At 69.8% G+C, this 54,010-nt stretch carries 61 protein-coding genes and 1 pseudogene (1 of these 62 cut by a window edge); 23 read left to right on the forward strand and 39 right to left on the reverse strand.

Translation table 11 applies throughout. From position 1 onward, the window contains the following. The first annotated feature begins 101 nt into the window (after positions 1–101). Positions 102–866: a DUF1775 domain-containing protein gene (locus tag IEZ21_RS29615; protein WP_189324918.1), complete on the forward strand. Its 765-nt coding sequence runs from the start codon at positions 102–104 to the stop codon at positions 864–866. Between the two features lie 109 nt (positions 867–975). Here IEZ21_RS29615 and IEZ21_RS29620 read toward each other — a convergent pair whose 3' ends face one another. Next, on the reverse strand, positions 976–1,764 hold the full coding sequence (locus IEZ21_RS29620) for a carbonic anhydrase (RefSeq protein ID WP_189324919.1): 789 nt from the start codon (positions 1,762–1,764) through the stop codon (positions 976–978). A gap of 233 nt (positions 1,765–1,997) precedes the next feature. After that, positions 1,998–2,699 (reverse strand): RsiG family protein, encoded by a 702-nt coding sequence (locus IEZ21_RS29625; protein ID WP_189324998.1) that lies wholly within the window; start codon positions 2,697–2,699, stop codon positions 1,998–2,000. A 167-nt stretch (positions 2,700–2,866) separates the two neighbouring features. Between IEZ21_RS29625 and dtd the strand changes: the two genes are divergently transcribed. Then, positions 2,867–3,292 carry a D-aminoacyl-tRNA deacylase gene (dtd, locus tag IEZ21_RS29630; RefSeq protein WP_033324450.1) on the forward strand — a complete coding sequence of 142 codons (426 nt, stop codon included), beginning with the start codon at positions 2,867–2,869 and terminating at the stop codon, positions 3,290–3,292. 42 nt (positions 3,293–3,334) lie between these two features. Here the strand turns inward: dtd and ygfZ are convergent, their stop codons facing one another. Genes ygfZ through IEZ21_RS29645 form a run of 3 tightly spaced genes read right to left on the reverse strand, consistent with a single transcriptional unit; the run spans position 3,335 to position 5,394 of the window. Continuing rightward, positions 3,335–4,300: a CAF17-like 4Fe-4S cluster assembly/insertion protein YgfZ gene (gene ygfZ, locus IEZ21_RS29635; protein WP_189324920.1), complete on the reverse strand. Its 966-nt coding sequence runs from the start codon at positions 4,298–4,300 to the stop codon at positions 3,335–3,337. Between the two features lie 34 nt (positions 4,301–4,334). After that, complete coding sequence (locus tag IEZ21_RS29640) at positions 4,335–4,799, reverse strand: Fur family transcriptional regulator (protein ID WP_051745009.1); 465 nt, start codon at positions 4,797–4,799, stop codon at positions 4,335–4,337. 19 nt (positions 4,800–4,818) lie between these two features. After that, positions 4,819–5,394, reverse strand: coding sequence for a heme-binding beta-barrel domain-containing protein (locus IEZ21_RS29645; RefSeq protein ID WP_189324921.1), 576 nt, complete (start codon positions 5,392–5,394; stop codon positions 4,819–4,821). 270 nt (positions 5,395–5,664) lie between these two features. On the opposite strand from IEZ21_RS29645, the gene IEZ21_RS29650 reads away from it, so the two are divergent. After that, entirely contained in the window at positions 5,665–6,027 is a 363-nt protein-coding gene (locus tag IEZ21_RS29650; RefSeq protein WP_189324922.1) for a DsrE family protein, read from the forward strand. 6 nt (positions 6,028–6,033) lie between these two features. Here the strand turns inward: IEZ21_RS29650 and IEZ21_RS29655 are convergent, their stop codons facing one another. The 9 genes from IEZ21_RS29655 to IEZ21_RS29690 form a co-directional block, all read right to left on the reverse strand. Then, a complete protein-coding gene (locus IEZ21_RS29655; RefSeq protein WP_189324923.1) occupies positions 6,034–6,408 on the reverse strand; it encodes a VOC family protein in 375 nt (124 codons plus the stop codon). A 9-nt stretch (positions 6,409–6,417) separates the two neighbouring features. After that, a complete protein-coding gene (locus IEZ21_RS29660) occupies positions 6,418–6,678 on the reverse strand; it encodes a DUF3099 domain-containing protein (RefSeq protein ID WP_189324924.1) in 261 nt (86 codons plus the stop codon). A gap of 135 nt (positions 6,679–6,813) precedes the next feature. After that, positions 6,814–7,101 (reverse strand): DUF1416 domain-containing protein, encoded by a 288-nt coding sequence (locus tag IEZ21_RS29665; RefSeq protein WP_033324392.1) that lies wholly within the window; start codon positions 7,099–7,101, stop codon positions 6,814–6,816. A gap of 37 nt (positions 7,102–7,138) precedes the next feature. Further along, complete coding sequence (locus tag IEZ21_RS29670) at positions 7,139–7,978, reverse strand: sulfurtransferase (protein WP_189324925.1); 840 nt, start codon at positions 7,976–7,978, stop codon at positions 7,139–7,141. Between the two features lie 155 nt (positions 7,979–8,133). Then, positions 8,134–8,217 (reverse strand): putative leader peptide, encoded by an 84-nt coding sequence (locus IEZ21_RS48920; protein WP_352376456.1) that lies wholly within the window; start codon positions 8,215–8,217, stop codon positions 8,134–8,136. A gap of 230 nt (positions 8,218–8,447) precedes the next feature. Beyond that, positions 8,448–9,197 (reverse strand): LmeA family phospholipid-binding protein, encoded by a 750-nt coding sequence (locus tag IEZ21_RS29675; protein WP_189324926.1) that lies wholly within the window; start codon positions 9,195–9,197, stop codon positions 8,448–8,450. A gap of 169 nt (positions 9,198–9,366) precedes the next feature. Further along, positions 9,367–10,851: a hypothetical protein gene (locus IEZ21_RS47870; RefSeq protein ID WP_373302328.1), complete on the reverse strand. Its 1,485-nt coding sequence runs from the start codon at positions 10,849–10,851 to the stop codon at positions 9,367–9,369. Positions 10,852–10,859: 8 nt separating this feature from the next. Then, positions 10,860–11,114, reverse strand: a complete 255-nt coding sequence (locus tag IEZ21_RS29685) for a MoaD/ThiS family protein (protein WP_033324387.1) — start codon at positions 11,112–11,114, stop codon at positions 10,860–10,862. 61 nt (positions 11,115–11,175) lie between these two features. Then, complete coding sequence (locus IEZ21_RS29690) at positions 11,176–12,051, reverse strand: alpha/beta hydrolase (protein WP_189324927.1); 876 nt, start codon at positions 12,049–12,051, stop codon at positions 11,176–11,178. Between the two features lie 245 nt (positions 12,052–12,296). Here IEZ21_RS29690 and IEZ21_RS29695 point away from each other — a divergent pair, with 245 nt between their 5' ends. The 6 genes from IEZ21_RS29695 (at position 12,297) to IEZ21_RS29720 (ending at position 18,036) form a co-directional block, all read left to right on the forward strand. Beyond that, a complete protein-coding gene (locus IEZ21_RS29695; protein ID WP_189324928.1) occupies positions 12,297–13,115 on the forward strand; it encodes a winged helix-turn-helix transcriptional regulator in 819 nt (272 codons plus the stop codon). A 23-nt stretch (positions 13,116–13,138) separates the two neighbouring features. After that, on the forward strand, positions 13,139–14,158 hold the full coding sequence (locus IEZ21_RS29700) for a LacI family DNA-binding transcriptional regulator (RefSeq protein WP_078492074.1): 1,020 nt from the start codon (positions 13,139–13,141) through the stop codon (positions 14,156–14,158). A 141-nt stretch (positions 14,159–14,299) separates the two neighbouring features. Continuing rightward, a complete protein-coding gene (locus tag IEZ21_RS29705; RefSeq protein ID WP_189324929.1) occupies positions 14,300–15,469 on the forward strand; it encodes a S1C family serine protease in 1,170 nt (389 codons plus the stop codon). A gap of 27 nt (positions 15,470–15,496) precedes the next feature. Continuing rightward, the gene (locus tag IEZ21_RS29710; RefSeq protein WP_189324930.1) at positions 15,497–15,712 is read left to right on the forward strand and encodes a hypothetical protein; all 216 of its coding nucleotides are present in this window, start codon (positions 15,497–15,499) and stop codon (positions 15,710–15,712) included. A 126-nt stretch (positions 15,713–15,838) separates the two neighbouring features. Then, positions 15,839–16,573, forward strand: a complete 735-nt coding sequence (locus IEZ21_RS29715) for a response regulator transcription factor (RefSeq protein WP_189324931.1) — start codon at positions 15,839–15,841, stop codon at positions 16,571–16,573. Then, positions 16,570–18,036, forward strand: coding sequence for a sensor histidine kinase (locus IEZ21_RS29720; protein ID WP_189324932.1), 1,467 nt, complete (start codon positions 16,570–16,572; stop codon positions 18,034–18,036). Before IEZ21_RS29715 ends, IEZ21_RS29720 begins: the two co-directional genes overlap by 4 nt. On the opposite strand, the gene IEZ21_RS29725 is transcribed toward IEZ21_RS29720, so the two are convergent. The 6 genes from IEZ21_RS29725 to IEZ21_RS29750 form a co-directional block, all read right to left on the reverse strand. Continuing rightward, a complete protein-coding gene (locus IEZ21_RS29725) occupies positions 18,011–18,370 on the reverse strand; it encodes a hypothetical protein (protein WP_189324933.1) in 360 nt (119 codons plus the stop codon). The genes IEZ21_RS29720 and IEZ21_RS29725 overlap by 26 nt on opposite strands. Further along, positions 18,367–18,717, reverse strand: a complete 351-nt coding sequence (locus tag IEZ21_RS29730) for a hypothetical protein (RefSeq protein WP_189324934.1) — start codon at positions 18,715–18,717, stop codon at positions 18,367–18,369. Before IEZ21_RS29730 ends, IEZ21_RS29725 begins: the two co-directional genes overlap by 4 nt. 47 nt (positions 18,718–18,764) lie before the next feature. After that, complete coding sequence (locus IEZ21_RS29735) at positions 18,765–19,025, reverse strand: hypothetical protein (RefSeq protein ID WP_189324935.1); 261 nt, start codon at positions 19,023–19,025, stop codon at positions 18,765–18,767. Positions 19,026–19,304: 279 nt separating this feature from the next. Then, positions 19,305–19,643: a DUF6247 family protein gene (locus IEZ21_RS29740; RefSeq protein WP_189324936.1), complete on the reverse strand. Its 339-nt coding sequence runs from the start codon at positions 19,641–19,643 to the stop codon at positions 19,305–19,307. Positions 19,644–19,677: 34 nt separating this feature from the next. After that, positions 19,678–19,881 carry a DUF397 domain-containing protein gene (locus tag IEZ21_RS29745; RefSeq protein WP_189324937.1) on the reverse strand — a complete coding sequence of 68 codons (204 nt, stop codon included), beginning with the start codon at positions 19,879–19,881 and terminating at the stop codon, positions 19,678–19,680. After that, positions 19,878–20,702 (reverse strand): helix-turn-helix domain-containing protein, encoded by an 825-nt coding sequence (locus IEZ21_RS29750; RefSeq protein WP_189324999.1) that lies wholly within the window; start codon positions 20,700–20,702, stop codon positions 19,878–19,880. Before IEZ21_RS29750 ends, IEZ21_RS29745 begins: the two co-directional genes overlap by 4 nt. A 137-nt stretch (positions 20,703–20,839) precedes the next feature. Here IEZ21_RS29750 and IEZ21_RS29755 point away from each other — a divergent pair, with 137 nt between their 5' ends. Both IEZ21_RS29755 and IEZ21_RS29760 read left to right on the forward strand, forming a co-directional pair. Continuing rightward, the gene (locus IEZ21_RS29755; protein ID WP_189324938.1) at positions 20,840–21,169 is read left to right on the forward strand and encodes a hypothetical protein; all 330 of its coding nucleotides are present in this window, start codon (positions 20,840–20,842) and stop codon (positions 21,167–21,169) included. Then, positions 21,166–21,480 carry a hypothetical protein gene (locus IEZ21_RS29760; protein ID WP_189324939.1) on the forward strand — a complete coding sequence of 105 codons (315 nt, stop codon included), beginning with the start codon at positions 21,166–21,168 and terminating at the stop codon, positions 21,478–21,480. The genes IEZ21_RS29755 and IEZ21_RS29760 overlap by 4 nt, the downstream gene beginning before the upstream one ends. 21 nt (positions 21,481–21,501) lie before the next feature. Here the strand turns inward: IEZ21_RS29760 and IEZ21_RS29765 are convergent, their stop codons facing one another. Together IEZ21_RS29765 and IEZ21_RS29770 are read right to left on the reverse strand one after the other, a co-directional pair. Then, positions 21,502–22,626, reverse strand: a complete 1,125-nt coding sequence (locus IEZ21_RS29765) for a CU044_5270 family protein (RefSeq protein ID WP_189324940.1) — start codon at positions 22,624–22,626, stop codon at positions 21,502–21,504. After that, entirely contained in the window at positions 22,623–23,312 is a 690-nt protein-coding gene (locus IEZ21_RS29770) for an RNA polymerase sigma factor (protein ID WP_246568246.1), read from the reverse strand. Before IEZ21_RS29770 ends, IEZ21_RS29765 begins: the two co-directional genes overlap by 4 nt. 314 nt (positions 23,313–23,626) lie before the next feature. Here IEZ21_RS29770 and IEZ21_RS29775 point away from each other — a divergent pair, with 314 nt between their 5' ends. Beyond that, complete coding sequence (locus IEZ21_RS29775) at positions 23,627–24,463, forward strand: ATP-grasp domain-containing protein (protein WP_189324941.1); 837 nt, start codon at positions 23,627–23,629, stop codon at positions 24,461–24,463. A gap of 97 nt (positions 24,464–24,560) precedes the next feature. Continuing rightward, positions 24,561–26,330, forward strand: a complete 1,770-nt coding sequence (locus IEZ21_RS29780) for an immunity 49 family protein (protein WP_308429656.1) — start codon at positions 24,561–24,563, stop codon at positions 26,328–26,330. A gap of 263 nt (positions 26,331–26,593) precedes the next feature. Here the strand turns inward: IEZ21_RS29780 and IEZ21_RS29785 are convergent, their stop codons facing one another. Next, positions 26,594–28,558 carry a helix-turn-helix domain-containing protein gene (locus IEZ21_RS29785; RefSeq protein ID WP_189324943.1) on the reverse strand — a complete coding sequence of 655 codons (1,965 nt, stop codon included), beginning with the start codon at positions 28,556–28,558 and terminating at the stop codon, positions 26,594–26,596. Between the two features lie 306 nt (positions 28,559–28,864). Here IEZ21_RS29785 and IEZ21_RS29790 point away from each other — a divergent pair, with 306 nt between their 5' ends. Continuing rightward, complete coding sequence (locus tag IEZ21_RS29790) at positions 28,865–29,719, forward strand: hypothetical protein (RefSeq protein WP_189324944.1); 855 nt, start codon at positions 28,865–28,867, stop codon at positions 29,717–29,719. Positions 29,720–29,798: 79 nt separating this feature from the next. On the opposite strand, the gene IEZ21_RS29795 is transcribed toward IEZ21_RS29790, so the two are convergent. Next, a complete protein-coding gene (locus tag IEZ21_RS29795) occupies positions 29,799–31,031 on the reverse strand; it encodes an LmeA family phospholipid-binding protein (protein ID WP_189324945.1) in 1,233 nt (410 codons plus the stop codon). Positions 31,032–31,103: 72 nt separating this feature from the next. Further along, positions 31,104–32,921, reverse strand: coding sequence for a bifunctional metallophosphatase/5'-nucleotidase (locus tag IEZ21_RS29800; protein ID WP_189324946.1), 1,818 nt, complete (start codon positions 32,919–32,921; stop codon positions 31,104–31,106). A 287-nt stretch (positions 32,922–33,208) separates the two neighbouring features. Here IEZ21_RS29800 and mshD point away from each other — a divergent pair, with 287 nt between their 5' ends. Further along, positions 33,209–34,135, forward strand: a complete 927-nt coding sequence (gene mshD / locus IEZ21_RS29805; RefSeq protein ID WP_189324947.1) for a mycothiol synthase — start codon at positions 33,209–33,211, stop codon at positions 34,133–34,135. Between the two features lie 39 nt (positions 34,136–34,174). Here mshD and IEZ21_RS29810 read toward each other — a convergent pair whose 3' ends face one another. From IEZ21_RS29810 to IEZ21_RS29835, 6 genes are all read right to left on the reverse strand, one after another. Further along, positions 34,175–34,831, reverse strand: coding sequence for an ABC transporter (locus tag IEZ21_RS29810; protein WP_189324948.1), 657 nt, complete (start codon positions 34,829–34,831; stop codon positions 34,175–34,177). 113 nt (positions 34,832–34,944) lie between these two features. Next, on the reverse strand, positions 34,945–36,495 hold the full coding sequence (locus tag IEZ21_RS29815; RefSeq protein ID WP_189324949.1) for an ABC transporter permease: 1,551 nt from the start codon (positions 36,493–36,495) through the stop codon (positions 34,945–34,947). Beyond that, the gene (locus IEZ21_RS29820) at positions 36,492–37,370 is read right to left on the reverse strand and encodes an ABC transporter ATP-binding protein (RefSeq protein WP_189325001.1); all 879 of its coding nucleotides are present in this window, start codon (positions 37,368–37,370) and stop codon (positions 36,492–36,494) included. The genes IEZ21_RS29815 and IEZ21_RS29820 overlap by 4 nt, the downstream gene beginning before the upstream one ends. A gap of 97 nt (positions 37,371–37,467) precedes the next feature. Beyond that, positions 37,468–37,635, reverse strand: coding sequence for a hypothetical protein (locus IEZ21_RS29825; RefSeq protein ID WP_189324950.1), 168 nt, complete (start codon positions 37,633–37,635; stop codon positions 37,468–37,470). Beyond that, positions 37,635–38,492 (reverse strand): zf-HC2 domain-containing protein, encoded by an 858-nt coding sequence (locus tag IEZ21_RS29830; protein WP_189325002.1) that lies wholly within the window; start codon positions 38,490–38,492, stop codon positions 37,635–37,637. Before IEZ21_RS29830 ends, IEZ21_RS29825 begins: the two co-directional genes overlap by 1 nt. Before the next feature lie 56 nt (positions 38,493–38,548). Continuing rightward, entirely contained in the window at positions 38,549–39,091 is a 543-nt protein-coding gene (locus tag IEZ21_RS29835; protein WP_189324951.1) for an RNA polymerase sigma factor, read from the reverse strand. A gap of 134 nt (positions 39,092–39,225) precedes the next feature. On the opposite strand from IEZ21_RS29835, the gene IEZ21_RS29840 reads away from it, so the two are divergent. The 6 genes from IEZ21_RS29840 (at position 39,226) to IEZ21_RS29865 (ending at position 45,450) form a co-directional block, all read left to right on the forward strand. Further along, on the forward strand, positions 39,226–39,639 hold the full coding sequence (locus IEZ21_RS29840; RefSeq protein ID WP_246568248.1) for a GntR family transcriptional regulator: 414 nt from the start codon (positions 39,226–39,228) through the stop codon (positions 39,637–39,639). After that, positions 39,636–40,529, forward strand: a complete 894-nt coding sequence (locus tag IEZ21_RS29845; RefSeq protein WP_189324953.1) for an ABC transporter ATP-binding protein — start codon at positions 39,636–39,638, stop codon at positions 40,527–40,529. Before IEZ21_RS29840 ends, IEZ21_RS29845 begins: the two co-directional genes overlap by 4 nt. Next, on the forward strand, positions 40,526–41,521 hold the full coding sequence (locus tag IEZ21_RS29850) for an ABC-2 membrane transporter-related protein (protein ID WP_189324954.1): 996 nt from the start codon (positions 40,526–40,528) through the stop codon (positions 41,519–41,521). Before IEZ21_RS29845 ends, IEZ21_RS29850 begins: the two co-directional genes overlap by 4 nt. A gap of 107 nt (positions 41,522–41,628) precedes the next feature. Further along, a complete protein-coding gene (locus IEZ21_RS29855; protein ID WP_189324955.1) occupies positions 41,629–44,007 on the forward strand; it encodes an RNA degradosome polyphosphate kinase in 2,379 nt (792 codons plus the stop codon). Continuing rightward, entirely contained in the window at positions 43,988–45,013 is a 1,026-nt protein-coding gene (locus tag IEZ21_RS29860) for a CHAD domain-containing protein (RefSeq protein WP_189324956.1), read from the forward strand. The genes IEZ21_RS29855 and IEZ21_RS29860 overlap by 20 nt, the downstream gene beginning before the upstream one ends. A gap of 14 nt (positions 45,014–45,027) precedes the next feature. Then, positions 45,028–45,450 (forward strand): NUDIX hydrolase, encoded by a 423-nt coding sequence (locus IEZ21_RS29865; protein WP_189324957.1) that lies wholly within the window; start codon positions 45,028–45,030, stop codon positions 45,448–45,450. 39 nt (positions 45,451–45,489) lie between these two features. Here the strand turns inward: IEZ21_RS29865 and IEZ21_RS29870 are convergent, their stop codons facing one another. After that, positions 45,490–46,488 (reverse strand): inorganic phosphate transporter, encoded by a 999-nt coding sequence (locus IEZ21_RS29870; RefSeq protein ID WP_033324316.1) that lies wholly within the window; start codon positions 46,486–46,488, stop codon positions 45,490–45,492. 7 nt (positions 46,489–46,495) lie between these two features. Further along, positions 46,496–47,116 carry a DUF47 domain-containing protein gene (locus tag IEZ21_RS29875; protein ID WP_189324958.1) on the reverse strand — a complete coding sequence of 207 codons (621 nt, stop codon included), beginning with the start codon at positions 47,114–47,116 and terminating at the stop codon, positions 46,496–46,498. A 248-nt stretch (positions 47,117–47,364) separates the two neighbouring features. Here IEZ21_RS29875 and IEZ21_RS29880 point away from each other — a divergent pair, with 248 nt between their 5' ends. Further along, positions 47,365–47,721 carry a metal-sensitive transcriptional regulator gene (locus IEZ21_RS29880; protein ID WP_033324320.1) on the forward strand — a complete coding sequence of 119 codons (357 nt, stop codon included), beginning with the start codon at positions 47,365–47,367 and terminating at the stop codon, positions 47,719–47,721. A gap of 122 nt (positions 47,722–47,843) precedes the next feature. On the opposite strand, the gene IEZ21_RS29885 is transcribed toward IEZ21_RS29880, so the two are convergent. After that, complete coding sequence (locus IEZ21_RS29885) at positions 47,844–48,047, reverse strand: hypothetical protein (RefSeq protein ID WP_189324959.1); 204 nt, start codon at positions 48,045–48,047, stop codon at positions 47,844–47,846. A 122-nt stretch (positions 48,048–48,169) separates the two neighbouring features. Then, positions 48,170–49,010, reverse strand: a pseudogene (locus tag IEZ21_RS29890) (SCO4651 family lipoprotein). Between the two features lie 131 nt (positions 49,011–49,141). Between IEZ21_RS29890 and IEZ21_RS29895 the strand changes: the two are divergent. Further along, complete coding sequence (locus tag IEZ21_RS29895) at positions 49,142–49,306, forward strand: hypothetical protein (RefSeq protein WP_189325005.1); 165 nt, start codon at positions 49,142–49,144, stop codon at positions 49,304–49,306. 592 nt (positions 49,307–49,898) lie between these two features. Here IEZ21_RS29895 and pstB read toward each other — a convergent pair. The 4 genes from pstB to pstS form a co-directional block, all read right to left on the reverse strand. Continuing rightward, the gene (gene pstB / locus IEZ21_RS29900; RefSeq protein ID WP_033328600.1) at positions 49,899–50,675 is read right to left on the reverse strand and encodes a phosphate ABC transporter ATP-binding protein PstB; all 777 of its coding nucleotides are present in this window, start codon (positions 50,673–50,675) and stop codon (positions 49,899–49,901) included. A 50-nt stretch (positions 50,676–50,725) separates the two neighbouring features. After that, the gene (gene pstA, locus IEZ21_RS29905; RefSeq protein ID WP_189324960.1) at positions 50,726–51,784 is read right to left on the reverse strand and encodes a phosphate ABC transporter permease PstA; all 1,059 of its coding nucleotides are present in this window, start codon (positions 51,782–51,784) and stop codon (positions 50,726–50,728) included. Next, positions 51,781–52,782: a phosphate ABC transporter permease subunit PstC gene (gene pstC / locus IEZ21_RS29910; RefSeq protein ID WP_189324961.1), complete on the reverse strand. Its 1,002-nt coding sequence runs from the start codon at positions 52,780–52,782 to the stop codon at positions 51,781–51,783. The genes pstA and pstC overlap by 4 nt, the downstream gene beginning before the upstream one ends. A gap of 104 nt (positions 52,783–52,886) precedes the next feature. Next, positions 52,887–54,010, reverse strand: the 3' portion of a protein-coding gene (gene pstS / locus IEZ21_RS29915; protein WP_189324962.1) for a phosphate ABC transporter substrate-binding protein PstS. The gene runs 7 nt beyond the window's last position; only the last 1,124 of its 1,131 coding nucleotides appear in the window; the start codon falls outside the window, past its right edge — the gene reads right to left on this strand; it ends in the stop codon at positions 52,887–52,889.

Genomic DNA, 54,010 nt, shown 5'->3' on the forward strand with positions numbered 1-54,010 from the left:
GCCGCCGCCTCCGGATCGTCCTCGATCCGGAATCCGGGCCGGGCGGCGGCGCCCCGAAGACCCGAACCAAGCCCGCTACACCACCGCTACTAGGAGCCCCCGTGCAACACCCGACCCTTGCCCTTCCCCGCAGCCTGCGCCGTGTCGGCGCCCTCGGCGGTCTCACGGCAGCCGCGTTCGCGGTCGCCGTCGCCACCGCGGGACCGGCCGCCGCCCATGCGGACGTCGAGGCCGAGGGCGCCCGGGCCCTCGACCAGAACGTCGCGCTGACCTTCTCCGCGGAGTCGGAGTCCGCCTCGGCCGGCATCAGCAAGCTGGAGGTGATCCTGCCCAAGGGCATCGCGCCCGGCGACATCACCTACAAGGAAGGCCCGGACGGCTGGAAACTCACCCCCACCGACCGGGGTTACACCGTCTCCGGGCCGAAGCTCGCCGTTGGGGAGGACGCCGAACACGTCGTCACCGTACGACAGTTGCCCGACGCCAAATCCCTGGCCTTCAAGACGGTACAGAGCTACAGCGACGGCAAGGTGGACCGCTGGATCGAACTGGACGAGGAGGAAACCTCAGACGGCCACGGTCACGGCCACCCCGCCCCCCGCCTGGACCTGAAGCCGGCCGCCCCCGGCGCCAAGCCTGTGGCCCCGACCCCCACGGAGGAGCCCACGCTGTCCGCCCCGCCGTCCGACACGGCAGCGGGCGAACCGAAGACGGGCGCGTCGACACCGGCGGCGGAGCCCGCGGCGAACGACGCGGAGGGCGACGACGGCATGCCCATCGGCGTACCGATCGGCATCGCCGCGTCCGTCCTCGTACTCGGCGGCGGGGCGTGGTGGCTCCGCAGCCGCCGCAGCGGATCCGCCTGAGGCCGAAGGCCTCAAGGGCCGACGGAGTCGACCCGGCCGTGACGCGGCCAGGCCCGGCATACCCACGTGGGTATGCCGGGCCTTCCTGTTGTGTGCCTGCTGCGCTCCGTCAGGCGGTCGGCGCCCCCGTCAGGACCTCCACCCGCCCCGTGTCCAGCGAGTAGTACGCGCTGACCACGGCCAGGTCCCCCTTCTTCACCAGCGGACCCAGATCCTTGTTGGACCGCAGATCGGCGGAGGTCTGCTTGACGTGCACACGGGTCATGGCGTCGACCGGGTCTGCGTGCTTCTCCTTGGCGATCACCTCGTACGCCGGGCGCAGGGCCTCTGCGATCGACTGCAGGTTGCCGGGCAGCGGCTTGCCGTCCTTCAGCGCCTTGTGCGCCGCCTTGACCGCGCCGCAGCGCTGGTGCCCGAGCACGACGATCAGCGGGGTGCCCGAGGTCATGGGCCCGTACTCGACGGAACCGGTGACCACGTCGCCGACCACCTGACCGCCGGTACGCATCACGAACAGATCCCCGAGCCCGGTGTCGAACAGCAGCTCCGGCGGCACCCTTGAGTCGATGCAGGAGAGGATCACACCGAACGGATCCTGCTCCTCGGCGACGAACTCACGCCGCCGGGGATCCCGGTCGGGGTGCTGAAGCTTCCCGTCGACCCAGCGCTCGTTGCCCTCCATCAGCCTCGCGAACGCCGTCCACGGCGAGTCCGGCCGCTCGCCCGCGGCCGGTGGCGACGTGGAGGGAGTCTTCTTCACTGCCCCCGCGGGCGATGCGGAGTCCGTCGCCGCCCCGCCGTCCGTCTTCGACGAACAGCCGGTGAGGAAGGCCGCGGTGGCCGCCGCCAGCCCTCCGGTGAGAATGGCCCTGCGCTGTGGCCGCACAGCATTACCCATGTGTTTTCCCTTCCAGTGTGGTGCGGGTACGCCACTCTGGCGGGCCGTCGATTAGCGTCCGTACAGCTCTGGTACAGGGCGGAAGAAGCGCTCACCCAACTCACCCGGCGTCACATCAGGTAACGCCGGGTAACCCAGTCCGGGCAGGGCCGAGCCAGGACGACAATCCTCACTCGTACGGGCGGCGCGACTCAGAAGGCTCAGAAGGCTCAGAAGGGTCGGAAGACCCAGCCTCAGATCAGCAGGTCGTCCACACGTGCCTCGCCCTCGCGGTACCTGCGCGCGATCTCCGCGCTGCAGTCGTCGGCCGTCCGCTGCAACTGCCGACGCCGACGCGAGACCTGCTGCTCGTACCGCAGGAGCCGCCCCATCGCGGTGTTCAGCTCCAGATCCGTACGAGCCTCGAGGTCGGACAGCTCCACCTCCGCGAGCATGTCCGCGGCCTGCCGCCGGAACTCCTCGCTGTGCGGGGTGCCGAGCGTGACATGCCGGGCCGACGAGCGCTGCCGTGCGGGCGCGTCCGTCAGGATCTCCGACAGCCGCTGCACGACGGACGAGATCGACGAGCCGGACGAGCCGAAGGAGCCGGAAGATGCCTCCTCGGCGACCGGTGCAGTCGCGGACGAGCGGGCGGGATCGGCCCGTCGTCCGAGTTCCGCACGCAGGATGTCGATCCGTCCCTGGACGAGTCGCCGTACATAGCTGAGGTCCGCCTCGTCCCGCTGGGCGCCGCGCCGCATCATCCGCAGCTCGGGCAGCCGCAGCCCGGACAGATCGCGCTCGACCGGCGGGCTGTCCGTCCGCTGCACGGGCGGACGCACCCCCACCGGAGGTGCCGTGATCGGATGGCCCGTAGCCGAATTCCCTGCTCCCCCAACTCCCACGATGCCCCCCGCGACCGCAGGTGGCGACTGCCCCATACCCGATGTGTTCATGCTGCTCATATGCCTCAACCGTCCCCTCGACCGGCGTGTGGATGCATCGTGCCACCCCTGTTGGCTGCTATGAGCCGGAGTGCACCCGATACGCCCCAGATGGAGGCTTAAGGAGTGATAAGAAGACCCTCTACAGAGGTCAACCGGCGCACGGCATGATGGTCCGTATGCGTGCAGTGGTACAGAGAGTTGACGGTGCGAGTGTGGTCGTCGACGGCGAGACGGTCGGTGAGATCGACGGCGAGGGGCTGTGCGTCCTGGTGGGCGTCACCCACGAGGACACCAAGGAGAAGGCGGCCCAACTGGCCCGCAAACTCTGGTCGATCCGGATGCTGGACGACGAGAAGTCGTGCAGCGACATCGACGCGCCGCTGCTCGTCATCAGCCAGTTCACGCTCTACGGCGACGCCCGCAAGGGCCGCCGCCCCACCTGGAACGCCGCCGCCCCCGGCGACGTCGCCGAACCCCTCGTGGACGAGGTCGTCGCCCAACTCCGTTCCCTGGGCGCGACGGTGGCGACGGGCCGCTTCGGCGCCAAGATGCGCGTATCCCTGACGAACGACGGCCCGTTCACGGTCCTGCTCGAGATGTAGCCGCCGCGATGCAGCCCCCGCGCCCCCGCGACAGACCGCGCCCTACACCTCGACCACGGCCTCCTGCGAGGCAGCCGTCGCGTCGGCCATGAGAGGTGCGTCGAGGGGCACGTTCCGCTTCACCAGTGCCAGGGCGATCGGGCCGAGCTCGTGATGCCGTACGGCCGTCGTGATGAACCCGATCTTGCGCCCGTCCGGGCCCTCCGCCGCGAGCCGGAGCTCGGCACCGTGCGGCGGCAGGTGCACCTCGCTGCCGTCCAGGTGCAGGAAGACCAGCCGCCGCGGCGGCTTGCCCAGGTTCTGGACGCGGGCGACGGTCTCCTGGCCCCGGTAGCAGCCCTTCTGCAGATGCACCGCCGTGCCGATCCAGCCCAGCTCGTGCGGAATGGTCCGGTGGTCGGTCTCGAAGCCGAGCCGCGGCCGATGGTTCTCGACGCGCAGGGCCTCGTACGCCAGGATCCCGGCGACCGGCCCGCTCCTGGCCGCGTACGACTCCAGGTCGCCGCGCGGCAGGAACAGATCACGCCCGTACGACATCTCGCGTACGACAACGCCCTCGGGCACCTCGGCGATGGAACCGGCCGGCAGATGCACGACCGCGAACTCGCTTGTCCGGTCCGCGACTTCGACCCGGTAGAAGAACTTCATCGACTCCAGGTACGCGATCAGCGCCTCCTGCGTATCCGGCTCCACGTGGGCCCAGGTGGTCGTCCCGTCGTCGACGAGGTACAGCGCGTGCTCGATATGGCCGTGCGCGGAGAGGACCAGCGCCTCGGTGGCGTGGCCGGGCGGGAGGTCGGAGACGTGCTGGGTGAGCAGGAGGTGCAGCCAGCTGAGCCGGTCCTCGCCGGAGACGGCGACGACGCCGCGGTGCGAGAGGTCGACGAAACCCGTGCCGTCGGCGAGGGCACGCTGTTCGCGGAACAGGTCGCCGTAGTGCGCGGCGACGCCTTCGTCCACACCCTCGGCGGGCACGGCACCGGGCAGGGACAACAGAGGGCTCTTCATGGGCATACACCCTACGACCGAGTAGTTGCGCCTTTTATTTCCTGCTCGCGCTCTTGCCCGCGCAGTCCTTGCACCGGCCGAAGATCGCGAAGTGCTTCATATCGGTGTCGAACCCGAAGCTCTCCCGCAGCTTCGCCGTGAAATCGGCGGCGACCGACACATCCGCCTCGATCACGTTCCGGCAGTCCCGGCACACCAGGTGGAGATGGTGATGACGGTCCGCGAGATGGTACGTGGGCGCGCCATGCCCGAGGTGGGCGTGCGAGACCAGCCCGAGCTCCTCCAGGAGCTCCAGCGTCCGGTACACGGTGGAGATGTTGACCCCCGACGCCGTCTTCCTCACTTCCACGAGGATGTCGTCGGGCGTCGCATGCTCAAGCGTGTCCACAGCCTCGAGCACAAGCTGCCGCTGCGGCGTCAGCCGATACCCGCGCTGCCGCAGATCACTCTTCCAGTCAGTGCCTTCGGCACTGCTTCCGGTGCTGCTTCGAGTGCTCACCACACCTGAAAGTCTAGAGCTACTTGAAGAAGGCGATCCCGTCGTCCGGCATGTCGTCCGGGAGCACCTTGGCCCAGCGTTCGACGTCCTCGGGGGTGACGACCTTCTTGAGCTGGGCGGACATGTAGGGGCGGAGCGGCACCTCGGGGGTCTGCTTCTCGCCGACCCACATGAGGTCGCTCTTGACGTAGCCGTAAAGGCGCTTGCCGCCGCTGTACGGGCCAGAGGCCGCCGTACGCGCGACCGCGTCCGTCGCCAGGTCGATCTGGGGCTTCTTGTCGGCCAGCTCGCCGTACCAGACCTCGACGACGCCGTCGTCGCGGACCATCACGACCTCGACCTTGCGGTCGGAGTCGATACGCCAGTAGCCGGTCTCGGTCTCCAGCGGCTTCACCTTGTTGCCCTCGGAGTCCAGGACCCAGGTGCGCGAGTGGTACTCGAGGAAGTCCCGCCCGTCGTGGCTGAAGCTGACTTCCTGGCCGAAGTTGCACTTCTCGGCACCGGGGAAGTCATGGACACCCGCGCCGGTCCAGCTGCCGAGCAGGAAGGCCAGGGGGACCAGGTCCTTGTGGAGGTCGGACGGGATCTCGATCATGATCAGCTCAGAAGTCTCGTACGTGGGTGATGGGGGGCGTCCGTGACAGCGCTCAGCGCTGGCCCTGGTACAGCTTCTTCACGGTCAGCCCGGCGAAGGCGAGAACGCCGACGCAGACCAGCACGAGCAGAGCTTCGAAGAAGATCGTAAGCACGGGGTGCTCCTTGGATGAGCGAGGTTGGGCGGTGGGGCCGTACACAGAGCCGGGCTCCAGCTTACGCGGCCACGGTCCGGGGCTCGGTGGGAGGTGGCGCGACTAGGCTTCCTCCCATGGCGAAGAAGCTCGTGATCAAGGTGACGGCCGGGGCCGATGCTCCCGAGCGCTGCTCGCAGGCGTTCACGGTGGCGGCGGTCGCCGTGGCCAGCGGGGTGGAGGTCTCGCTCTGGCTGACCGGTGAGTCGGCGTGGTTCGCGCTGCCGGGCAGGGCCGCCGAGTTCGAGCTGCCGCACGCGGCTCCGCTCCCCGATCTGCTCGAGTCGGTGCTGGCCGGCGGCCGTCTCACGCTGTGCACCCAGTGCGCGGCCCGGCGCGACATCACGGAGAAGGACGTGATCGAGGGCGTACGGATCGCGGGGGCGCAGGTCTTCGTACAGGAGGCGCTGGCGGACGATACCCAGGCGCTCGTCTACTGAGGCGCCCTACTCCGGCGTCTCCACCCAGAGGCAGAAGGGGTGCCCCGACGGGTCCAGCAGCACCCGTACGTCGTCCTGCGGCTGGTAGCCCGCGAGCGTGGCGCCCTCGGCGACGGCCCGCGCGGTCTCGCCCTCCAGGTCGTCGACCTCGATGTCGAGGTGCAGCATCATCTGCTGGTCACCGGGTTTGCGCGAGGGCCACACGGGCCGGACGTACTCCCTCTCGGTCTCGAAGGCGAGCGAGACTCCGTCCCCATCCGGGGGCCGGATGAGTACCCAGTCAGGCTCCTCAGCGCGCACCTCGTACCCGAGCAACCGCACGTAAAAATCGGCCAGTTGATGCGCATCGAGCACCACGGTGGACACCTTCGTACGCGTCATGAACCCGTTCTAACGGCGCCGCTTCTTGCCGTCCAGCTCGTCCCACCACTCGTCGGACTTGGGGTCTCCGGAGGGGTCGTCCCACCAGCGGTCGTCCGGGCCGCGTCGGTTGGCCACCATGGCCGCGAGGGGCGGAATCACCATCGCCACGACGCACATTCCGATGGCCACGGGCATTGACCAGAGCCGCACGACTCCCCAGGCCAGGACGAAGAGGCCGATGCACGTGCCCATCATGGCGAAGTAGGCGTGACGCCGTCGTGCGTACATATGTCCAGCGTAGGCCCGGAGATCCGGGCAAGCCGAAGGGCCGCACCCCGATCAAAAGTGGTGGCGTCCAACCCCCTGGGGTGCGGCCCTTCAGCCGTTCATACGGTGTGTGCCGTCAGACCGTTCAAACGGCGATCAGACGGCGATCGCGACCTCGGCGAGGCCGCCCGTCTGGGCCACGACCGTGCGGTCCGCGGTGCCGCCCGGGACGAGGGCGCGTACGGTCCACGTGCCCTCGGCCGCGTAGAAGCGGAACTGTCCGGTCGCCGAGGTCGGGACCTCGGCGGTGAACTCGCCGGTCGAGTCCAGCAGGCGGACGTAGCCGACCACGGGCTCGCCGTCCTTGGTCACCTGGCCCTGGATGGTGGTCTCACCGGGCTTGATCGTCGAGGCGTCGGGGCCGCCGGCCTTCGCTCCACACATGTGCTGCTCCTGAAGAGGTAGTTGAAAGGTCGGGGGCTTACTTGTTGGCGCCGAGCTCGATCGGCACGCCGACGAGGGAGCCGTACTCGGTCCAGGAACCGTCGTAGTTCTTGACGTTCTCGACGCCGAGCAGCTCGTGCAGGACGAACCAGGTCAGGGCCGAGCGCTCACCGATGCGGCAGTACGCGATGGTGTCCTTGGCGAGGTCGACCTGCTCCTCGGCGTAGAGCTCCTTGAGCTCGTCGTCCGACTTGAAGGTGCCGTCGTCGTTGGCGTTCTTGGACCACGGGATGTTGCGGGCGCTCGGCACGTGGCCGGGGCGCTGCGACTGCTCCTGCGGCAGATGGGCCGGGGCGAGCAGCTTGCCGCTGAACTCGTCGGGTGAGCGGACGTCGACCAGGTTCTGGGCGCCGATCGCGGCGACGACGTCGTCGCGGAAGGCGCGGATCGAGGTGTCCTGCGGCTTGGCCTTGTACTCGGTCGTGGCGCGCTCGGGCACTTCCTCGACGAGCTCGCGGGCGTCCAGCTCCCACTTCTTGCGGCCGCCGTCGAGGAGCTTGACGTTCTCGTGGCCGTACAGCTTGAAGTACCAGTAGGCGTACGAGGCGAACCAGTTGTTGTTGCCGCCGTAGAGGACGACCAGCGTGTCGTTGGCGATGCCCTTCTCCGACAGGAGCTTCTCGAAGCCCTCCTGGTCGACGAAGTCACGGCGCACCGGGTCCTGGAGGTCCTTGGTCCAGTCGATCCGGATCGCGTTCTTGATGTGGTTCTTCTCGTACGCGGAGGTGTCCTCGTCGACCTCGACGATGGCGACCTTCGGGTCGTCCAGGTGGTCCTGGACCCAGTCTGCGTCTACCAGGACGTCGCTGCGGCTCATGCTCTTTCTCCTCCGGGGCAGTTGCGGCGGGGCGGTGCGTCGATGAGGGGGTGCGGTACGCGCATGACAGCAGAGGCGTACGTGGCGCACGGGGGTGGCCCTGACGTGGTGAGAGCGTCAAAGAGGCCGGGGATCGCGGAAGTCGGCGCTTCCGCTCAGAAGGTGCGACAGAGCATGGCGGCGACACGGCACAGGTCTACTGCCCGCCGCTTCGTCAGATCCGCCTGCTGTCGCTTCATGGGGTCGATCGTAGGGATGGTGGGGGTGGCATGTCACCGGCGTGTCGGATGGTGAGACGCGATTGTCCGCGATACGGGATGACGGGGCGGCAGGAGTCGCGTTCGTACGGCCGTTGCGGGCTCGTCACCTTCAGCACATCTGCTTCGCGGACGGAGGCGTCTCGCCTTTCGGACAGCAGGTCCATTCGTACGAGTTGCCCTCGTACGGCCCGTCGTACTCCCCTGCCGTACTACCCGACGAGCGAGACGTCCGAACCCCGCACCGTGATGTCGACGCCGTTCGGGGCCGCCTCGACCTTGTCGAGCTTGATGCCGCCGGGGAGGCCGTCGATGCGCTGCTGGAAGTCGGTGACCGTGCGGGCCTTGTCCTCGGCGAGCTGGACGCCGAGGTTGGGGAGCGCGTCGGCGCGTGCCGTGACGGTGTCGCCCTTGACGCCGATCGTGCTCAGTACGGAGACCGGCTGGGGGAGCTTGGCGCCGAGCACAGTGGCCTCGACCTCGACCTTGATCTTGCCGTTGCCGCCGTCGGAGAGGCCGACGACCTCGGCGGTGACTCCGTTCGTGAGCTGTACGGGTTCGGACTTGGCGGCCTTGAGGAGTTCGTCGTACGAGATCGTGGCCGTGCCGGTGGCCGAGGCGGCGGTGGCGGAGCTGTAGTTGCCGGAGAAGGCGACGCCGCGCATCTGGGCGGTGAGGTCGTCGATACGGATCTTGTCGGGGCCGGTGTTCTGCGCGGTGCCGCCGGTGTCCGCCTCGAGGTTCTGGATGCCGACCTCGACCTCGTCGAGTTCGCCGCCGACGACCTGGGTGAGGAAGGGGAAGCCCTTGATCGACACGCTGGGTGTGCTGGCCAGGCCCTCGCTGGTCCGCAGCTTGTCCGCCGCCTCGTCCTCGGCGAAGCCGACGGCCACGCGGTCGGCGATGACGAAGAGCCCGCCCAGGATGACGGTGACGATCAGAAGTATTCGCAGTGCGCGCATGTCTTGGTGTTCCCCCACCTCGGCATCGACGGCCTCCGGTGGCCGTCGAGCGAGGGTAACTCGGGTGGGGGTCCGGTCGTCGCGGACAAGGTGAGTTGTCGATCACCTGTGACAGGTGGGGAGTTGGGGGCCTGGGGGGTTTTCGCCCCGCCTCGGCCCGGCGCCCGCCTCAGCCCAGCGCCCTGCCCAGCAGATAGACCGCCGGAGCCGCTGCCGCGAGCGGAAGGGCAACTCCCGCCGTGAAGTGGACGAAGCGGGACGGGTAGTCGTAGCTGGCGACTCTGTGGCCGATCAGGGCCGAGGCGCCGGCCGCTGCGCCGAGGAGGGCGCCGCCCGTGCCCAGGTCCGTCAGGGCGCCCAGTCCCAGGCCCATGCCCGCCGCCGCCAGCAGGGCGACCAGCAGTGACGCCGGTGTCGGGAGGGGGAGCGCGCGGGCCAGGATCGCCGCCGCCACCGCCACCGCGCCCACGGTCACCGCGTCCGCAGCCGCCGCGAGATGCCCCGTCGCGACGATGGCCAGCGCCGCGGAGGCGACCGTGGCCATCAGGCCGTACATGCGCTCGTCGGGTTCGGCGTGGCTGCGGAGTTGGAGGACCAGGGCGAGCAGGACCCAGATGCCGAGGGTGCCGAGGATGGCGGCGGGGGCGTTCTCGCGGCCGGCCGTGAGCAGTACGGCGTCCGCCGTGAGCGCGCCCGCGAAGGCCACCGCGATGCCCTGCCGGGCGGGCCACATACCGTTCAGCCGGAACCAGCCCGCCGCGGTCACCGCCTGCAGGATCACGAGCGGGACGAGGAGTGCGTACTCGCCGATCGCCGCCGTTCCCGCGAGCAGCGCCCCGAGCACCGCCGTCAGTACGGCCGGCTGCCCGCCCGGTTCGATGATCGGCGAACGCCCCTCGGCGCGGGCACGCTGGGCGTCGGTGACCCGGGGGTTGCCGGTGACGGTGGGCGGCCCGTACGCGGGGGCGGGGTCGGAGGCCGGGACGGCGGCAGCCTGATCGCCAACTGCCGCCGACGGGGGCGCAGTTGGGGGCATGGGGGCAGGCATGGGTGCAGGTGCGGACGCGGGCGCGAAGTCCCCGTACGCAGGCCCCTGCACAGGCCCATGCCCGTGTCCCTGGCCGTGGCCCTGGTTCGCGTGGTTCCAAGCCGGAGCCGGAGGCTGGGCTCCGTACCCCTGAGACCGCTGGTCAGGCGTCGGAACCTGAGCCGCATACCCCTGAGCCCCGTACCCCTGGGACGGCTGGTCCGACGCCGGAGCCGGAGCCCCGTACCCGGACGCCGGACCCTGAGCCCCGTACCCCGACGCCTGGACCCCGTACCCATGCCCCGTCCCGTACACCGGCTCTGCCGGAGCCTGACTCGGAGCGGGAGCCGGCGTCGGCGTCGGCGTCGGACCCGCAGCCGGAGTCGGAGCCTGAGCCTGAGCCGGAGGAGCAGCCGCCGCAGGACGCACATGCGTCTGCGTCTCCCAGGTCTGCCCCTCCCACTGCTGGGTCTGGTGCTGCGCGTCCTCGTCTGACTGCTGCTGCCCGGGCCAGCGGGGCTGCTGCTGAGGGGAGCCGTGCCCTTCGTGCGGCCCTCCCGCACTCTCGGCCTCTCCCCCACTCTCGGCTTCGCTCGAGCGGGGGGACCCCCACTGCTGGTTGCTCATGATGCCCGTCACCCTCCTGCGAACGGCGGGAGCACCTCGACCGTGCCGCCCTCGGCCAGCCGTACCGTCTCATGTCCGCGGGTGCCCACGGGGTCACCGTCGATGAGGAACGAGCATCGCCGCAGGACGCGGACGAGTTCGCCGGGGTGTCGTTCGCGTGCCGCGTCGAGCGCCTCGGCGAGGGTCTCCGCCTCGTACGGCTCCTCGGCGACGCCGGCGGCGGCCTTGGCGGCGGCCCAGTAACGCACCGTGCCCTGTGCCATCACGTTCCTCGATCGGTGAGTCAGCGGGTGTCGGTCCATGGTGACGGTCGACACGGACAGGCTAGTCCGACGCGGAAGCCGCCCACGCACCGATCCGCCCCAGCAGCGCATCGTCGGCCGCGTGCTCCGCGTGCCCCATGTCCGCCTCCAGCCACAGCTCGGCGTGGCCCTCGCCCGCGGCGGCCAGCATCCGGGGGTGGTCCAGTGGGAAGTAGCCGTCCAGTTCGCCGTGGACGATCAGCAGGGGTGTGGGGGCGATCAGCGGGACCGACTCGACCGGGGAGAGCGGGACCGGGTCCCAGTCGCGGTGGTGGATCCGGGTGCGCAGGCCGTAGCGGCTGATCGTGCGGCCCAGTGGGCGGGTCACCACCCAGTGCAGTCGCCGCATGGGTGCCGTACCCCGGTAGTACCAGCGCGCCGGGGCGCTCACCGACACCACCGCGTCCGTATACGCTCCCGTGCGCCCCACCTGCCCCTGCTGCTCCTGACCGGGCCCCCGGCGGTGCATCGCCGCGTGCCGCAGCACCACGGATCCGCCCATCGAGAAGCCGACCGTGACGACGCGTGTGTGGCCCAGCTCTCGTGCCCAGGCGACCGCCGCCGCCAGGTCGAGCACCTCGCGGTCGCCCACCGTGGAGCGCCCGCCGGAGGCTCCGTGCCCCCGGAAGGAGAATGTGACGACGGCCGCGTGCTGCGCGAGGACGCCTGCCACCCGGCGTACGTGCGGCCGGTCGAGATCCCCGGTGAAACCGTGCGCGACGACGATCGCGAGCTCGTCGGAAAAAGACGCCGACGTGCGCTTTCCGGGCTCGTAAGAGGCATCGATCGTGACCCCGTCGACCGTGCGCAGAAACCTCCGCCGCTCGGCTCGCCGGGCTGTCTCAAGTAGTGGACGATTAAAAGATCGCGTCACATGACCTGCCGGACCTTGGTTCATGTGGGCTATTCTGCTGGGTATGAGGACTCGGGCAGCGTAGCCCCCGAGTCCTTTTGCGCTTTCTGGAGCGCTGTATACGAACGCTGTATACGGCGGGAAAGCGCAGCCGCGGCGCCCGGGGACGCGGGAGCCGCAACAGTACGGAAGCAGTGCCGCAAACGTCCTCGCAGGGACCGAGGAGGAACCAGACGTATGGGCGAGCGAATCAAGCACGGCCACAAGACGAACCGGGTAGGTGGGACACGATGAGCTCTCTGCTGCTCCTGACCAATGCCCTTCAGCCGTCGACGGAGGTGCTTCCCGCTCTCGGCCTGCTTCTGCACAACGTGCGAGTGGCTCCGGCGGAAGGCCCCGCTCTCGTCGACACCCCTGGTGCCGACATCATCCTGATCGACGGCCGCCGTGATCTGCCGCAGGTGCGCAGCCTGTGCCAGTTGCTGCGGTCGACCGGTCCCGGCTGTCCGCTGATCCTCGTCGTGACGGAGGGCGGCCTCGCGGCCGTCACCGCGGACTGGGGCATCGACGACGTGCTGCTCGACACCGCCGGTCCGGCGGAGGTCGAGGCGCGGCTGCGGCTGGCCATGGGGCGCCAGCAGATCGTCAACGACGACTCCCCGATGGAGATCCGCAACGGCGATCTGTCGGTGGACGAGGCGACGTACAGCGCCAAGCTCAAGGGCCGGGTCCTGGACCTGACCTTCAAGGAGTTCGAGCTGCTGAAGTATCTGGCCCAGCACCCTGGTCGCGTTTTCACCCGCGCCCAGCTCCTCCAGGAGGTCTGGGGCTACGACTACTTCGGCGGTACGCGCACGGTCGACGTCCACGTACGGCGGCTGCGCGCGAAGCTCGGTCCGGAGCACGAGTCGCTGATCGGGACCGTCCGGAACGTCGGTTATCGATTCGTTACGCCGGAGAAGCTGGACCGCACCGCGACCGAGCCGAAGGCCCCGGCAACCCAGCCAAAGCCGGAGGATGCGGACGAGACGGCGCATCTGGACGCCACCTCGGACGCCGAGCTCACGACGGAGGACGAGGAAGCCGCCGTACGCCCTGCCCAGAGGTAGGTCCATCCGCGTAGACTCCGCGCGTGGCAAAGGTGACTCGGGATGATGTGGCGCGACTGGCGGGTACTTCCACCGCCGTCGTCAGCTACGTCATCAACAACGGACCCCGGCCGGTCGCCCCGGCCACGCGCGAGCGTGTACTCGCCGCGATCAAGGAGCTGGGGTACCGGCCCGACCGGGTCGCCCAGGCCATGGCCTCGCGGCGGACGGACCTCATAGGCCTGATCGTGCCGGACGCGCGCCAGCCGTTCTTCGGCGAGATGGCGCACGCGGTCGAGCAGGCCGCTTCCGAGCGCGGAAAGATGGTGCTCGTCGGCAATTCGGACTATGTCGGCGAGCGCGAGGTCCACTATCTGCGGGCCTTCCTCGGGATGCGGGTCTCCGGGCTGATCCTCGTCAGCCACGCCCTGAACGATCTGGCCGCCGCCGAGATCGAGGCCTGGGACGCCCGGGTGGTGCTGCTGCACGAGCGTCCCGAGGCGATCGACGAGGCCGGGGTCGTGACGGACGACATAGGCGGTGCCCAGCTCGCCACCAGCCATCTCCTGGAGCACGGTTACGAGTACGTGGCCTGTCTGGGCGGCGTCGCGGAGACCCCCACCGTCGGCGACCCGGTCTCCGACCACGTCGAGGGCTGGCGGCGCGCGATGCACGAGGCCGGGAAGTCCACGGAGGGTCGCCTCTTCGAGGCGCTCTACAACCGTTACGACGCGTACCAGGTCGGCCTGAAGCTGCTGGCCGGGCCGAACCGCCCGCCCGCGATCTTCTGCTCCACCGACGACCAGGCGGTCGGCATCATGCGGGCGGCGCGCGAGCTGCGTATCGACGTACCCGGCGATCTGGCCGTCGCCGGCTTCGACGACATCAAGGAAGCCGCGCTCACCGACCCGCCGATGACGACGGTCGCGTCGGACCGCTCGGCGATGGCCCGCGCGGCCGTCGACCTGGTCCTCGATGACGGCCAGCGGATCGGCTCCCGGCGCGAGCGATTGAAGCTGTTTCCGTCGCGGCTGGTGGTGCGGCGGTCCTGCGGTTGTGACTGAGGCCGCCAGGACCGGCGTACGACGTCCGCCAGAACCCCTGTTTCACCGGCCGGGCGGCTTTATATCGGACAAACGCGGTTCTGGCGGACTTCTCAGGTAGCCCTCAGGGACCTCTCATGCTTGCGCGCCAAGCTCTGAGTCATGACCGAGAGCTTCCGCCGCAACGGCGAGTACCCCCAGGGCGAACAGCAGCAGCACCAGTCCGCGTACTCCCAGCAGGAGCACGCCACCTCACAGCAGGAGCCCTCCGCTTTCGCGGGACCCTCCGCGGGCACCCCCGTGAACCCGGAGTGGCCGCCTCCGCCGGCGTACGAGCCTCCGTACGCCTCCGGCCCGACGCACAACCCGGGCCCGGCGCACGACCCGTCGCAGCACGCCGCCGCCCCGACCGCGCTCCTCACCGAGCCGGTCTCCGCCGGCGCCACCCGTCGCAGGCGCGCCCGGGGTCCGCTGGCGCTGCTGGCCGCCGTGGCGATAGCCGCCGCGGCCGTGGGCGGCGGCACCGCGTACGCCTTCCAGGAGCTGACCGGTGGCAACGACGTCGCCGCGACCAGCACCACCACGAACGTCGTGCCCACCGCCCAGAAGGGCACCGTCGCCGGGGTCGCCCAGGCGGTCAGCCCGAGCATCGTCGAGATCAACGCGACCTCGTCGGTGGGCGAGTCCACCGGGTCCGGCGTGATCATCACCAGCGACGGCGAGATCATCACCAACAACCACGTCGTCTCCGGCGCCGACTCGATCAAGGTGAGGACGAGCGACGGCAAGTCGTACTCCGCCGAGGTCGTCGGCACCGACAGCAAGAAGGACCTCGCGCTGATCAAGCTGCAGGACGCCTCCGGGATGAAGACCGCGACGCTCGGCAACTCCGACGGCGTCAAGGTCGGCGACGAGGTCGTGGCGATCGGCTCCCCCGAGGGCCTGACCGGCACGGTGACCAGCGGCATCGTCTCCGCGCTCAACCGTGACGTCACCGTCTCCACGGAAGAGGACCAGGGGCAAGGCCAGGGCCAGGGCGGCGGCAGCGGCCAGTGGCCGTTCGGCTTCGGCGGCCAGGAGTTCAACGGCGACACCGGTTCGTCGACGACGACGTACAAGGCGCTCCAGACGGACGCCTCCCTCAACCCCGGCAACTCCGGCGGCGCGCTGATCGACATGAACGGCAACATCATCGGCATCAACTCCGCGATGTACTCGCCGGCTTCGGCCACCTCGTCGAGCGCGGGCAGCGCCGGCCTCGGCTTCGCCATCCCGATCAACACCGTCAAGTCCGACCTGGCCACGCTGCGGGCCGGCGGCTCCGACAGCTGAACCCCCTCCGACCGGTAGGAGTACGTCATGATCAAGCAGGTTTCGCACACGGCGGCCGGCACCGACCCGGCCGGGTTCGCCCTGGCCCTTGAGGTGGCGTACGCACTGCACGCGCCGCAGACGCGGGCGCCGGAGGTGTCCGCGGTGTCTGCGGCCCCCCAGATGATGGGCCTGCGCGTCACTGCCGCCCGCCCGCACCGCCGCAAGGTGCCGCTGAACCGGCTCACGACGCTGCGCGGCTGATCCCGCCCGGCTCCTCCCACCCTTTACGCGCCCACCGGGAACCATGCGAGGCTGACAGCGTTCAACACCTTCAGTCATCCCATGTCATCCCATGTCGTCCCACCGCATCCGAGGAACCCGAAGCCCATGAGCCCCGCCGAAGGCGACCGTGACACCCAGCGCATCCTGATCGTCGACGACGAGCCCGCCGTGCGTGAAGCACTCCAGCGCAGCCTCGCCTTCGAGGGATACGACACCGAGGTCGCCGTCGACGGTGCGGACGCCCTGGAGAAGGCGACCGCGTACCAGCCCGACCTGGTCGTCCTCGACATCCAGATGCCCCGCATGGACGGACTGACGGCCGCGCGACGCATCCGCGGGGCCGGCGACATGACGCCGATCCTGATGCTGACGGCCCGCGACACGGTCGGCGACCGCGTGACCGGGCTCGACGCCGGCGCCGACGACTACCTGGTCAAGCCCTTCGAACTCGACGAGCTCTTCGCCCGTATCCGCGCCCTGCTGCGCCGCAGCTCGTACGCGGCGTCCATCGCGGGCGCCACCCAGGACGACGAGGCCATGACCTTCGCCGACCTCCGCATGGACCTCGCCACGCGCGAGGTCACGCGGGGCGGGCGGCAGGTGGAGCTGACCCGCACGGAGTTCACGCTCCTTGAGATGTTCATGGCGCACCCGCGCCAGGTCCTCACCCGCGAGCAGATCCTCAAGGCGGTCTGGGGCTTCGACTTCGAGCCCTCCTCCAACTCCCTTGACGTGTACGTCATGTACCTGCGCCGCAAGACCGAGGCGGGCGGGGAACCGCGCCTCGTGCACACGGTGCGGGGTGTCGGGTATGTGCTGCGATCGGGTGGCGCGGAATGAAGGGAGCCCCGAAGGTCGTACGGCGCCTGCGGTCGCTGCCGATTCGCTCGCGCTTGGCGTTGCTGGTGGCGGCGGCGGTGGCGTTCGCGGTGGCGGCGGTTTCGGTGGCTTGTTGGTTCATTGTGCAGAAGAAGCTGTACGACGAGTTGGACGACGATCTGCAGGCGAAGGCAGGCAGATCGCAGGAGATCACCGACGTACAGACGCTCCTCAACACATGCCCCGAGGCGCCGACGGGTCCGGCCGGTTGGCAGCGGCCCGACTACTACCTGCAGCTGGTCAAGGCGGACGGCACAGCCTGCGTCGCCTCGAACTCCGCGGGAACGGTGAATGTCGTCAGCAGCGACATCAAGGTGATGGAGAACGCCAAACCCGGCCAGGGGATGTACCGCGACGGCCACGACAGCGAAGGTCGACCCGTGAGGGTGCTGACCATACCGCTGGTCGTCAGTGTGGGCCCCGGCGCTCGGGCCGTGTCCGATGACGCCGCTTTCCTTATCGCCTACCCCCTCAAGAGCACCCAGTCCACCCTCAACGAACTGGCCCTTCTCCTCCTCGCCGTCTCCGGCATAGGAGTGGTGGGCGCCGGAGTAACCGGCCTGTGGGTAGCCCGCGCCGGTCTCCGCCCCGTGGACCAACTCACCGACGCGGTCGAGCACGTGGCCCGAACCGAAGACCTCACCATCCGCATCCCGGTGGAGGACGACAGCGAGGACGAGGTCGCCCGCCTCTCCCGCTCCTTCAACTCGATGACCGCGTCCCTGGCTTCCTCCCGCGACCTGCAACAGCAACTGATCGCGGACGCCGGCCACGAACTCCGTACGCCCCTCACCTCACTCCGTACGAACATCGAACTCCTCACCCGCAGCGAGGAGACGGGCCGCGCGATCCCGCCCGCGGACCGCAAGGCGCTGCTCGCATCCGTGACGGCCCAGATGAGCGAACTGGCCTCCCTGATCGGCGACTTGCAGGAACTGTCCCGCTCGGACTCGGGCCAGCAGGGCGACCGCGTCCAGGTACTGGACCTCCAGGAAACGGTGGAGTCGGCGCTGCGCCGCGCCCGCCTGCGCGGCCCGGAACTGACGATCACGGCGGACCTCCAGCCCTGGTACGTACGCGCCGAACCGACAGCGCTGGAACGGGCGATCGTGAACGTCCTCGACAACGCGGTGAAGTTCAGCCCCGACGGCGCCACGATCGACGTAAACCTCAAAGCGGGCGAACTGACGGTCCGAGACCACGGCCCCGGCATCCCAACGGAGGACCTCCCCCACGTCTTCGACCGCTTCTGGCGCTCCCCGTCCGCCCGCGCCCTCCCCGGCTCGGGTCTGGGCCTGTCGATCGTGGCGCGTACGGTCCAACAGGCGGGCGGCGAGGTGACATTGACGTCGGCGGAGGGCGGCGGCACGGTGGCTACGATCCGGCTGCCGGGGGCGGCTACTCCTCCGCCGGGGGCAGCGTAAGAGGCTCGGCTTCTTGCCAGAAGACCTCTTCGATCACGATCTGGGGATCTTCGGTTCGGCGGACGAAGCTGTACTTCAGCCAGCCGTTTCCGTTGTCGAACAAGCAGACGTGGCGGCCCTTCGGATCAGTGGACCGGACCGGCACGACCCTCATGCCCTCGGGATGCCCGGCATCAGCATCGATGCCACGGAAATACGGGTCTTTCGCCGTGACCAGTTCGGCACGCGCCGCGAGGACGATCTCACGAACATGCTCGGGCAGCGCCTCGAAGATGGCGAGAGCGTCGATCCGCCAGTCCGCTTGCCAAGGCGGCCCCATGAATCCATCAGTCACTCGCCGGGCTCCAGTTCTCGGACCCGGTGATGAATCTTCGCTGCCTCTTCGAGGAGGGCCTTCGCTTCGGCGATGTCGGTGCACTCGTATGCGGCCCGGTGTTCAAGATCGCGAACGTGCGAGTCCAGCTCGGGGTCGCGGGCGAGGGCGTACTCACCCCACCAGAGGGCCATGAACGCAGGCACCGGACCGATGTCGTAGGCGTCGGCGATCGCCCACTTCCAGTGCGCGTCGAAATCCGGGAGAAGTTCGGGAGTGTGCTCGGCGATGGCCCTGCGCAGCGCCTTCGGGGTCCGCTCGGGCATGGGGGGGACAATCGGATCGGGTCCCGCAGCGTGGGCAGCCATGAGCGATGTCCTCCTTCGACGCGCCGTGTCTACGACCATAGCCGCGCTCACCGTCCCCGCGCGGATTGTTCGCGCACCGGCTCTGCCGGAGACGGCAGGCCCTGGGCGCGGGTCTTCTCGGCGGCCAGGGCGTACAGGTTGGCCCGTACGTCCGGCCCTTGAGCGAGTTCCTCGTCGGTCAGCGGACAACTCATCCGCTCGCGCAGTGCCTCGCGCACTGTCTCGCGAATCGCGGCGACCCGTTCGGCGAGCCGAGCGGCGGTGAGCTGCTGAGCCGCCGAGGGATCTTTGGTCGTGATCTCTGCCATGAACTCACCGTGACGGGACCGCACGCCTTCCCGTCCCGGTTTCTCGCCCACTTCACCCGATGGCGTTCACACCCGCCTCGCCCTTGACTACGCCGTCGCCAGAGGGCGCCCTTGGGGGCATGGCTGTTGCGCGAGATTGTGACACTTACACGTGTAAGTGTCACAATCTCGCGCAACAGCCCACCCACCCTCACCCCTCAGCAGACGACGCGGTCTGAGCCCTGGACACCGTGATGGACCCTCCAGCCCATCTGCTGGCGCGGCTCTATAAGCCCTCAGTCACTCGCCGGGCTCCAGTTCTCGGACCCGGTAGTGAATCTTCGCCGCCTCTTCGAGGAGGGCTTTGGCTTCGGCGATGTCGGTGCACTCGTACGCGGCTCGGTGCTCGAGATCGCGAACATGCGCGTCCAGCTTGAGGTCGCGGGCGATGGCGTACTGACCCCACCAGCGGGCCATGAACGCCGACACGGGACCGAGGTCGTAGGTGTCGGCGATCGCGCGCTTCCAGTGCGTGTCGAAGTCCGGGAGAAGTTCCGGAGTATGCACTGCGATGGCCCTGCGCAGCGCCTTCGGGGTCCGCTCCGGCATGGGAGGGACGACCGGTTGGGGTTCGCTCATGGTCAAGGCGTGGCTGCGCAGCTGAGATCGGGGATCACGCGGTCTCCTTCACGCCACCCACGAACGCGGACCACGACGACGCCCCGAAGACCAGCACGCCGCCCTCCGGGATCTTGCTGTCGCGGACCGGGACTATGCCGGGGTAGCCGTCGGCGACCTCGAGGCAGTCGTTGTCTCCCCCTTCGCTGTAGCTCGACTTGTGCCAGGCAGCGGTGCTGAGGTCGGGGGTGTGCGTCATGATCGGTGCTCCTCCAGTACGTCCCGGATCAACGCAAGCGAGTCCGACGGGGACAGCGCCAGGTCGCGGAGCCGATCGTAGGACAGTCGGTGCCGCAGGACTTCGTCCAGATCCTCGATCAACCGGCTGCAACCGTTGCCTTCCTTGTAGGCAACAGCGCTTCCGTCCTGCTGCCAGAGCAGTGTCAGAGACCCGTTCATATGGTGGTGCGCGCCCGCGGAGAACGGCAGTACCTGGAGCGCCAGGTTGGGCCGCATCGCGGCTGACTCAAGGCGAAGCAGCTGGTCGCGCCAGGTCTCACCGTCAGCGGCAGGGCGCCGTAGCGCGAACTCGTCCATGATGATGCGGACGTCGGGCTCCGGCTTCTGACGTAGGAGGTACTGCCGACCCAGCCGTGCTGCCACCTGTTCCTCGATGGCCTCGTCACCGCCAGCCGTTGTCTGGGCCCCAGACAACACCCCCCGGGCGAAATCCTCGGTCTGCAGGAGCCCTGGAATTCCCGGCGAGAACTTCTGCATAACTCGAGCCGTCGCCTCCAGTCCCATGAACTCCTTGTACTGGTCCTTGAAGGCATCGAACCGCGCCGCATGCCAATGCCGAACCAGCAGGTCACCGGCCCCGTAATACCCGTCCAGGTCCTCCATCACCGTCACCTTGGACAGCCGCTCACCCGACTCCAGTCGGCTCAAATAGCTCTTCTCGTACCCGGTCTCGTCGGCCAACTGCCCCAGTGACTTCCCGGCCTTCTCCCGCAGGACCTTCAGTGTCTGCCCGAGCATCGCCCGCCCGGAAACCGGCTCAGCGTCAACCTTTTCGCCCACGTCACCCCTCCCCGTTGCCTGCGCGGCAGACAACACCAAACCTCTTCCGCAGCGTACGTCGCATCCGTGACGATCGAGACACGAACGGTAATCACCGCTCGTCACGACGACGCCAACAGGCAAGAAGGAGCGCCGACATGAGCACACGTATCGCGGAACTCTGCGAGTCACTGCTGCGGGCCTTGCTACGAGTACTGCTGCCCGCACGCGGCCGCCATCGAGCGACCTCGCCCCAACCGCCCTACAGGGAAATGCCGTTGGCGACTCCTCCGCCGCCTTGCCCTCACCGCCCCCTCGGCGTATGGCCCTACGGGCACAACACCCATCTCGTACGGTCCTACCTCCTCACCCCGGAGGAGCGTCGCGAACGACGATTGCAACGCCAGCGCCGCCGCGAGCTCTGGCTGGCCGTGCAGGGCATCGACATCGGCCCCCGCCACATCCACGGAGTGGAGCTCCCCGCATGACAACCCTCCGCCTGCTGCCCTGGACGACCCCCGAGGGCAAGCCCTGCTACCTCAGCACCGACAACGACGAGAGCAGACTCTCCCTGCTCGCCGACGACGTCGAAGCAGCCCAACTCCACTCCGGGGAACAGGTACTCGCAGGAGCCAAAGCGGTGCTCGCAGACGCCAAGGCCGGCGAACGAGCCGTGCGCTTCGCGCTCACGAGGGCGGCGGAGTCCCTGGGGGACGTACTCCGTATCGCGGCCAGCCGAGGCGCACGCATCCAGATGACCGATTGCCGAACCGGACCGAGTCAGACCGGAGCAGACTGACGCGGCCCGGAAGGGCCGGTCTCAGCCCGCCTGTGACGGTGTCTGCTTCATGCCGTCGACCACGGCGCGGTTCTTGATGGCCATGGTAAAGGTCACCGTGCCGGGCTTGATCAGGGCTTCCTCTCCCTTGAGCTGCTTCACCTGGACGCTGCGCTCGCCAAGGTAGACATGGGTCTTCCTGTCGAAGATCCACTCCTCGCGCTGCCCGCTCATCTCGTCCAGCCGGGCCACCGCCACCCCGTGCCGACCGGCCGCGTCCACCGCGTCGTCGACGACGACCACGCCGGGAATCCTGGCGGCGGCCTCGAACAGTGCCGAGTAGAGCTCCGGCGGCGGGTAGCTCTCGCTGAGCAGGTCACCGATGGTGGCGAAGGCCTGCTGATCGGGGGAGTTCCCCTGCCCCTTGGTCTCCTTGTAGATCTTGGCCAGCAGTGCGTCGGGGTCGGTGGTCAGCTTGGCCAGGTAGTCGTACGACGGACCGCCCAGATCCGCCTTCGGGGTGTTGCCCTGCTCGTCGGGCAGGCTCAGGGTCTCGCCCTCCGGGCTGTCGTTGACGGCGGGGTCGATCAGCCAGCCCTTGACGCCGTCCGGGGACTGCCAGATCTGGCGGCGGTGCAGTTTGTGGCTGGCCAGGCTGGTCTTGTCGTCGACGGTCTTCAGGAAGGTGTCGGCCGCCACGGACTCGATGTAGATGTACTGGCCGGGCTTGACGGTCGGGTGGTCGCTCTCGGCCGCCGCCAATGAGATCTGGTCGATCAGCTGAGGCACTCCCTTCGTGGTCGCGGTACCGAGGTCAGTGGTCAGGGCCGGGCCGGTGGCGACGCCGCTCTCCCGCACTCCCTCGCCACCGCCGGATGTCACCATCCCGGCGACGACGACCGCGGACAGGGCGACCGCCATCGCGGGCAGCGTGATCGCGGGGCGTGGCAGCCGGAATCGCCGTGCCTTCCCGGGCGCCGCCGTGGCCGCCGTGTGCTCTTCCCGCTCTTTCCGCTCTTCCCGCTGGATCTGCTCGTGGATCTGGGCCATCAGGCGCTCCCTCTGGAATTCATGGCGGCCCGTCGGCAGGTCACGCGCCGTCTGGGCCAGCAGCTGTGCCTCCTGGTCCCACTCGGCAGGGTGCTGCCGGGACGTGTTCGCGTTCATCGGTTTCCTTCCTGTGCGGGCCGGATCGCGTTCATGTGTTCGCCTCTTGTCTGTCGGGCGGGGCGCGGTCCTTCCCGATTCCCGCGAACTTTCTTGAGTGCGACTTCCGGGGCGGTGCGGGCCAACTCTCCTTCATATGACGTCAGTTGGGCCTCGGCGATGGCCCGTACCTTCTTGCGGGCGCGGGAGAGCCGGGAGGCGACGGTGCCCACCGGAATGCCCAGCGCCTCCGCCGCGGCCTCGTAGTCCAGGCCCTCTCCCAGGCAGAGCGCGATGACCTCACGCTCAGGCCTGCGCAGGGCGGCCAGCGCGGTGAGGGCGGTGGTGAGGCGTTGGCGGTCGTCGACGCGGTCGGCGACCTCCTCGGCGTGGTCGGGCACGGAGAGTTCCGCCGCCGCGGCGGCGTTCGCGGCACGGCGGTAGCGCCGGTTGCTGCGGTACTGGTTGCGTGCCGTGTTCGTGGCGATGCCCAGCAGCCAGGGCCGTAGGGAACCGCCCTCGGGGTCGACTCTGTCCCGCAGCCGCCACGCCTCCATGAAGGTCGCGGCCATCACGTCCTCGGCCGTCGACCAGTCCGCGGTCAGCCGGAACGCGTGGTTGTAGACCGCGCGGGAGTACGTGTCGAAGAGCTCGGCGTAAGCGCTCGAATCCCCGGCCCGTACCCGGGTTCGTATATGAGTGGTCACCTCTATGAGCTGTACGGCACGAGGCACCGCCTTCCCGTGACGTGCGTCACAAGGTGGTTGGGACGGTTGGGATGCCGGGTCTGCCCGCCCGGAACGGGCCGTACGAGCCTCGTACGCCGCCTCCGCGATTTCGTACATCAACTGTCCGTCGGGAGGCATGGCTGTCGCGCGAAGTTGTGACACTTACACGTATAAGTGTCACAACTTCGCGCAACAGCCCACCCACCCCCACCCCTCAGCAGACGACGTGGCCTGAGCGCGGGCGGAGCTCGGCGCGTGGGTAGGTTGGTGGCCACCGACCCAGGAGTTGCCCCGTGCCCGGCCGCCCCAGCGTTTTGTTCGTGACCGATCTCGCCTACCAGGCCCGGGGGCGGCGCTACTGCGACGAGGACATCTTCCTGTCGTCGCGGCTGCGGAACGACTTCGACGTCGCTTTGTGCCACCCGCTGGATGCCGCTGCTCTCATGGACGCCTTCGACGGGGTCGTGGTCCGCAACAGCGGCCCCGTGCTGCACTACCAGAAGGAGTACGACGCCTTCCGGAACCAGGCCGCAGCGCGCGGCACACGGGTCTACAACCCGCTGTCCGGCCGGGCCGACATGGCCGGCAAACAGTACCTGCTGGACCTGACGGCAGCCGGATACCCGGTCATCCCCACCATCGACCGGCCCCAGAACCTCGGCGCGCTGCCCGAGACCGGCCAGTACGTGGTCAAGCCGAAGGCAGGGGCGGACTCCATAGGCCTCGACTTCGTCTCCCGGGACCAGCTGGACGGCCTCACCTACGGCGACATTCTGATCCAGCCCCGCATCGACTTCCGCTACGAGGTGTCGTTCTACTACGTCGACGACGTCTTCCAGTACGCCCTCCACGCCCCCGACCCCGACCGTCGTTGGGTCCTCGAGCCCTACCGGCCCACGGAAGCCGATCTCGGTTTCGCCCGCCGCTTCATCGACTGGAACACCCTCGATCACGGTATCCAGCGCGTGGACGCCTGCCGTACCCAGGAGGGCGACCTCCTCCTGGTCGAGCTGGAAGACCTCAACCCCTACCTGTCCCTGGACCATGTCGACGACCCGACCCGTGACACCTTCGTCGCCGGCATGACCGCCTCCCTCCACCGGTTCCTGGACATCTCACCCCGCACCTGACCGGCACACCCCCGGTCACCTCATGGGGAGCGCCGGTACCCGGATCGCGCTGACGCGATCTAGGCTGGGGCCGGATCTTGAACAGGGGGAGCAGGCAGTGCGAGTGGAGCGAATAGAGCGGCACCGGGTCGGTGAGGCGGCGGTCTCGTCCGTACGCGAGGACTTCACCAACCGCATCGGCTCGCAGGTCCGGTCGATGTCGAAGGCCGGGCCGGTGACGGCGTACGAGTGGTGGATGCTGGCCGAAGAGTTCGTCGACTACCTGGGCGCGCTCTCCGTCGAGACACCCGATCTCCACATCCCGGAGGCGAAGGCGGTGTTGCAGGACGCCGCCGAGGCCGCCGCCGGAGCCGTGGCCTACGCGGCGTACTACCCGCACAACCACTTCCAGGTCTTCCTCAACTACGTCAACTGGGGCATGGTCTACGACGCCGGGTCCGAGGGCAGCCCCGAGCCGGTCACCGCTGCCAAGTGGCTCGACGCCTTCTGCCTGGCCGTTCTCGCCGACAAGGCCCAATGGCACGGCGAGGCCTTCCACTTCGCCCGCGAACATCCCCAGAAGGGGCGGGCCGGACACCCCGACGCCGAGCTGATCAACGGCTTCATGGCGTACGTCATCGGCGACACCGGAGACGACGACGCGAACCACCCGCCGTCCCGCGAGGAGAAGCTCGCCACGATCGACGCGGCCGTCGCCCGAGTGCGGTCCCTCGATACCGAGAGCGCCGGAAACCTCACCGACCATCCGGACAGCATCGGCCTGCACGCCCTGCGCGCGCTGACCGCCGGCGACCAGGACGAGTTCGGGAGGGCGGTCGTGCGGCTGCTGCTCCCCCTGACCGACATCCCCGGTCCGGGAGCACGTCCGAACAGCCTGCTGCCGCTGCTCCCCCTCGCGCTCGCAGCACTGGCGTACCGTCGCGAGGGCTGGCCGTCCCCCGTCGACACCGGCTACCTTCCGCACGCGCTGATCACCGGTTTCGAGACCGCGCCCCCGAGGGTGGGTGCGTACGGCCGTGACCGGCGCGCGGACGCGATCACCGAACTGGCCCACGGTGTGGTCGAGTTCGAACGTCCCGTGGATCCGCAGCCGCTGACCCTCGAGAGCGCGGCCCGGTTCGAGCGGTTCACCAGGGAGGCCTTCACGCCGGTGTCCGGCGAGCAACTCGCCGTCTGGCAGCTGGCGCACGCGATGACCGACCAGGAGATCCTCTTCAAGACTCGCGCCTCGCACTCCGCGGACGTCACGGACCTCCAGCTCTCAAACCTGCGGCTCGCCGCGGAGTTGGGCGCCGCGCTCTTCCGTACGACGCTCGCGGAGCCCGGCACCGACGTCGAGGTGACGATCGACGGTACGACGGTGAGGTATCCCGCGGGCTTCGACGAGGAAGCCGGGCCGGACTCCTGGCACAAGGCCGTCGACTTCGCCCTGATCACGGGCCGCCGCGAGGACCTGGCACCGCTGGTCCTCGCCGGCCCGACGTGCGCCCGCAAGGACGGTTCCCTCTTCGCCTCGTACCGCGAAGCCCTGCACGACTACCTGCGCGGCGAGGACCCGGAACCCGCCACGGACCGCGCGCTGCGGGACTGCGAGAAGGCGAAGAACCAGACCTTCCTCCCGCCTCCGGCCGTCCTCTTCTCCCAACTCGTCGAGGGCGACGAGGAAAGCTTCAACCTCGCTCTTCTCGACGCCCTGGAAGCCCACCGCGACCACCACCGCGTCGCAGACCGCGCCACGGACTGCGACGCCGCGATCAACCTGGACATCCTGGCGCTGACCTGCCATGCGCGCCGTCGGGGCTGGAGCATCAAAGTCGCGTCGCCGTATTTGCCGGCGCGGATTCTCGGGGCGGCGGAGCCGTTCTAGGCCCTCTGACGCGGCGAACCGACCGTCCGCCGCGTCCTCCTGGCCCCCCTCGGGCCCGCCTCATCGTCCGTATGTCCGGAGCGGAGTGACTCACTCCGCTCCGGACATGCGTTCCCCCGATTCCCCCGGCAGAGGAACGAACGTCGCTCACGCTAGGGACAGTCGACGATCCGTACCACATCACGTGCGCACAGTTACCTGGAGTAGCTCCCTCTCCGGTGCACCGGAGGCACCCGTCACGCACAACGGGACGGGCGAACGCGTCAGCCGTGCACGGGTCGGCCCGGCAGCAGAGGTCGGCCCGTGGTGGCGTGGAGGGCGAAGGCCAGGGGGCGTACGCCGCTCAGTACGTGTTCGTCGGTGTCCGGGAGGCTGTCGGCGTCCAGGTCCAGGGTCAGTTCGCGTTGGATGAGGGGGGCGGCGGTGCGGAGGTGGGCGCGTACCGTCACCGGGGAGATGTCGAGAGCCGTGGCCGTCGACTCCACGTGGGTGTCGTTCTCCAGCCAGGCGCGCAGGGTGCGCGGAAGGTCGCGGGGGTCGTCCGTCAGCGGGCGCAGGAACGACTCCGCCCAGGCCCGCACCTCGGATACGGACACCATCGCCACGAAGTCGGCCGCCGGGTCGGTCGAGAGGTCGTCGTGTCCGTGCGCGATGACTATCTTGAGGGCCGCCGAGACCACCACCTGGTTCAGGACGCGGTCGCGGTCGAGGCCGAGCAGGTCGAAGCAGGTGTTGATGCGGTGCGTCACCGTGTTGCGGTGGATGCCCAGCAGACGGCCGGCCGCCTTGTGACGGAGTTCCAGGCCCAGGTCCAGGGTGCGAAGGAGTTGGTCGCGGCGGCTCATGGGGAGGGTCAGCAGGGGGTGCAGCAGCGTTCCGGCCCAGCGGCGCGCCGTCTTCGGGGGCAGGACGTCCACGAGATGCATCCGCTCCTCGGCGAGCGCGACCCGGTCGGGCAGCTGCCCCGCCACCGCGAGGGCGGTACGGGCCTCCTCGTAGGCGTCGGCGACCTCGCCGAGCTCGTGCGTCCGGCTGCCGCCCATACGGTGGCTGGGCAGCGAGGCGACGATCCGCCGCAGCGCTTCGGCCGTGTCGGAAGGGTCGTACGGGCCGGAAGGGTCGTACGGGTTCCCCGGCTCGTACGACTTCCCAGGGTCGCCGTCGCGCGCCGGGTCGACCACGATCAGATGGTTGAAGGCCGGGCAGCGCACCAGCAACGCGTGGTCGGCGACCGCGCGTTCACCGAGCCGGGCGGTGATCTCCCGGTCCTCCTCCGCGCAGTCGATCACGTAGACCCGTATGGACTCCATGTCCAGCAGCCCGGGAGCGAGCGGAGCCATCACCCGCTGGGCGGCGGCCTCCTCGCCGATCATGAGGAGCTGGAAGGCGCTCAGCCTCAACTCCCGTTCGGCGTAGCCCACTTGGTGATGGCGTCGGCCGGCCTGGTCGATCAGGCCCAGCACCTTGGCCGCGTGCCGCGTCAGATCGGTCCCGGCATCGTCGAACGGGCGGCTCGCGGCGACCGCAAGGACCGTGCCCGAACCCCCGCCTGCCAGCGGCACGAACCTCGTGTTCGGTGACAGGGCGCCGTACGGCTCCACACTCCGCCCGACGAGCAGCGGCGCGAACGTCCCCGGCGCCGTTTCCGGCGAGGCGGCCAGTACACCCCGCTGCGGATCGCTGACCAGCACCTCTGCCTCCAGCGCCGCCGCCAGCCAGTCGGCGACCCGCTGCATCACCGTCACGTCCGCGTCGGCGAGCCGGTCGGGAAGCCGGTTCAGCAGGGCGGCGAGCTGCTCGGCCTGCCACTCCGCGTGCCGGCGGCGGTACTCACGCAGCCGCGGGGCCAGGTCGCTCCACTCCTGAAGCGTCTTCGTCGTGGTCAGCAGCGGTACGTTCCGCCTGCCCGCCGAAACGCGGATCGCCGCCGGAACGGCCGCGGCCCCGTGCCGGCCGACGGCCACGACGAGCGCCGTGGCCCGCTGCCGCGCCAGCTCGCGCACCAGCCGCTCGGCCGCGTCCTTGCCCCACTGCCGGTCGGCGGGCCCGTCCCCGAACGGGCGGATCACCACCAGCTCGTCGCCCACGTTCCCGAGCGGATCCCGGTCCCACGAGGTCCCCGGCAGCACCCGTACCGCATCGACGACCCGGTCGGCGGCCGGTGGACTGCCGTCGACGACACGCAGCGAGAAGTCAGGCTCCGCGCACAGGTCGCCCAACGTGAGCATGACGTCCTCCCTCCGAGGCGAAGAGGTCATTGTCTCCGAGTCGACTTCGGGAAGCCACACGGGCTCAGGACGCCGCCGCAGACATACGGCTTCACAGTCGACCCCGTTTTTCTGAGACATCTCTGATGAAACCGTGATGGCGCCGTGAACTGCGTCCGCTTCACTGACTGTTGACCGGCGGCCCCCGCACCTCTTCTCGGCTTCTCAGCCTCTCCGACGCCGCCGGGCTCTGCTTTCCCCCACGTAACCACGTAAGGCAAGAACCGGCGTCATCCGGTGCCGGTGAGCAAGCAGGAGCGTACATACGTGAAATCCGCACTCAAGTCCGTCCTGAAGAGGGGCGCCCTGGTCACGGCGTCCACCGCGCTGGCCCTGACCGGCATGATCACTGGTGCCGGATCCGCTGCGGCGGCCACCGGGCCGGGCGGCGCGACGAACATCCGGGGCGTGGACCCCGGCGACACCGACCGGATGATCGAGCGGCTCTGCAGCCAGGAGACGAGCCTGACCGGCGTCTACGGCGCCCTCAACGTCGACACCGGCGAGTTCAAGACCCAGGACGAGTACCTGCGGGACGTCTTCGGGCTGTGGAAGCCCGCCGGGCCGTGGGAGTTGTTCCGCGGATGGTGCGGTTACGCCGAGGCCTCGTCCTGGTCCATCAAGGGCGACACGGTCCGCACGTCCCGGTGGATTGGCAACAAGGGCTCGGAGGGCGACAAGGAGACCTTCGTCAGCGGCTACAGCACCAAGACGTTCGCCAAGAAGAGCGTCGGCGGCGAGATCAGCTTCTCCCTCGCCAAGAGCATCTTCTCGGGCAGTGTGGGCGGCAGTGCTGGTTACGAGTGGGGCTGGGAGAAGGAGTCCCGGTTCGAGACCCGCAGCGAGAAGAGCATCCCGCCGTGCCGGCAGGTGGCCGTGACGTGGACGCCGTACCAGCGGGTGGTGCGCGTGAACCCGATCTTCTACGTCGAGGACTACGAGTGGAACAAGGGCGACGGCGACAGGACCGTGCACAGCTGGCGCGACCGCGGCTACAACACGATCTACTCATACGGCTACTACATCGACGGTGTCTCCGACAAGCTGCTCCCCAACGGCCAGCCCGACGGCCGTGAGGACAAGGTCGAGGAAAAGCTGGACCCCAGCACCTGCACCTCCTGACCCGACGACACCGCACCGCACCCGCGTGCCTCCGCCCAACCTGAACTCGGGCGGAGGCACGCTCAGTTGATACCGGAGGTCATCCTCCGACCGACAACCCCTCCCCTGTGACCCGCACCCGGATCCCGTCCTTCTGTACGCGTACGTCCTGCAGTCGTACGTCCCCGTCCTTCGGCTTCGGGAGGCGGAAGCCGAGGGAGAGGCGGTCGACCAGGACCGGGCGGGTGAGCTGAGTGAGGCCGTCGAGGAGCGCCGGGTCGAAGCCGAGGCGCTTGAGCAGCGCGGGGTTGTCCACCGCGACGTCGATGAGGTTGAGGTTCATCGCCTCGCGGGCGAAGTCCGCGGAACCGGTGAGTTCGGCGAGCTTGGTGTCGTCGCGGAGCGCCTCCTGGACCGCCGCGTCCGGTACGCCGAGACGCTGGACGATCGCGGGGACGGAGAGCAGGGCCTTCGCCTTCTTGGTCTCCTTGGCCAGACGCTCGGCCGACTTGGGGGTGAGGTGCAGGCCCTCGGAGGGGCGGGAGCCCGGACGGTAGGTCGCCAGGTCACCGATGTCCAGGCGCATTCCGTCGATCTCGGTCGAGATCCCGCGGTCCCCGTCCCGCTGGATCCGCGCGTCGGCGCGCAGCCGCAGATTCTGCCCGGCGACGGGCAGCGTGCCGCGCGCCCGTATCTCGTCGCCGCCGTGACCGGTGAACGTGACCTGGGAAGCGCCGAGTTCACGGTTCAGGTCCTCGAAGGAGAGCAGCACCTCGCCTTGCAACTGGGGGATGGTGGCGCCGCGTAGGGAGGTGGGGCCGCCCTCGATCCGGATGCCCGTGGCCGTGGCCGACACCTTCGCCAGGGAGACCCGGTCCGCCGCCACGTCCGGCACGGTCACCTTCACCGTGTCGACCCGGCTGTCGGCGAGCTGGGTGAGGAAGGGGAAGCCGCCGATCTCGACCTCGGGCGCGGCGCTCAGGTCCAGCTGGTCCTTGAGCTTGTCGGCCGCCGCGTGCTCGGCGTAGAGGAGGGCCCAGCGGTCGGCGAGGGTCAGGAAGGCGGCGAGGACGACGATCCCGATCACCGCCTTCAAGGCGAGGGGCAGACCGGCGAAGCGATTCCGGCGGCGACGGGTGCCCCGGCGGCGGTGGTTGGGCGGAGCCCACTCCTCGCCGGCCTCGTGGGGCTCCTCGTGCTCGTCGTGCTCCGCGCGCTCCTCGTGGAGGAACTCATCCAGCGGACCGTCATCGAGGGCGCCGAGCTCGTCATACGGGTTCGTATAGGGAGGCGTCGCTGCGGGATGCGTCTCTATGGGGTGGGGGGTACGCATCGGCTCATCTCACCATGCGTACCGACCCCACCCGCAAGCTGTACTGCTAGTAAGGGAGATTCCTCACGGTCGTCACTGCACGACCGTGATCCGGTTCGCCGCCGGGGGCGAAATCGGGTTCGTGGCCGAGGAGTTGGCCGTGAGGTACTTCTCCAGGGCCGCCAGGTCGTCGCTGCCGACCAGGTCGTTCGTGCCCAGGCCCAGCGTGGTGAAGCCGTCGCCGCCGCCCGCGAGGAAGCTGTTGGTCGCGACACGGTAGGTGGCGGCCGGGTCGATGGCGGCGCCGTTCAGCTTGACCGAGTCGGCCACGACACGGTCCGCGCCGGTCTTCGTCAGGTCCAGGGTGTACGTCAGACCGTCGGAGACCTGGAGGATCTTCGGTGCGGCCGCGTTGGCGCCGGTCACCTGCTCCTGGAGCACCTTGATGAGCTGGACGCCCGTGAAGTCCTGGAGGTTCACCGTGTTGGCGAACGGCTGCACCGCGAAGCCCTCGGCGAACGTGACGACCCCGTCACCCTCGCCGCCGGTCGCCGCGTATGTCAGACCCGTACGGATACCGCCCGGGTTCATCAGCGCGAGATCGGTCTCGGGGTCGAGCTCCTTGCCGTGCGCGAGCTGCGCGTCCGCGATCAGGTCACCGAGCGGGGACTCGGTGCCGGTGGGGGCGATGTCGGCGGAGATGTGGCCGATGGCGCGGTTGCCGATCGGCGCCGCGAGGGTGTTCCACTTCTTGATCAGCTCGGTCATGTCCGCGGCCTTCGGGACATCCCGGGTGACCACGTGGTTCGCCGAGTCGACGGCCGTACGCGCGATGTCGCCGGTCCAGCGGTCGTACGTCAGCGTCGTGTCGGTGTAGAGCCGGCCGAAGGACGCGGCCGAGGTGACCGTGCGCGGCTTGCCCGACGGGTCGTTGATCGTGCAGGCGTACGCGGTGTGCGTGTGGCCCGTGACCAGGGCGTCGACCTTCGGCGTGATGTTCTTCGCGATGTCCACGATCGGACCGGAGATGCCGTCGCCGGCGCCCGGGGAGTCGCAGTCGTAGTTGTACGCCGTGGAGGCCGGGAAGCCGCCCTCGTGGATCAGCGCGACGACCGACTTGACGCCCTGCTTCTCCAGCAGCTTGGCGTACTTGTTGATCGTCTCGACCTCGTCCTTGAACTTCAGGCCCTTGACGCCCTCCGCGGAGACGATGCCCGGGGTGTCCTCCAGGGTCACGCCGATGAAGCCGACCTTGACGCCGTTCTGCTTCCACACCCAGTAGGGCTTGAGGATCGGCTTCTTGGTCTTCTCGTCGAGGACGTTGGCGGCGAGGTAGGGGAAGTCGGCGCCCTTGAACTTCTTGCCCTCGATGTAGCAGCCGTCGGTGGGGTGACAGCCGCCCTTCTGCAGACGGCCCAGTTCCTTGGCGCCCTCGTCGAACTCGTGGTTGCCGACGCTCGTCACGTCCAGGTCGAGCTTGTTCAGCGCCTCGATGGTGGGCTCGTCGTGGAAGAGGCCCGAGACCAGCGGGGAGGCGCCGACCATGTCGCCGCCGGCCGCGGTGATGGAGTACTTGTTGTTGCTCTTGCGGGCCTCGCGCAGATGCGTCGCGAGGTACTCGACACCGCCCGCGTTGATGGTCTCGGTGTGGCCGTCCTCGTGCACCTTGGTGACGCGGCCGGAGGAACCGGACGGCGGCTCCAGGTTGCCGTGCAGGTCGTTGAAGGAGAGCAGCTGTACGTCCTGGTAGCGGCTCGGCTTGTTGTAGCCGCCGGGCTTCTCGCTCTTCGTCTCGCCCGCCGTCGCGGGGATCGCGGCGGCCAGGGCGCCGACGGTGGCGAGACCGGCAGCGGCCGCGAGGATGCGCTGGGTCCGACGTCTGGAGCGGTGCGGCTGGGGTTTGACTGACATGTGCCCCCCTGTGGGTCGGCTGAGTTCTGGGCCCCGTCCCGGCGCAGCCTAGAGTCAACGCGCGTAGCACGAACAGGGGTTCAGGGTTACGGACTGGTTGCCATCGGGAGCATTTCGCCACGAAGGGGACAGGCTGCCGCACCCGGCGCCCCGTTTGAGGGCCGCAGGCCCAAAAGGGGCGCGGGGAACTGCGCGACCAGCCACGACGAACCCGCAGCTTCAAACCACACACCCAGCGGAGCGGAACCGCATATCCAGTGGGGCGCAAGCCCCTTACCCTCGTACTCATGACCAGCGACGACACCGCCCCACCCGTCCCCACCCGGACCCTGGACACCCTCTCCGAGCTGACGCCCGAGCAGACCGACGCGGTGCTCGCGCTCCTCGCGGAAGCCGCCCGGACCGACAGTCAGCAGGCGGTGTCCGAGCAGGGGCGGCTGCAGCTGACCGGAGGCCCGCGCGTGGGCGTACGGCATCTGCTGCTGACGGTCCAGGGGCAGCTCGTCGGATACGCGCAGCTCGAGGACACCGACCCCGTCGAGGCCCCGGCCGCCGAGCTGGTCGTCCATCCGGCGCATCGCGGGCGCGGGCACGGGCGGGCGCTCGGCAGCGCGCTGCTCGCGGAGTCCGGCAAGCGGCTGCGGGTCTGGGCCCACGGCGGCCACTCCGCCGCACGCCACCTCGCCCAGGTCCTCGGCCTCACCCTGTTCCGCGAACTGCGCCAGATGCGGCGCCCGTTGACCGACTTCCACCTGCCCGAGCCGAAGCTCCCCGAGGGCGTGACGGTACGCACCTTCGTCCCCGGCGCGGACGACGCGGCCTGGCTCACCGTGAACGCCGAAGCCTTCGCCCACCACCCCGAACAGGGCTCCCTCACCGGGCGCGACCTCGACGACCGCAAGGCCCAGCCCTGGTTCGACCCGTCCGGCTTCTTCCTCGCCTTCCGCGGCGACGAGCTGATCGGTTTCCACTGGACGAAGGTCCACGCGGAGGAGGGCCTGGGCGAGGTGTACGTCCTCGGCGTACGCCCGGGCGCCCAGGGCGGCGGCCTCGGCAAGGCCCTCACCACGATCGGCCTCCGTCACCTGGCCGCGCAGGCCCTGCCCACGGCGATGCTGTACGTCGACGCGGACAACACTGCGGCGGTGGCGGTGTACGAGCGACTGGGGTTCGTGACGTACGAGGCGGACCTGATGTACCGCACGGAGTCGTGAGCGCGGCCTCTCGGGGCTGACCCCCGGGGGTGGCGAGCGTCAGGAACGGGCCGTGAAGACCGCCCGGACCCGGCGCCGCCGTACGGGTTCCAGCAGGCAGGCGGCCCAGACGAGCGCGGCGCCGGCCAGGAGCCACGCCCACGACCGGTGGGCCTCGTCCCAGCGGTCGACGTGCGGCTGGACGAAGAGGGTCCAGCGGTCGGGCATCAGCAGGGGTGCGACCAGTCCCGTGAGCAGGAGCGCGGCCGCCGCGGCCTGCCCCGGCTCGGGCTCGTCCCGCAGCCGTACGGCGGCGGCGCCCGCGAGGAGCGCGAGCACGGCGGTGGCGGCGGCCTCCAGGGTCATGTCCCCCACGGGCGGCCGCACCTCCGCCGGTACGAGGAGCAGCGCGACCGTCCACCAGCCGACGGCGACCGGCGCGACGAGGGCCACCCGCAGCCCCGCCCGCACCGCCCGCCGGACCGGCACCCCCGCGGTGGTGTGCCGCGCCGGGTCGTCCATCAGGAACGCAAGGCCCAGCCCGAAGGCGAGCGCGGCGCCCCGCAGCAGCAGGAGGGCGATCTCCTCCGGGGTCTCCCCCGACACCAGCCGCGGCACGCCGACGAGCAGCAGCCCCACGGTGCCGCCCGCGGCGAGCGGCAGCCAGGGAAGGGTGCGGGCCACGGGCAGGACCAGGGCGCGGATGATGCCGGCCATGGAGGGAGTGGGCCGGGGGCGGGGCTCGCGGCCCGGCGTCGGCCGGCTCACGGGCGTGCCGCCCGGCGCCGGCCGGCCGCTCCCGTGCCCCTGGGTCCCACCGGCGCCCGCCGTCACGCCCCGCACTCGTCCTCCTCCTTCTCCTTGTCCTGCGGCACCGGCACGTCCAGCAGCTCGGCCGCCCGCGCCGTGGACGTCTTCGGTGACGTCAGCTCCGTCCAGTGAGCCTTCACTTTCGCCGTGATGCTGTAGCGCGGGCGCTCGAGCATCTCCCGTACGACGTCGGTCTGTGGGGCGGACATGGAGAGCGGATGCGTCGGAGCAAGGACGATCGCGGAACCGGAGACGCTGTCGTCCAGGCGGACGTTCTTCAACGACGTCATCGGGTCGGGCTCGGAGCCGAGGGCCAGCCACATCGCCACGACCGTCCGGGCGTCGCACAACTGCCCGGCCGCCTCTTCGTCGCCCGCGACCAGCACGGAGGCGACACCGACGGCGAACTCGGGGATCCGGTTGCCGCCCCAGCGCGTGCCTACGGTGACCTCCCCCGGCGTACGGGAAGGGTCGAACGTCGAGGCCTGGCCGAGGCCGTAGTCGCGGGCCTCGACGCGCTGGCGGACCGTGAGCGGGGTCCCCCCGGCGGCGCCGCCCGCGAGGGACTGCACGCGCCGGACGGTGCCGGCCCAGTCCTCGGTGCGCCCGGTCCACTCGGGGAACGCGCAGTACGTCGACCGGTCGTGCCGTATGCACGTCTGGTCCTTCTCGGGGGTCACCGAGGCCCGCACCCGGGCCGCGGTCAGCGCGGGCGAGTCACCCACGGACTGGGCCACCGCACCCGTCAGGGTCAGCGCCGCCGAGCCGACGGCGATCGCCTTGACCAGCCGCGCCCGGCCCCCGCCGACCAGTACCGCGAGGCAGAGCAGCAGCACGGTCAGCCCCACCAGATACAGCACGTGCCAGGCGGCGGGACGGCCGAGCAGGTCGGAGGGCAGCGGGTCGGACTGGGACTCGGAGGCGACCGGCCACGCCCAGCGAAGCCAGCGCGGATCGCCCACGCCCGCGGTCAGCAGCGTGGTGCCGACAAAGCCGCCGAGCGCCAGGAGCGGCACGGCGAAGGAGGACGGGATCAGCCGGGCGAGCAGGACGCCGAGGACACCCAGGAGCAGCACCGACAGCGGGGCCACGGCCAGTTCGGCGTACGAGCCGTGCCCGAGCGCGCCCGGCTTCAGGGCCTGCCAGGTGAACTGTCCGGCCACGGCCAGTGCGACGGCGACGGCGAACGGCACGACCGACAGGGCGTGCGCCACCGTGCGCCGCCACGGCTCCATGACCAGTACGTCGAAGTGCCGGTCGGTGCCACGCCTGCGGGAACGCAGCACGGCCCGGTTGACGCTGATGAGCATGGCGACCGCGATGAGCATCGGGGGCATCTGGGTGGCGCGGTCGACGTCCTGGAGCACGGGGAAGTCGTTCATGCCCTCGCGGTCGGACGTCCACACCCGTATGCCCAGGTAGCCGACGTACAGGAGGGAGAAGAACAACACCGGTATCTGCTGCAGCAGTTCGCGCGCCTCGAAGCGGGCGAGGGCGAACACGGCGGCCCAGCGCCGAGGTTCGGGCGCGGCGACGACGGACGTGGGACGGGCCTCGGTCAGCGTGCTCACGCGGTCACCTCCGAGGATGAGGCCGAGGCGGCGTCCGAGGGGTCGAGGGTGAGCAAGTAGCCGTCCTCCAGGGTGGGTTCGACGAGGGTGGCGCCCTCCGGCGGATGCCCGACGTTGCGGAAGGACCCCGTGCCCGTACGCCAGCCGGCTCTCGCGCCCGGGTCCCGTTCCGCACTGCTCCACACCCGCCCGTCCGCCCGCGCGGTGAGCTCGGCCGGTGTGCCCTCGAAGCGGACGCGGCCGCCGGCCATGACGATCACGCGGTGGCAGAGCATGGCCACGTCCTCGGTCTGGTGCGTGGAGAGCAGGACCGTACGCCCCTCGCCCGCCGACGCGATCAACTCCCGGAACCGCATGCGCTGTTCGGGGTCGAGGCCGACCGTCGGCTCGTCAAGGACGAGGAAGCCGGGGTCTCCGACGAGCGCGGCCGCCAGCGCGACCCGCTGCCGCATCCCGCCGGACAGCCTGCGGATGCGCTTGCCGCGTACGTCCCCGAGGTCGACCTCGTCGAGCACGCGCCGCACCTCGCGGTGCCGTGCCGCACGGTCGGTCATCTCCTTCAGGATCGCCACGTAGTCGACGAACGCGAAGGCCGTGAAGTCCGGGTGGAAGCCGGGCATCTGCGGGAGATAGCCCAGCGCGCGCCGCACGTTCTGCCGCCCGGCCGTCGTGCTCGGGTCGTGCCCGAGCACCGTGAAGGCACCCCGGTCGGCGGGCACGGCGGTGGCCAGCACCCGCAACAGGGTGGTCTTCCCCGCTCCGTTGGGCCCGAGGAGCCCGGTGACGCCCGCGCCGAGCCGCAGCGACACGTCGTCGAGGGCGGCTGTGCTGCCGTAGCGGAGGGTCAGCCCGGCGGCGGACACCGTGGGCGGCATGGACAGGTCGGTCATGCGTGGACTCCTGTGGAAGAGAGCGGAAGCGTGGGGACGGCGGCGGCCGGCACGCGGCGCCGGAGAGCGGCAGCGGCGGCTCTCATCCATCACCTCCGCTGTCGGAGGAGGACGAGGACGAGGAGGATCCCTGGCGGGATGTCCCCGAGACCACGACGGCGACGACTTGCAGCAGCCGGAGGACGCCCGAGGCGACCATCAGCGCGGCGGCCTTGAGCAGCTTGAGCCTCCTGCGGGTGGCGTCGGACATCACGCCGCACCTCCATCCTGAAAGCCCGCGAACGGTGTGCGCGCGGAAGTCGAGTCGAAACGGTCGCGGCTGAGATAGAGGAGCCCGACGGCGAACGCGGAGACCACAGCCGCCACACCCTGCCCGGCCACCGTGTACGGCGCGAGGGTCCCCTCGGTCTGCGCCTCCGCGATCACCAGCACCGCGACCCACACCCCGGCGACCAGCCCAGGAGCGAGGACCGGCCCCAGCCGGGAGGCCAGAGCGAGCCCGGTCGCGGTGAGGGCGAGCGCGGGCAGTAGCCAGGCCAGGGCCCGCAGTCCGTACGAGGGGAGCGCGAGCGTCGCAAGGCCGTTGAGGCCGAGCCCGACGGCCAGCACGGCGAGCGTGCGGATCATCAGCAGGCGGAAGCCGTGCATCGGAGCGACGACGGTCATCTCGTACGTCGGGTCCAGCGCGGGCCCGTAGGACAACGCGACCCCGGCGAGGGGCAGCAGCGGCGCGAGGGCGAGGAAGAGCGTCGGTGTCTCCGACGCTCGTACGGAGTTGGCGGCCACCACCGTCATGACCAGCAAGGCGGCGACCGCGCCCAGCCAGGACAGCCGCAGCACGGGCGTGGCGGCGAGCAGTCGCGCCGTGTGGTCGGCGACCCCGATCCGTACGAGCAGCGACTCGATGAACCCGAGCCGCGGCGCGTCCAGTTCGGCGTCCAGCCGCTCCCAGCCCTCGTCCAGGGCGACCGGGTCGCTCACCTCGGCGAGCGCCGCCCGGCAGGGCGCGCAGGCGACGAGATGCGTGTCGGCCGCCCAGAGCACGGGCGGCGCCAACTCGCCCCGTACATAGGCGCGGAGGTCGTCCTCCGCCACATGCCAGGTCATGCCGCTCATGCCGCTCGTGCCGTCCATATTGCTCATGTCGCTATTGCTCATGTCGCTCATGCCAGCGCCTCCCGCAGCTGCTTCCGGGCCCGCAGGGCTCGTGTCTTGACCGTCCCCGGCGGAATGCCGAGCAGGACGGCCGCCTCCCGGGTGGTCAGTCCGTCGATGACGGTGGCCTGGAGGACCGCCCTGAGCTCCGGCGACAGCCGGACGAGGGCGCCCGCGAGGTCTCCGTGCTCGACCCCCGCGAGCACGCGTTCCTCCGCGGACGCCTCGTCCCGGTGCCGCAGCCGCGCCAGCGCCTGCCGCATCCGCCCCCGCGCCCCGTCGCCCCGCAGGATGTCGATCAGCCGACGCGACCCGATCCGCCAAAGCCAGCCGGCCACGTCGCCTTCCTCGCGGTACCGGGCATTGCCCCGCCACACCGCGAGAAAGGTCTCCTGTACGACGTCGTCGACTATCCCGGCGTCCGAACACCGGCCGCGCAGCCGCGCGGCGAGCCAGGGCGCGTACCGCCGGTACAGCTCTTCGAAGGCGCGCCGGTCCCCGTCCGCCGCGATGACCCGCAGCAGCTCTCCGTCGCTTCTCGTTTCCCTCACGACCCTTCATCGGACGAGCCCCGCCGATCGGTTCACGGCGTTCCGGAAAACCTTGGCACCGGCTTCTGCTTGACATGAACCCGCATCCTGCACCACCCTTTCACTACTCAATTAGTGAAAGGGTGGTTGTCCGAGTGGTCGCGTACCGCATCGACCGGCGCACTGGCGTCGCCACCTACGTCCAGATCGTCCAGCAGACCAAGCAGGCGCTCCGCCTGGGCCTGCTCGAACCCGGCGACAAACTCCCCACGGCCCGCGAGGTCGTGGAGGCCACCGCCATCAATCCGAACACCGTCCTGAAGGCCTACCGCGAACTGGAGCGCGAGGGCCTGGTCGAGGCGCGGCGCGGCCTCGGCACATTCGTACGGCGCTCCTTGGGCGCCGCCCCGGCGGGCTCACCGCTGAAGGCCGAGCTGTCCGACTGGACGGCCCGCGCCCGCGCGGAGGGCCTGGAGCGGGAGGACGTGGCCGCGCTCTTCGCCTCCGTACTCGACGAGCAGTTCAACGACGACCAACGGTTCAAGAACAACAAGGGGGAACCGGCATGACCGACACCGCCATTGAGGCGGCCGCGCTGAGCAAACGGTTCGGGCGGCGAGGAAAGTGGGCGCTGCGCGACTGCACCCTCCAGCTCCCGGCCGGACGCGTCTGCGCGGTCGTCGGCCCCAACGGCGCGGGCAAGTCCACGCTACTCGCCGTCGCCGCCGGCCTGCTCGGGCCGACCGAGGGTTCGCTCACCGTGCTCGGCACGCACCCCACCGAGGCCCGTCCGCGCATCGCGTACGTCGCCCAGGACAAGCCCCTGCACCCCCAGCTCACCGTCGCTGACACGCTGCGCCTCGGCCAGGAGCTCAACCCCGGCCGGTGGGACGCGACCGTGGCCGAACGAGTCGTCGCACAAGGGGACTTGGCCCCCAAGACGCGCGTCCGTTCCCTCTCCGGCGGCCAGCGCACCCGCGTCGCGCTCGCCCTCGCTCTGGGCAAGCGCCCCGAACTCCTCCTCCTGGACGAGCCGATGGCCGACCTCGACCCGCTGGCCCGTCACGAACTGATGGGCACCCTGCTCGCCGAGGCCGCCGAGAGCGGCACCACGGTGGTGATGTCCTCGCACGTCGTCGCCGAACTCGAGGGCTCCTGCGACTTCCTGCTGCTGCTCGGCGCCGGCCGGGTGCGCCTCGCGGGCCCGCTGGAGGACCTGCTCGCCGCGCACACCCTGCTCACCGGCCCGGCCGGCGCCCTCGACACCCTCGCACCGCACACCGTCGTCGAGTCCCGCACCACGGGCCGCCACCTCTCCGCCCTCGTCCGCGCGGCCGGACCGCTGGACGGCGCCTGGCAGACCGCCGAGCCGTCCCTCGAAGAGCTGGTCCTCGCCCACCTCCGCAGCCCGGACGCCCCCGCGCTGACCCTCGACCCCGCCCGGGAGGCCGCCGCATGACCGCCCTCGCCGCCTCCCCGACGGCCGCCCGCCTCCGCAGCCGGTTCGCACCACGCGGCCTGACCTGGTCGGTGCTGCGCCTGCACCGCACGGCGCTGTACGTCGGGGGCGCCGCCCTCGTGGCCTTCGCGGCCGCCATGGTCTGGATGTACGTCATCGGGGACGACGCCCGCGCGAGCACCGGCCCCTGCAGCCCTTCCGCGTACTGCCTCAACCTCACCGCGTCGACCTTCGACGACAAGACGTACCGCCGCCTCGTGTCGCTGACGGCCGAGGCACTGTCGTACCTGATGTTCCCCGTCGGCGCCTGGGCCGGCGGCGCGCTCATCGGCCGGGAGCTGGAGAGCGGCACCGCGCGACTGGCCTGGACCCAGTCGGTCACCCCGCTGCGCTGGCTCGCCGCCAAACTCGCCGTCCCGGCCCTGCTGCTGACCGCCGGCACCACCACGGCCGTCCTGCTGAACGTCTGGGCCCGCCAGGACGGCGGCCCCGACCTGGCCCTGGACTGGTACTTCAGCAACACCTTCATCACCACCGGCCCGACCGCCGTCACGTATCCCCTCGCGGGCCTCGCCCTCGGGGCGCTCGCCGGGATGGTCACAAGAAGGGCCCTGCCCGCCGCCGGCCTCGGCTTCGCCGCCGCCCTGGCCTTCTTCAACCTCATGGACTGGTACCGGTGGAACCTGTGGCCCACCTCGTCCGTGACGGTCTCCGACCCGGACGGGTACCAGCTGCCGCAAACGGCCCTCCACATGAGCAGCGGATACGTGCTCACCTCCGGCGAGCGGAGCGAGAGCTATCCCTGCCGCGACATGCCGGGCCCGGGCTGCCTGAAGGAAGGGGACGTCACCGGGCACTACACCGTCTTCCATCCCCAGTCCCACCACTGGCCGCTCCAGCTCATGGACGCCGGCATCGCGCTGGCCGTCGCGGCCCTCGCCACCGCCGGCGCCTTCTGGCTGCTGCGGCGTCGTACGCCCTCACGGGGGTAGGGCGTACCCGTCTCCCGGGGGTGCGGACCCCCGGGAGACGCCCCTCCATGTCCCGCACGTCATGTCGCCGTAACCGCCGATTCAGACAAGCTTGCGACGCTCAGCCAATGAACCCCTCCGTCCCCGAGCCGTCGCCTCCCCCGGAGAACGAGCCCTCGCCCGTACAGGAGAACAGGGGCCTCCAGTTCGTCGCCGCGCTCCCTCCCGCTCCTTATGACGCGCCCGTTTCCGTTCCGGCGCGGAACAATGGGTTCATGACGCAGCCCGACATCCAGGTCCAGCACGCCCAGCCCTCCGTCGGCTCCATCGCCGCGCACCGCCCGCACACCGTGTCGGCCGTGGTCTCCGACCTTGAGCCCGACCTCGACGCCGACCTCGACGCGTACGAGGAGACCGACGGCGTCGGCCCCCAGCTCCCGCCGAACCGCTTCCTGGACCGGGAGCGCAGCTGGCTCGCGTTCAACGAGCGCGTACTGGAACTCGCCGAGGATCCGGACACGCCCCTCCTCGAGCGGGCGAACTTCCTCGCGATCTTCGCCAGCAACCTGGACGAGTTCTTCATGGTCCGCGTGGCCGGCCTGAAGCGGCGTATCGCGACCGGCGTCGCGACCCGCTCCGCCTCCGGCCTGCAGCCGCGCGAAGTGCTGGAGATGATCTGGGCCCGCTCCCGTGAGCTCATGGCCCGGCACGCCGCCTGCTACCAGGAGGACGTGGCCCCCCAGCTCGCGGAGGAGGGCATCCACCTGGTCCGCTGGAGCGAGCTGACGGAGAAGGAGCAGGCCCGGCTCTTCACGCTGTTCCGCAACCAGATCTTCCCGGTCCTCACCCCCCTCGCGGTCGACCCGGCGCACCCCTTCCCGTACATCTCGGGCCTGTCCCTGAACCTCGCGGTCGACCTCCGCAACCCGATCTCCGGTCACCGCCACTTCGCCCGCGTCAAGGTCCCGCCTCTGCTGTCCCGCTTCCTGGAGGCCTCGCCCGGCCGTTACGTCCCCCTGGAGGACGTGATTTCCGCGCCGGCCCACCTGGAGGAGCTGTTCCCGGGGATGGAGGTCCTGGAGACCCATATGTTCCGGGTCACCCGCAACGAGGACCTGGAGGTCGAGGAGGACGACGCCGAGAACCTGCTGCAGGCTCTGGAGAAGGAACTCATGCGGCGCCGCTTCGGGCCACCGGTGCGCCTGGAGGTCGAGGAGTCCATCAACCCGTACGTCCTCAATCTTCTGAGGCGTGAGCTGAAGGTCTCCGAGGCCGAGGTGTACCCGCTGCCCGGCCCTCTGGACCTCACCGGTCTCTTCGGCATCAGCCGTCTCGACCGGCCCGAGCTGAAGTACCCGAAGTTCGTCGCGGGCACCCATCGCGATCTCGCCGAGGTCGAGTCGGCGTCGGCGCCGGACATCTTCGCCGCCCTGCGTGAGCACGACGTCCTGCTGCACCACCCGTACGACTCCTTCTCCACCTCCGTGCAGGCGTTCCTGGAGCAGGCCGCGTCCGACCCGGACGTGCTCGCGATCAAGCAGACGCTGTACCGCACCTCCGGCGACTCGCCGATCGTCGACGCCCTCATCGACGCCGCCGAGTCCGGCAAGCAGGTCCTCGTCCTGGTCGAGATCAAGGCGCGCTTCGACGAGCAGGCCAACATCAAGTGGGCCCGCAAGCTGGAGGAGGCGGGCTGCCATGTCGTGTACGGGCTCGTCGGCCTGAAGACGCACTGCAAGCTGTCGCTGGTGGTCCGCCAGGAGGGCGAGACGCTGGCCCGCTACTCCCATGTGGGCACCGGCAACTACCACCCGAAGACGGCCCGCCTGTACGAGGACCTCGGCCTGCTGACCGCCGACGCGCAGGTCGGCGCGGACCTCTCCGACCTCTTCAACCGGCTCTCCGGCTACTCCCGCCGCGAGACCTACCGCCGTCTCCTCGTCGCCCCCAAGTCCCTGCGCGACGGCCTGATCGCGCGGATCAACAAGGAGGCGCAGCACCATCGCGCCGGACGTCCCGCGTACGTCCGTATCAAGGTCAACTCGATGGTGGACGAGGCACTCATCGATGCCCTCTACCGCGCCTCCCAGGCGGGCGTCCCGGTGGACGTGTGGGTGCGGGGCATCTGCGCGGTGCGGCCCGGCGTGCCCGGCATGTCCGAGAACATACGAGTACGTTCCGTCCTCGGCCGCTTCCTCGAACACTCCCGCATCTTCGCCTTCGGCAACGGCGGCGAGCCGGAAGTGTGGTTCGGCAGCGCCGACATGATGCACCGCAACCTCGACCGCCGGATCGAGGCCCTGGTCCGGGTCAAGGACCCGGCCCACCGGGCCTCGCTCAACCGGCTCCTCGAAACCGGCATGTCCGACACGACCTCCTCCTGGCACCTCGGCCCCGACGGCGAGTGGACCCGCCACGCGGCCGACGGCGACGGCCAGCAGTTGCGCAACGTCCAGGAGACGCTCATTGACGCCCGGAGGCGCCGGCGTGGCAAAGCAACACCTTGACCGTGCGGCCGGCTCCGTGGCCGGGGACACCCTGGAGGCCTACCTCCAGGCCCAGGCCACGGAGTTCCTCCGCGCGCTGCGCCAGCACCGCGAGACGGGCGGCACGGCGTCCCACGGCAACGGCGCGGAGGAGACCGTCGACGCGGCCCGCGCCCTGCGCCGCTCGGCCCGCCGCATCAGCGGCACGCTCCACACCTTCCGCCCGCTCCTGGACACGGACTGGTCGGAGGGCATACGCCCCGAACTGGCCTGGCTGTCGGGCACGTTGGCGCGCGAGCACGCGTACGCGGCACGCCTCGACCGGCTTCTGGAGGCGCTGCACCGGCTGTCGGGCCCGTCCCCGATTCCGGCCCAGGTGCCGTCGGGGGCGCGCGAGGAGAAGAGCAACCTCACCGTGGGCGCGGCAAAAGCGGGCGCCCTCCTGGAACGCCAGCTGACCCTGGCCCGCACGCGTGCGCACTCGGCGGCCCTCCAGGCACTCGGCTCGAGCCGCTTCCACGCCGTCGCGGACAACGTCGCCGTGCTGGCCAGCGAGGTCCCGCTGAGCCCGGCCGCGACCACCGCCCACCTCAAGCCGCTCGCGGCAGCCGCGGAGGACCGCCTCACCGACGCCATCACCCAACTGCCCCTGGTCAGCGCGGGCCACCCGTACAACTCGGAAGCCCTCGTCCACGGCCTCTCCGCCGACCCGGCCCCGCACCCCCAGGACGCCCCCTGGCACCAGGTCCGCCTCCTGCTGCGCCTGCACCGTTACGCCCGTGAGGTCCTGTACGGCACCGAAGCCCCCGTAGACGTACGCCTGTTGGACTCGGGCCAGGCCCTCGACCGGCACCGTGACGCGGCGGAGGCGGCCACGGCGGCGGCATCGGCGGCCCGTACCCCGCGAATAGCCCCGGCGACGGCATACGCGCTCGGGGTGCTGCACGCAGATCAGCGACACGAGGTGGAAGCGGCCCGGTTCGCGTTCCAGCGGGCCTGGTTGAGGGAAACAGTCGGTACTTCGTGACCCAGGGAGGGACTGTGCAGACGACCGACGGCAACCCCGTTCTCGCGGCGGGCTGCGTCCTGTGGCGCCGCTCACCCGTCGACGGCGAACTGGAGATCTGCCTGGTCCACAGGCCGAGGTACGACGACTGGTCCCATCCGAAGGGCAAGCTGAAGCACGGCGAGGACCCGCTCGCGGGGGCGGTACGGGAGGTCGAGGAGGAGACCGGCTTCGGCTGCGCACCCGGCCCCCGTCTGCCCACGGTGCGCTATCTGGCGAACGGCCGCCCCAAGGAAGTCAGTTACTGGGCAGCAGAGGCGACCGAGGGCCACTTCACCCCCAACGACGAGGTGGACCGCATCCGCTGGCTACCTCCGGCCGAGGCCAGGGAGCGGCTCACTCAGCCTCGCGATCAAGTGCTGGTGGACGAACTGCTGGCGGTACTGCGCCACGCGTAGCGCGCCCCTTCAAGAGGGGGCGGGGCTGAGGGTTCGCCCCTACAGAAACGCCAGGTTCACAACCCAGAAGCTCAGCGCAGCGACCAGCGCCGCCGCCGGCATCGTGATGAACCAGCCGAGAACGATGTTCTTGGCGACCCCCCAGCGCACGGCATTCACCCGCTTCGTCGCACCCACACCCATGATCGCCGACGTGATGATGTGGGTCGTGGAGATGGGCGCCTTGAAGAGGAAGGCCGTGACGAACATGATCGACGCCCCGGTCGTCTCCGCGGCGAAACCCTGAGGCGGATCGAGCTCGATGATCTTGCGGCCGAGCGTCCGCATGATGCGCCAGCCCCCCGCGTACGTGCCCAGCGACAGCATCACCGCGCAGGCCACCTTCACCCACACCGGTATCGGGTCGCCGTAGTCCTCGACATCCGCGATGACCAGCGCCATCACCACGATGCCCATCGTCTTCTGCGCGTCCTGGAGGCCGTGCCCGAGTGCCATCCCCGCCGCCGACACCGTCTGCGCTATACGGAAACCGCGCTTCGCTTTGTGGGGATTCGAGTGGCGGAATATCCACATGATCGCGGTCATCACCAGATAGCCCACGACCAGACCGACCAGCGGCGAGACGAACATCGGGATGACTATCTTCTCCAGCACACCGGACCAGTAGACGGTCGTACCGCCTGCCAGAGCCGCACCGACCATGCCACCGAACAGGGCGTGGGAAGAGGAGGACGGCAGGCCGAAGTACCAGGTGATCAGGTTCCAGGTGATCGCGCCGACGAGTGCCGCGAAGAGGATCCCCATCCCCTTCGAGCCCTCAGGCGTGGAGATCAGCCCCTCGCTGACCGTCTTGGCGACCCCGCTGCCCAGAAAGGCACCCACGAGGTTCATCACCGCGGCCATCGCGAGTGCGGCCTTCGGTGTCAGCGCCCGCGTCGACACGGACGTCGCGATCGCGTTCGCCGAATCGTGAAAGCCGTTGGTGTACGTGAAGAAGAGCGCGACCCCGATGGTCACGACCAGAGCGAAGGTGTCCATGGAGAGGTCAGGACTCCTTGACGGCGATGGTCTCCACCGTGTTCGCCACGTGCTCGAACGCGTCCGCCGCTTCCTCGAGCACATCCACGATCTGCTTGAGCTTGAGCACCTCGATGGCGTCGTACTTGCCGTTGAACAGGTGCGCAAGAAGCTTTCTGTGGATCTGGTCGGCCTGGTTCTCCAGGCGGTTGACCTCGATCCAGTACTCGGTGAGGTTGTCCATCGTGCGCAGATTCGGCATGGCTTCGGCCGTCAGCTCGGCCGCCCGCGCCAGTACCTCGATCTGCTGGTCCACGCCCTTCGGAAGCTCCTCGACGTTGTAGAGGACGACCAGGTCGACGGCCTCCTCCATGAAGTCCATGATGTCGTCGAGGCACGACGCGAGTTTGTAGATGTCCTCGCGGTCGAACGGCGTGATGAACGAGGAGTTCAACTGGTGGAAGATCGCGTGTGTGGCATCGTCACCGGCATGTTCCGCGGCCCGCATACGCTCGGCGATCTCGGCCCGGCCGGGGGCATCGGCCCCGAGCAGTTCCATCAGGAGCTTGGAGCCCGTGACGATGTTGTCCGCGGAGGCGGCGAACATGTCGTAGAAGCTCGTCTCCCTGGGGGTCAGACGAAATCGCACGTGGGGTCCTCGGATTGCTTCGGTTTCGGCCAGGCTGATGCTAGGTGCATCAGCCGACCACGGGGAACGGGCCGTCCTCCAGTGTCACTCATCAGGCAAAGTGCTCCGCACAGGGTCCATTGAGTGGTCCACCGGGGGTATCGGCCAAGGGCCCTATACCCAGCAAAATTCGTTACGATATACCCAGCAGGGGTATACGTAACCGACGGACCGGACAGGTTCGCCGGAGCGAGCAGCAGGAGGACGCGATGACGACCACCGAGGCCGGAGAAACCGCGCCCTCCGAGGGCGCACCGGACGTGGTGACCGACCACGACCGCGGGATCCACGGCTACCACAAGCAGAAGGACGAGCACCTCAAGCGCCTGCGCCGGATCGAGGGCCAGATCCGCGGACTGCAGCGGATGGTCGACGAGGACGTCTACTGCATCGACATACTCACCCAGGTCTCCGCCTCCACGAAGGCCCTCCAGTCCTTCGCCCTCCAGCTCCTCGAGGAGCACCTCCGCCACTGCGTCGCGGACGCGGCCGTCAAGGGCGGCGCGGAGATCGACGCCAAGGTGGAGGAGGCGACGAAGGCGATCGGGCGGCTGTTGCGTACGTGACCCTCCGGGGGCTGAACCGTAAAGGCCGGTGCCTTGTCTACGGGCCGGTGGGGGCTGGTCGCGCAGTTCCCCGCGCCCCTAAGAGACCTGCGGCCTCCTTAGGGGCGCGGCCGTGCTCGGTATTACCCGTCGGCGTCCTGGCCTTGTTCTCCGTACTCCTCCAGGAAGCGTTCCTCGGCCAGCTTCAGCACCTCGTCGATGCGGTCGGGGCTGAGCCGGTCCTCACGGGCGGCCGAGGCCGCGATGATCAGGTCGCCGCACAGCTCGATCTCGGCGAGGGCCACGTGGTCCTGAACTGCCGTACCGCGCGCCGGAGCCACGTGCATCACCTCTTCCTGCCGTCACCGACTTCCTAGAGTAGGGAGCGGCCTACACACGGCGCATGGCACCAACGGACCATTTCCGGCCCTGCACATTCCGGCCGTCCGGGGCTCCGCGCGGGCTCCGGCTACTCGGCGATCTTTCCCGCGTAGATGTCCCCGGCCTCCGGCAGTCGTACGTCGACGGGGGCCCCGAAGTCGTACAGCAGCATCGTCGAGGCGACCGCGACCGTACCCTCCTGCTGCCCGTTCACAAAGCTGAAGCGGTTCCGGAGCTTCCGGATGCGCCCCTGTTCGTCGAGGTAGGCGTCGAAGGGGACGTCGGCCGTGGCGAACCCCTTCGCCGCCGCCCGCAGGGGTCCGCGGTTGCCGTCCGAGGCCCGCTCCGCCGCCTCGCCGAGGTCGGCAGTGCCGCGATAGTGCCGTACGGGTGTGCCCGCGACGCTCGTCCTCCCCACGTACGTCGCCTTGCGCGTACCCCGCAGCAGTTCGGCGGCGGCGAACGGATCGGTGGCGCCGCCGGTGACGAGGTTGCCGTCGGAGAGGGTGGCCGTGTCGACGCGGACCCATTTGTCGGCGGGCACTCCGGCTCCGCGGTTCTTCATGTAGAGGGCGCCGGGTGCGAGGAGTTCGGTGATCGGGCGGTGCCCGGCGGTGCCGGCCGGGTCCTGGGGGAGGCGCACCTTCAGGCGGCCGACCTGCCGCCGGTAGTCGTAGACGCCCTTGCCGCGGATGGTCACGCGGGTGCCGCCGGTGGCCATCTCCATCGACGTATGCGCCTTGGAACTGCCCGCCCGCACCAGGTTTTTGGAGGCCTGCCGCAGCACCTCGACCGGGGGGGGTGGCGACGCGCGTGTCCTCGGCGGCGGCCCCGCTGCCCGAGCACCCGGTGGCGCACACCATCAGCCCCGCCGCCGCGGCGGCCAGGGCGACCGCCCCGCCCCCTCGCCTGTGCTGCCGCTCCACCATCGCCTGCCTACCCCCAGCCGGGCCGTCCTCCGCGCGCCTCCTGTTGTTGCCCTTAACGACGCGTCAGGGGCGCCGTCACGCCGCGACACGCCTTGCGTAAACGTTTACTCAGACTCTGTACGGTGGTGAACGTGGCAGAGCAGGCCGAGGCCGACCCTCCGGAACACCGCACGACGACGGTCGATCAGGGCCGCTTCTGCGTGGCCCGCTGCATCTGTGGCTGGCGGGGCCCGGCACGACGGGCACGGAGCCTGGCACGCAGGGATGCGGAGGACCACGCGACCGCGTCCCATTAGGGCTCCGAACAAGCCCACCCCTTCCCGGCTGTATCAATTTGCGGCTCCGCCGCGTGGGGGGCTGCGCCCCCAGGCCCCCCGCCAGGGGGTGGGGGTGACACTGCGTGTCGCGGCTGCGGGTGCGTCGTGGCTGGTCGCGCAGTTCCCCGCGCCCCTGAAAAGCCAAAGCCTGCGACTCCCCGGGCCCCGAGCAACCCCGGCGCTCCGGGGAAGCCCGCACCCCGACGGACCCGCCACTTGCCCTCCGGCGGGAGGGGTCGTGGGCCGGTGCGTCGTATGCCCGTCGCTTAGCTCCGGTCTCGGAGAACCTGCACCTTGTACCAGGCCAGGGCCGTATGCCCGCCCTGCGACGGGCTGACGCACCGGCCCACGACCCCGCACCCACCACCCACCCCAGGGGCGCGGGGAACTGCGCGACCAACCACAGACGGCCCGCAGTCGACACACAACCTGTCAAGGGGCTCGGGGCGGAGCCCCGAAGGGGGTCTGGGGGCACAGCCCCCAGAAACGACGGGCCCGCCCCCGGAAGCCAGGGGCGGGCCCTTTCGACCTCGCGGTGGCACCGCCATGCAGCACCGCGAGGAGTCTGGCGTCAGCCGAAGCGGCCGGAGATGTAGTCCTCGGTCGCCTGGACGGACGGGTTGGAGAAGATCCGTTCCGTCTCGTCGATCTCGATGAGCTTGCCGGGCTGGCCGACCGCCGAGAGGTTGAAGAAGGCGGTGCGGTCCGAGACACGAGCCGCCTGCTGCATGTTGTGCGTCACTATGACGATCGTGAAGCGCTCCTTCAGCTCCCCGATCAGGTCCTCGATCGCGAGCGTCGAGATCGGGTCGAGGGCGGAGCAGGGTTCGTCCATCAGCAGCACCTGCGGCTCGACCGCGATCGCCCGCGCGATGCACAGGCGCTGCTGCTGACCACCCGACAGCCCCGAACCGGGCTTGTTCAGGCGGTCCTTGACCTCGTTCCAGAGGTTCGCGCCCTTGAGGGACTTCTCGACGACGTCCGCCAGCTCGGCCTTCTTGTACGAGCCGTTGAGCCGAAGCCCCGCCGCGACGTTGTCGAAGATCGACATCGTGGGGAAGGGGTTGGGCCGCTGGAAGACCATGCCGATGGTGCTGCGTACGGCGACGGGGTCGACCCCGGACCCGTACAGGTCCTCGTCGTCGAGCAGCACCTTGCCCTCGACGCGGCCACCGGGGGTGACCTCGTGCATACGGTTCAGGGTGCGCAGGAACGTCGACTTGCCGCAGCCGGACGGGCCGATGAAGGCCGTCACGGAGCGGGGCTCGACGGTCATGGAGATGTCGTCGATCGCCTTGTGGGCGCTGTAGTAGGCGGTCAGACCGCTTACGTCGATTCGCTTGGCCATGGGGATCACTGCTTCTTTCGGGAGTTCAGTCCGGTCGCTGTATGGCCGCGTCAGCGACCAGCCGCCTTCGGGGCCTTCCAGCGGGCGATGCCGCGGGCCGCGAGGTTGAGGATCATCACGATGGCGATCAGCACGAGCGAGGCCGCCCAGGCACGGTCGTACCCCGCGCTCGAGCCTGCCCCGTACTGCTGGTAGATGTAGAGCGGCAGCGCCTGCTGCGGGCCCTCGAACGGGTTCGAGTTGATGAAGTTGCCGCCGAACACCAGCAGCAGGATGGGTGCGGTCTCACCGGCGATACGGGCTACCGCCAGCATGATGCCGGTGGTGATGCCGCCGAGAGAGGTCGGCACGACCACCTTGAGGATGGTGCGCCACTTGGGGACGCCCAGCGCGAGGGAGGCCTCGCGCAGCTCGTTCGGCACGAGCTTGAGCATCTCCTCGGTGGAGCGGACCACGACCGGCATCATCAGGATGGCCAGCGCGAGCGATCCGGCGAAGCCGAAGTAGCTCATGTCGAGCATCAGCATGAGGCTGAGGATGAACAGACCCGCGACGATCGACGGGATACCCGTCATGACGTCGACGAAGAAGGTGACGGACTTGGCGAGCTTGCCTCGCCCGTACTCCACCAGGTAGATCGCGGTGAGCACACCGATCGGCGCACCGATCAGGGTGGCGAGGCCGACCTGCTGTGCGGTGCCGAGGATGGCGTGGTAGATACCGCCGCCCACCTCGTCGTCCGCGACCACACCCATCGAGTGGGTCAGGAAGTAGCCGTCGAGGACCTTCACACCGCGCGAGACGGTCGTCCAGACCAGGGAGACCAGCGGGACGACGGCGAGCAGGAAGGCCACCCAGACCACGGAGGTCGCGACGCGGTCCTTGGCCTGCCGCGGGCCCTCGACCTTCGCGGAGATGACGTACGTACCGAGGACGAAGAGGATCGAGGCGATCAGGCCCCACTGGACCTTGCTGTGCAGGCCGGCCGCCAGGCCGATGCCGACGGCGAGGGCGAGGGAGCCCGCTGCGGTCGCCCAGGCGAACCACTTGGGGAGGCTGGCGCCGCGCAGGGTGCTGGGGCGCTTGTCGGTGACGACTGCGTGGCTCATGCGTTGGCCCCCGAGTACTCCTTGCGGCGGGCGATGATCGCGCGGGCCGCACCGTTGACCAGCAGGGTGATGACGAACAGGACCAGACCGGAGGCGATGAGCGCGTCCCGGCCGAAGTCCGTCGCCTCGCTGAACTTGCTGGCGATGTTCTGGGCGAAGGTGCCGCCGCCCGGGTCGAGCAGGCTGGTGTGGATCAGGAAGTCCGGCGACAGCACGGTGGCCACGGCCATCGTCTCGCCGAGCGCGCGGCCGAGGCCGAGCATCGAGGCGGAGATCACGCCGGAGCGACCGAAGGGCAGGACGGCCATGCGGATGACCTCCCAGCGGGTGGCACCGAGGGCGAGAGCCGCCTCCTCGATCATCTTCGGGGCCTGGCGGAAGACCTCACGGCTCACGTTCGTGACGATCGGCAGGATCATGATCGCGAGCAGGATGCCGACGGTGAGCATCGAGCGCGGGGCGCCGCCCTGCCACTCGAAGATGCCGGTCCAGCCGAGGTATGCGTCCAGCCAGCTGTAGAGGCCGTTCAGATGCGGTACGAGGACGAGGGCGCCCCACAGGCCGTACACGATGGACGGCACCGCGGCGAGCAGGTCGATCACGTACGCGATGGGACCGCTGAGGCGGCGCGGGGCGTAGTGCGTGAGGAACAGCGCGATGGCCACCGCGATCGGAACCGCGATGACCATGGCGATGACCGAGGAGACCACCGTGCCGAAGGCCAGGACTGCGATGCCGAAGACCGGCGGGTCGGCGGAGGTGTTCCAGTCGAAGGTGGTGAGGAAGTTGCCCTCGTCCTTGCTGATCGCGAGTGTGGCGCGGTAGGTGAGGAAGACCGCGATGGCGGCCATGATCACCAGCAGCAGGATGCCGGAACCGCGGGTGAGACCGAGGAAGATCCGGTCTCCGGGCCGGGTGGCGCCGCGGGCCGCTCGCTTCTGTTCGGTCGCGGATGGCTTGGCGGGGGGAGGCACTGTGTCTTGTGTTGGTATACCCATCGGGTTCTCCGGTCTGCGGAGCCGCCCATGCTGAGCGGCTCCTGGCGGCGGTGCACCGGACGATGCGGCCCGGCCCGGTCGAACGGGACCGGGCCGCACTCAGGTCAGCTCAGACCCTCGACGGTCGTACGGACCTTGGCGATGATCTCCTGGGGCATCGGCGCGTAGTCGTTCTCGGCGAGGATCTTCTGGCCGTCCTCGCTCGCCATGTAGCGCAGGAGCGCCTTGGTGGCGGGCAGGGTGTCGGCCTTGTTGCCCTTGTCGCAGACGATCTCGTACGTGACCAGGACGATCGGGTAGGCACCCTCGGCCTTGGTCGCGTAGTCCAGCTCCAGCGCCAGGTCACTGCCGGTGCCGACCTGCTTGGCGGCGGCGATGGCCTTGCTGGCGTTGTCGACGGTGGCCTCGACCGGCGTGCCCGCGCCCGTGTCGAGGTCGACCGTGTTCATGCCCTCCTTGGCGTACGACAGCTCCATGTAGCCGATGGCGCCCTCGGTCTGCTTCACCTGCGCGGCGAGACCGGAGGACTGCGGAGCGGACTGGCCGCCCTTGGCCTCCCAGGCCTTGCCACCCTCGTACTTGCCCCAGACGTCGGGGGCGGCTTCCTTGAGGTACTTGGTGAAGTTGTCCGTGGTGCCGGACTCGTCCGAGCGGTGGAAGGCCTGGATCTTGGTGGAGGGCAGCTTGGCGTCGGGGTTCAGCTTCGCGATCGCCGGGTCGTTCCACGTGGTGATCTGGCTGTCGAAGATCTTGGCCAGGGTGTCCGCGTTCAGGACCAGGTTGTCGACGCCGGAGAGCTTGTAACCGACGGCGATCGGGCCGCCGACCATCGGGAGGTTGATGCCCTGGCCGCCCTCGCACTGCTTCTTGGAGGCGGTGACCTCTTCGGGCTTCAGCGCGGAGTCGGAACCCGCGAAGGCGACCTGCCCCTGGGTGAACGCCGTGACACCGGCGCCCGAGCCGCCGGCCTTGTAGTTGATCTGCACCTTGCAGGCGACCGAGAACTGCTTGATCCAGGCGTCCATCGCGTTCTTCTGCGCGGACGAACCGTCGGCGAGCAGCTGCCCCTGGGCGTCGTCACACTTGATGTTGCCGGCCTGGGCGCTGGCGCCGTCGCCGGTTCCGGGGTCGGCGCCGGTGTCGTCGGAGCCGCACGCCGTCAGGGCCAGGGCGCTGGAGACGGCGACAGCACCGAGGGAAAGGGCGCGAAGCCGGTTCTTGCGCTGAA

Origin of the sequence: Streptomyces flaveus (assembly GCF_014647675.1) — a bacterium.
Classification (GTDB): domain Bacteria; phylum Actinomycetota; class Actinomycetes; order Streptomycetales; family Streptomycetaceae; genus Streptomyces; species Streptomyces flaveus.

Bases quoted from the DNA above. Each gene is read 5' to 3' on its own strand.
- IEZ21_RS29800 (WP_189324946.1), bottom strand. From the start codon at position 32,921: ATGTCAGTCAAACCCCAGCCGCACCGCTCCAGACGTCGGACCCAGCGC.
- IEZ21_RS29720 (WP_189324932.1), top strand. From the start codon at position 16,570: ATGAAGGGAGCCCCGAAGGTCGTACGGCGCCTGCGGTCGCTGCCGATT.
- IEZ21_RS29620 (WP_189324919.1), bottom strand. From the start codon at position 1,764: ATGGGTAATGCTGTGCGGCCACAGCGCAGGGCCATTCTCACCGGAGGG.
- IEZ21_RS29690 (WP_189324927.1), bottom strand. From the start codon at position 12,051: ATGAACCAAGGTCCGGCAGGTCATGTGACGCGATCTTTTAATCGTCCA.
- IEZ21_RS29830 (WP_189325002.1), bottom strand. From the start codon at position 38,492: ATGACCTGGCATGTGGCGGAGGACGACCTCCGCGCCTATGTACGGGGC.
- IEZ21_RS29625 (WP_189324998.1), bottom strand. From the start codon at position 2,699: ATGAACACATCGGGTATGGGGCAGTCGCCACCTGCGGTCGCGGGGGGC.
- IEZ21_RS29870 (WP_033324316.1), bottom strand. From the start codon at position 46,488: ATGGACACCTTCGCTCTGGTCGTGACCATCGGGGTCGCGCTCTTCTTC.
- IEZ21_RS29715 (WP_189324931.1), top strand. From the start codon at position 15,839: ATGAGCCCCGCCGAAGGCGACCGTGACACCCAGCGCATCCTGATCGTC.
- pstC (WP_189324961.1), bottom strand. From the start codon at position 52,782: ATGGGTATACCAACACAAGACACAGTGCCTCCCCCCGCCAAGCCATCC.
- IEZ21_RS29695 (WP_189324928.1), top strand. From the start codon at position 12,297: ATGAGCTCTCTGCTGCTCCTGACCAATGCCCTTCAGCCGTCGACGGAG.
- IEZ21_RS29650 (WP_189324922.1), top strand. From the start codon at position 5,665: ATGGCGAAGAAGCTCGTGATCAAGGTGACGGCCGGGGCCGATGCTCCC.
- IEZ21_RS29820 (WP_189325001.1), bottom strand. From the start codon at position 37,370: ATGCCGCCCACGGTGTCCGCCGCCGGGCTGACCCTCCGCTACGGCAGC.
- IEZ21_RS29645 (WP_189324921.1), bottom strand. From the start codon at position 5,394: ATGATCGAGATCCCGTCCGACCTCCACAAGGACCTGGTCCCCCTGGCC.
- IEZ21_RS29710 (WP_189324930.1), top strand. From the start codon at position 15,497: ATGATCAAGCAGGTTTCGCACACGGCGGCCGGCACCGACCCGGCCGGG.
- pstB (WP_033328600.1), bottom strand. From the start codon at position 50,675: ATGGCCAAGCGAATCGACGTAAGCGGTCTGACCGCCTACTACAGCGCC.
- IEZ21_RS29675 (WP_189324926.1), bottom strand. From the start codon at position 9,197: ATGCGCGCACTGCGAATACTTCTGATCGTCACCGTCATCCTGGGCGGG.
- IEZ21_RS29885 (WP_189324959.1), bottom strand. From the start codon at position 48,047: ATGCACGTGGCTCCGGCGCGCGGTACGGCAGTTCAGGACCACGTGGCC.
- IEZ21_RS29740 (WP_189324936.1), bottom strand. From the start codon at position 19,643: ATGAGCGAACCCCAACCGGTCGTCCCTCCCATGCCGGAGCGGACCCCG.
- IEZ21_RS29765 (WP_189324940.1), bottom strand. From the start codon at position 22,626: ATGAACGCGAACACGTCCCGGCAGCACCCTGCCGAGTGGGACCAGGAG.
- IEZ21_RS29810 (WP_189324948.1), bottom strand. From the start codon at position 34,831: ATGGCCGGCATCATCCGCGCCCTGGTCCTGCCCGTGGCCCGCACCCTT.
- IEZ21_RS29670 (WP_189324925.1), bottom strand. From the start codon at position 7,978: ATGAGCCGCAGCGACGTCCTGGTAGACGCAGACTGGGTCCAGGACCAC.
- dtd (WP_033324450.1), top strand. From the start codon at position 2,867: ATGCGTGCAGTGGTACAGAGAGTTGACGGTGCGAGTGTGGTCGTCGAC.
- IEZ21_RS29735 (WP_189324935.1), bottom strand. From the start codon at position 19,025: ATGGCAGAGATCACGACCAAAGATCCCTCGGCGGCTCAGCAGCTCACC.
- IEZ21_RS29705 (WP_189324929.1), top strand. From the start codon at position 14,300: ATGACCGAGAGCTTCCGCCGCAACGGCGAGTACCCCCAGGGCGAACAG.
- IEZ21_RS29760 (WP_189324939.1), top strand. From the start codon at position 21,166: ATGACAACCCTCCGCCTGCTGCCCTGGACGACCCCCGAGGGCAAGCCC.
- IEZ21_RS29660 (WP_189324924.1), bottom strand. From the start codon at position 6,678: ATGTACGCACGACGGCGTCACGCCTACTTCGCCATGATGGGCACGTGC.
- IEZ21_RS29755 (WP_189324938.1), top strand. From the start codon at position 20,840: ATGAGCACACGTATCGCGGAACTCTGCGAGTCACTGCTGCGGGCCTTG.
- IEZ21_RS29665 (WP_033324392.1), bottom strand. From the start codon at position 7,101: ATGTGTGGAGCGAAGGCCGGCGGCCCCGACGCCTCGACGATCAAGCCC.
- IEZ21_RS29685 (WP_033324387.1), bottom strand. From the start codon at position 11,114: ATGGCACAGGGCACGGTGCGTTACTGGGCCGCCGCCAAGGCCGCCGCC.
- IEZ21_RS29655 (WP_189324923.1), bottom strand. From the start codon at position 6,408: ATGACGCGTACGAAGGTGTCCACCGTGGTGCTCGATGCGCATCAACTG.
- IEZ21_RS29850 (WP_189324954.1), top strand. From the start codon at position 40,526: ATGACCGCCCTCGCCGCCTCCCCGACGGCCGCCCGCCTCCGCAGCCGG.
- IEZ21_RS47870 (WP_373302328.1), bottom strand. From the start codon at position 10,851: ATGAGCAACCAGCAGTGGGGGTCCCCCCGCTCGAGCGAAGCCGAGAGT.
- IEZ21_RS48920 (WP_352376456.1), bottom strand. From the start codon at position 8,217: ATGAAGCGACAGCAGGCGGATCTGACGAAGCGGCGGGCAGTAGACCTG.
- IEZ21_RS29730 (WP_189324934.1), bottom strand. From the start codon at position 18,717: ATGGCTGCCCACGCTGCGGGACCCGATCCGATTGTCCCCCCCATGCCC.
- mshD (WP_189324947.1), top strand. From the start codon at position 33,209: ATGACCAGCGACGACACCGCCCCACCCGTCCCCACCCGGACCCTGGAC.
- ygfZ (WP_189324920.1), bottom strand. From the start codon at position 4,300: ATGAAGAGCCCTCTGTTGTCCCTGCCCGGTGCCGTGCCCGCCGAGGGT.
- IEZ21_RS29845 (WP_189324953.1), top strand. From the start codon at position 39,636: ATGACCGACACCGCCATTGAGGCGGCCGCGCTGAGCAAACGGTTCGGG.
- IEZ21_RS29745 (WP_189324937.1), bottom strand. From the start codon at position 19,881: ATGACGCACACCCCCGACCTCAGCACCGCTGCCTGGCACAAGTCGAGC.
- IEZ21_RS29855 (WP_189324955.1), top strand. From the start codon at position 41,629: ATGAACCCCTCCGTCCCCGAGCCGTCGCCTCCCCCGGAGAACGAGCCC.
- IEZ21_RS29785 (WP_189324943.1), bottom strand. From the start codon at position 28,558: ATGCTCACGTTGGGCGACCTGTGCGCGGAGCCTGACTTCTCGCTGCGT.
- pstA (WP_189324960.1), bottom strand. From the start codon at position 51,784: ATGAGCCACGCAGTCGTCACCGACAAGCGCCCCAGCACCCTGCGCGGC.
- IEZ21_RS29825 (WP_189324950.1), bottom strand. From the start codon at position 37,635: ATGTCCGACGCCACCCGCAGGAGGCTCAAGCTGCTCAAGGCCGCCGCG.
- IEZ21_RS29880 (WP_033324320.1), top strand. From the start codon at position 47,365: ATGACGACCACCGAGGCCGGAGAAACCGCGCCCTCCGAGGGCGCACCG.
- IEZ21_RS29795 (WP_189324945.1), bottom strand. From the start codon at position 31,031: ATGCGTACCCCCCACCCCATAGAGACGCATCCCGCAGCGACGCCTCCC.